Genomic DNA, 57,671 nt, shown 5'->3' on the forward strand with positions numbered 1-57,671 from the left:
ATGAGCTCGACATCACGCTTCGCCGATGGGAAGGCGGCGCGGAAGGCGTTAACCGCGGCTTGAGGGTTCTTGCGCGCGACGTAGGAGTCAAAGTCCAGATAGGTGAAGAAGCGCAGCGTTGCGCGGTCGGAGCGGGGTGCCGGCACATGCAACGGGAGCCGCACGGGCTGCGGCACGTGCTTCAGGGTTATGCCTGAAAGTTCATCGAAGGCGGACGCCACGAAGCGCGAAGGCGCCCACACCTCGTCGAAATCACGGATCGCGGCATGCCACTCCCGCGGGATCCTTCCGAGCTCCCAAAACGGAAACAGGATGTTCAACCGGCCCGGCGCGATGTCCTGGCGATAATGCTCGGTGGCCGCCAGACCGGTAACGACGAGCTGAGCCTTGCGGTCGACCACGGGGTTGGACTTGGTTGCGAATTCGGCGTCGTTCTCGCGCCCTGGCAAAGCAAGGGCGCGAGACGAAACGGGTAGACGCGCCGCGTCGCAGGCATAGACAATATTACGTGCCGCCTGGCCCAGGCCAATCTCGGAGCACAGATATCCGCTGACGCACAGGCCATCCTCCAGATTTCGCGGGAAGGGGATGACCCTATGCTCGGTGAGCTTCGTCCGCACCGCCTTGAGATGGGGGTCCTCGAAGCCGTTGCGCAAAAGGTGCGCGATCGGATTGTCGTGGCCCGGCCGGAACCCAGGAGCCAGAGCGGCATAGGTTTCGATATCGATCCCGTTCGCCGGCTTCCGCCGTTCGCGCCAGCCATGGTTCATATAGTGCGCGAACGGATCGATGCCGCTCATGGCGACATCCTTGTGGGCAGTCAAATACCACTCCGGGTCGAAGACGCCGGCCAGCTCGGCCAATGCCTGAAGATGCCGATGCTCCCATTCGATGCCCAGCACCCCCTGCATCTGCTGCCGCCGCGACAGGACGGCACGCCGAACGTAGCGAACGACCCTTCGCGCAAAATCCTTGATCGTCACGGATTGCCCACCCTGTCAGTCCACGGAAATCCGGCTTGCGGCCGATCGCCCATATCTACATGCGGATTGCAAAAGGGATCCTGATCCACGGCCTCGCGCCAACGCTCCGCTATCAGGCGCATGCTCGCGATACGCATCCTCAGCACCTCAGGCGTGGCTTCGGAACCTCGCGTCGCGGATTCGCGGTGGATGATCCCATCTGTCGGTAGCGCAATGACCCTGAAGCCCTTCAGCCGCGCACGCAGACAATAGTCGACATCGTTGTATTCAACAGGCAGGCAGACCTCATCAAACCCGCCGATCTCATGGAAAACGGTTCGCCGCGAGGCGACGATGGCGCCCGTCACGGCCTGATAATTACGCACGGTGCGCATGGCATGCAGATAGCCGTCCGCATTTCCCGGCGCGCCCCGCAACACATGCTGCGCCAGCACGGGATGCTCGCTGTGCGAGCCGGGTTGCAGAACAATGCCCGCATGCTGCACCGAGCCATCCGGGTACAACAGGCGGGCTCCGACGACACCGACTTCGGGGCGCATGGCGTGCGCAACCATCAATTCCAACTGACGAGGGTGTGTGATCTCGACATCATTGTTCAACAGGACCACAACGTCCGCGGTCGCGGCCGCCACGCCCATATTGACCATGCGAGAGAAATTAAAGCGGCCATGGACCCTGACGATACGGGCGCCGTGCTTCTCCTGGAGTTCCGCGTAGAGTGCCAGCGTAGCCGGGTCGGTGCTTGCGTGATCCACAATGACGAGCTCGGGCGAAAGGTTCTCCAAGGCTTTCACAAACCCCACGCAACGCTTCAGCAGTTTGGGCTGGTCACGGTTGGGAATAACGATCGCCACGGACCGAGGCCGAGGGAGACGCATATCCGCTGGTTCCGCCGAAGGACGCGGCAAAGCAGTGGGAAGATGCATGACGGTCTCGGTGAGATGACCGACCGCGAGAGGCCCACTCGCCAGGGTGCGGAGCCAACCGTGCAGGGAATTCGGGCGCTCGGCCGAGCGCTGGGAGAAGATGAGTTTTCGCGAAGCCATGAAGGCCGTGCCGACATAATCCATTGAAACAATCAGATCAGGGTCCCAGCCTGGCAGAAAACAAGGCTGCGGGACCGCCCCGGCATCGCGGCGATCGTGATCGCAGACGATCAGGTCCGGCATCGGTGTCCCGCGCAACGGTGAAAGCATGCGATTCAGGAGAGCGAAGGCATCCGTATCGAACGTCGTGCCAGCGGCCGCGAAAACCAAATGACTGCCGCGCCACAGATGATCGTGCGCCGGATCCGACAACACGTTCAGCGCATCGAGCGTCGGCTCCGCGAACAGGCCACGCAGGCTTGTAAAGTCGTCCACATCCGGCAAGTCGATCTCGTGGACACCGGCAACCACGATCTCGATATTGCGATAGGTCTGACCAAGCAGCGAAGAGAGCGTATGCGACAGGGTCTCGCGGCTCGCCGAAGCCGCGTCATGGATCAACACGGTAATCAAGTGATTCCACATGCGCTGCTGGCCGGCCAACGCCATCCTTTCGGCCAGCCTGGATTGCCGCCAACTGTCGTAGCCCGCCGATAGGGTGGCGTCTTCCCGCCTGCTCATACTATCGGACTCTCCTGAGTTTGCCGTCGGCCTGCCTGCGCTTGCCGGTTGTTGCTGTTGCCGAAAGAGATCGATCACTACAGCTTTTGTAGAACCACCATGTCCTGATAATCGAGCGCACCACGCGGGATATACTGGCAGACACGCAGAAATTTCGACCAATGATCGAATACATACCGCACGCTGTGGAAGGCGGAGTGGTAGAAGTCGGGGAAGTCGGCGCCCCACTGGTCATCCTTGGTAAAGAAAAGCCCTCGTGTATAGAAGATGTCGGCAACCTGCTCGCGAAGCGGCGACTCCGGCGGAATCCCTCCGAAAAACTGATCGAATGCATGCTGTCCGTGAACCGTGAGCGTGACAACACCGCCCGGGCGAAGGACGCGCGCCAACTCCGCAAGCCAGGCATCCTGGTAGTCCGCATCAAGATGCGACATCACACTGTGGTTGAAGATCAGGTCGAATGAGCCATCGCCGTATGGAAGCGGAGGCAGGCCTTGCGTAAGGCTCGTCTCAATCCACGGCATATGCGCCGAAACCCATTCGATCGCTTCGGCGTCGATCTCGTTTCCGTACAGCTTGCGAGGCAAGGCGGGCACGGGCAGATGCCGCAAAATGCGGCCGCAGCCGCAACCCCACTCGAGGATATCGTTGAAATCCCCGTACGACTTTCGGATGGACGCCAAGGCCCGCTCCAGATCGCGCAAGGACTTTGCCCCCGACTCCATGAACCAGTCGCTGGCGTCGGTGCCCGTGACCTTGTAACGCAACCGCGGCGGAGGGAGCTGGATTTCCGGGGCTGCTGCTTCGGGCCCCTTGTTTGAACTCCCGGTTGTCGAAAACACGAAACCTCCCCTTCGCATCACAACAGCATCGCGCTTCGGCGATGCACCGCGGTTGTTATGGACCGATCAGATGACAATGGAAATCCCAGAACATCCGACAGAATCGTCGACCTGCTCCAAGTATTTGTTTTTGCGCATATGGGGACCGTGACCGGCCTGGCATCGTGTCGGCGCGCCAAGGGACCCGCCGTCACGCCGCCTTGTCGCGGACCTGATAGTCCTTCACCGCGGCGAAGCGGATCGCCTTCCAGCGCTCGGCCTCGTAGTTGAGCGAGAAGGTGTGCTGGGCGAGGAAGACCGGATCATTGTCGAGATCGCGGGCGATGTCGCCGCGATGCGCTTCGACGAAGCGCTGCACCTCGGCCCTGTCGTCGGCCGAGATCCAGCGGCAGACGGAAAAGCGCGACATCTCGAAATCGACCGGCAATGTGTACTCGATGTTCAGCCGCTCCTTCAGCACGTCGAGTTGCAGGGCGCCGACGACACCGACGATGGCCGGCGAGCCGTCCTCGGGCGAGAACAGCTGCACGACGCCCTCCTCGGCCATCTGGTGCAGCGCCTCCTTCAGCTTCTTGGCCTTCATGGCATCACCGAGGCGCACCCGGCGCAGGATTTCCGGCGCGAAATTGGGCACGCCGCGGAACAGGATTTCTTCGCCTTCGGTGAGTGTGTCGCCGATGCGCAGCGTGCCGTGGTTGGGGATGCCGACGACGTCGCCGGCGAAGGCCTCGTCGGCGGTAACGCGGGTGCGGGCGAAGAAGAACTGCGGCGCCGACAGGCTCATCGGCTTGCCGGTGCGCACCAGCTTGGCCTTCATGCCGCGCTCCAGCTTGCCGGAGCAGACGCGCACGAAGGCGATGCGGTCGCGGTGGTTGGGATCCATGTTGGCCTGGATCTTGAAGACGAAGGAGGTCATCTTCTCCTCGGTCGCTTCGACCTTGCGGCTGTCGGCCTCCTGCGCGCGCGGCGGCGGCCCGAAGGCGCCGAGCGCCTCGATCAGGTCGCGCACGCCGAAATTGCGCAGCGCCGAGCCGAAATAGACCGGGGTCAGATGGCCCTCGCGGAAGGCGTCGATATCGAGCGGGCGGCAGGCCTCGCGCGCCAGCTCCAATTCCTCGATGAAGTCGTTGCGCTCGTTCTCCGGCAGGAGACCGGCGACGCGGTTGGAATCGGGGCCGTTGACCGGCGTGCGCTCCTTCTCGTCGTCGCTCTTGCGTACGGCGTTCAGCGCCAGGTGATAGGTGCCCGAAAAAGTCTTGCCGCGGCCGATCGGCCAGGTGACCGGGGCGGTGTCCAGCGCCAGCTTCTGCTCGATCTCGTCGAGTATTTCGAACGGATCGCGGCTCTCGCGGTCCATCTTGTTGACGAAGGTGATGATCGGGATATCGCGCAGCCGGCAGACCTCGAACAGCTTCAGCGTACGCGGCTCGATGCCCTTGGCGGCGTCGATGACCATGACGGCGGAATCGACCGCCGAGAGCGTGCGATAGGTGTCGTCGGCGAAATCCTCGTGGCCGGGCGTGTCGAGCAGGTTGAAGACATTGTCGTCATACTCGAAGGTCATCACCGAGGTGACGACCGAAATGCCGCGCTCGCGCTCGATCTTCATCCAGTCGGACCGGGTCTGGATGCGGTCCTTCTTGGCCTTGACCTCACCGGCAAGCTGGATGGCGCCGCCGAACAAAAGCAGCTTTTCGGTGAGCGTGGTCTTGCCGGCGTCGGGGTGGGCGATAATCGCGAAGGTGCGACGGCGCGATACCGCGTTTTCGATGTCTTCTGCCAAGTCGTGGAATCCTGTCTGTGGCGCGGGCTTCTAGCAGCGCTTTTCCGGCCTGTCGACAGTTTCGGGCCGATCGGTCCGAGGCGACCGGAAATCGGCCGCGCAGATCAGTTCCACAGCCAGCCGCGACCATCCTTGCTGCCGTAGCGGGTGACCAACGCGATCTCGGAGCGATCAATGCCGATGTCGCGCAGCAGGTGGTCCGGAAATTCGTCAAGCCGCGCCCGGTCCCTGCGAATGCGGATGATGCGGGCGAAGGCGCCGACGCCGAAACGATCGATGGCCGTCACGAAGAAGCGCCAGCCGAAGGGCCGATCGACGGTGAATTCCAGTTCTTCAAGGGATGACATTGTCGTGTTTCCTTCTGTTTGAACGATGGCAGATCGGGAGGGCCATGCAATGACCCTCCCGATGCGGTGCCGGGTCTTGGCTGCGTCAGGACTGATCGTTGGCGCAGCTCACATAGGGGTTCCAGTCGGCGAACATGCCGGCCGGATTGTGCCGCCAGTGCCAGACATGCAGCTCGTAGTAGGGGTCCACCGGATGGACGCCCACGGTCGTCTTGCGCTGCAGGGTGCGGCCGAGGAACTCGGGAACGCCCTTGCCCTTCCAGTCCTTCTCGAAGGCGATGTACTCCATGCCGACGAGTTGCATGGAGCCGTCCGGCTCCGGCTCGTAGGTCAGCACGTCCGGCTCGCTGAGCACGAGCTTGCCATCGCCGGCACGGACCGGATGGATGAAGTGGACCCCCATCGTGCCGTGCTCGTCATGCGTCGTGCATTCGAAGAGCTGCTGGTAGCCTTCGGCCTTGGCGACCTCGATATTGACGTACCTGGCCGCCATTTCCCGAGACCGGTTCAGCACCGGATCCGGCGTATCATGCGCATCCGCGGTGCCGCAGGCGAGCGCGGATGCCCAGATGGCGCCGGACAACGCCGTGCCGAGGACGAGGTTTGCGAAGAGTTTCACCACCCGTTCCTCCCCGTCAGGCGCTGGCGTGCGCCGTCGTCGGATCGAACAGGCGCTTCACCTGCGTGATCTTCGTCGCCGGGAAGCCGCTCATCTTGGCGTGGCGCTGGATGATCGCCTCGTCCCTGGCGAGATAGACGCAGAAGGTCTTGTCGTCGGTGACGAATGACTCCACCCACTGGATCTCCGGGCCAAGTTCGGCGAGCACGGCGTTCGACGCCTTGGACGCGTCGCGAAGCTGCTCGCGCTCGAAGGTGCCGACCTTGGGAATGTCCCGTTCGATGATGTACTTCTGCATTTCCGTAATCTCCTCATCTTGGGTTCAAATGCCGGCGGGCGACCGACCAGGTCGCTGCCGGTGACATGCCCGGGCTTGCTGGGCTAAAGTGCCGCTTGGCTCGCCAGGCACGGGAAGAATGACAGGAGGGGCGGCCGACAGTCCTTACGCCGCGCTTATCTTCTCCTGATCCTTTGCCCATTGTCGTTGGAGGGAATGCTGCCGATGGGGGTCTATTGCTTCGGCGACTTCGAGCTGAACGAGGAATCCCGCGCCCTTCGCCTCGCCGGCAGGGAGGTCGAGGCGCAGCCGCTGGTCTTCGACTTCCTCGCCATGCTGCTGCGAAATCAGGAGCGGGCGCTGAGTAAGGACGAACTGCTCGAAACGCTGTGGCCGGGCGTCACGGTGACGGAGGCCTCGCTGCAGCGCGTGGCGAGTCTCGCTCGCAGTATCCTTCGCCAGGGCGGAATTGAAACGGCGCTGCGCAACCTGCCCCGGTTTGGCTACCGGATCTACCTGGATTCACCTGCCGCTCCGGAAAACAAGATCGTTCCGGCCGGCGAGGTGAGCAAGCCTTCGAGCCCCGGCTCGCCAATCCTTTTGGCACGCGCGGCCGTTGCGGCCAGAAAATGGCGTGAGGCCGCGGCCTCCTTCGCCGAAGCAGACGCCACCGACGAGTTGTTGACGGCCGATCTCGAAGAATGGGCCTTGGCACTGGAGTGCATGGGACGGCCGGCGGAAGCCATTCCGCTCCTGGCGCGCGCGGTGACGGAGTACGGCGTCGCCGGCGAACGCCTGCGCGCGTCTTCACCGGCAATCACCCTTGCCATGATCCATCTGGAAAGAGGAGAGCTTGCCGCCGCCAACGGCTGGCATAAGCGAGCCGCGCAGTTGATCGATGGCGCCACCGAGAGCAGGGAGCATGGCCTCTGGTGCTGGATGGGCGCGCGCATCAAGGGCGCGGAAGCCGAGCCGGAGCACGCGCTTGCGCTCGCCGAGCAGGCTTTCGAGGTCGGCAAGCAACTCGAGGACCCGGTCGTCGAGTCGCTCGGTCTCATCTATCGCGGCTTCTTCAAGCTTTGCCTTGGGGAAACAAGGTCCGGGCAGGAAGACCAGGATTTTGCCGCAGCGCTTGGTCTCTCCAGCGATGTCGACCCGATCGTCGGCGGTATCCTCTACTGCAACATTCTCTGGGCCTGCCGAAATTTCGGCGACTGGGCGAGAGCCAACCAATGGACCCTCAGCTACGAGGGTTGGTGCAGAGGACACGGGCTGGAAGAACTCACAGGCTCGTGCCGGCTGCATCGGGCCGAGGTGCTCGGCGTCCATGGCACGCTGAAAGAGGCGGAGACGCTGGTGCGTGCCGCGCTCGACCAGCTTGCGCTCGACGCGCCTTGGGCCACTGGCGATGCGCTGCGCGTCCTGGGTGACATTCATCTTGCCGCCGGCGATTTCGCCGAGGCAGAAACAGCCTATCGCGCGTCCCACGCCGCGGGCTGGGACCCGCAGCCCGGCCTTGCGCTGCTGCAGCTCGAGCAGGGACAGGCGGAGGCCGCTTTCAGCGCGCTCGAGCGGTCCCTGGTTGGGAACCGCTGGCCAACCCTGCAGCGGCGCGGCATGGTCCTTGCCACGCTCGCCAAGGTGGCGGCGCGGACCGATCGGCTGGAGCGCGCGAAGCAGGTGATCGCCGAACTGGAAAGCGAGCCGCAACGTTGGCCGATGGCCTCGATCCGGGCGCTGACTGCCGAGGCCAAGGCGGAACTGTTCATGCGGGAAGATCGCCTTGTGGAAGCGGCGTGGGAGCTGCAGACCGCATGCTCGCGCTGGGCCGAGATCGGCTCGCCGACCAACTGCGCGGACGCCAGGCTTTCGCTCGCGGCGCTGCTTATCCAGCTGGGTGACCGCACCGGCGCGGAGCTGGAGCTCGGCACGGTGCTCGCGGTCGCGAAGAAAGTCGACTCGCCGCGCCTCATGCGGCGGTACGACGAGTTGAAAGGGCTGCTCGCCGGCGCCAAGAGAGAGGCGCTTGGGTAGCGCATAGACTCTCGCTTGAGGTTGGCTCGGTGCGATGGCATGACGGGAAACCCCAATGGAGCCCGGCATGAGCAGCGCGAAAGAAGTCATCGTCATCGGCGCCGGCATCATCGGTGCCTCGATCGCCTGGCATCTGACGGGAGCCGGGGCGCGGGTGACGGTGATTTCGGGTAGCGGCGCGGATGGCGTCGCGACACCCAATTCGTTTGCCTGGATCAATGCCAGCTGGGGCAACCCCGAGACCTATTTCCGGCTGCGCCGGCGCGCCATGGCCGAATGGACAAGGCTGGCGAAGGATCTGCCCGGCCTGCCGCTCGCCTGGTGCGGCGGCCTGTGCTGGGACATGCCGGCGGACGAGCTGGAGGCCTATGCGGCCGAGCATTCCTCCTGGGGCTACGGCATCGAGCGCGTCGGCCGTGATCGGGTGGCCCGCATCGAGCCCAATCTTACCGAGCTTCCGGAGCTTGCGCTCTATGTGGCGGAGGAAGGCGTCGCCGAGCCGGTTGCCGCCACCAGGGCGCTGCTGGCCGATGCCGAGCGGCGCGGCGCGAAGTTGGCAACCGGAACCGTCACCGCCCTGGCGCGATCCAATGGCAAGGTCACGGGCGTGGAGATGTCCGGCGAGCAGCTTACCGCCGACGAGGTGGTGATCGCGGCCGGCGCTGGAGCTCCGGGGATCGCCGAAACAGTCGGGGTCAAGCTGCCGATCGAAACACCGCCCGGCCTGATCGTCCATTCGCGCCCTTACAAAACGCTGCTCAACGGGCTGGTGCTGGCCGAGCGGCTGCACATGCGCCAGACGGCCGAGGGCCGGATCATCGCCGGCTCGGATTTCGGCGGCGCCGATCCGGGCGAGAATGCGGAGGACACGGCGCGCGAGCTGTTCAAGGCGACGAAGGCGATGCTGCGCGGCGCCGAGGGGCTGGAACTCGATTTCCACACGGTCGGCTACCGGCCGACCCCGGTCGACGGCTTCCCGATCATCGGCCGCGCCGAGGGGGTGGACGGGCTCTATGTCGCCGTCATGCATTCCGGCATCACGCTGGCGCCGGCCGTCGGTCTCTTTGCCGCGCGCGAAATCCTGGACGGCGAGCGCGATCCATTGCTTCAGTCTTACAGGCTTGGCCGCTTCTCTTAATAGCCGGTCGGCCTGCGAAAGCCCCCAGCGAGTGGCGCCATCGCCGCGGCAATGCCGAGCAGCCGCGATTCCGACCAGCGACTGCCGACCAACTGCAGGCCGATGGGCAGGCCCTCGCTGCCGTACCCGCCGGGTATCGTCAGCGCCGGATGGCCGGAATAATTGAACACCGCGCCATAGGCCGGCAGCATCCAATAGCTTTCCTCTCTGCCGTTGACCTCGATCGCCGTTCCCGGCGCGCAATGCGGGAAGGCAGTGGTCATGGCGACCGGGCAGAGCAGCGCATCGCAGCTTTCGAAGAACCTGTCCCAGGCGAGAATCGAGCGGTCGCGCCGGGCGAGCGCCGCGAACCAGCGCGAGACAGGCGTCGGTTGGTCCGGCGGGTCCGGCTGCGCGGCCTCCAGCATCATGCCGATCAGCGCGCCGCCCTCGGCCAGATCGTCGTGCAGATCGAGCCTGGGCAACTTTGCCTCCTCGACCATGGCGCCTGCCGATCCGAGCTTCTCGCCAAGCTTTTCGACGGCGGCGCTGATCTCGCCAGCCACCGGGAAGCCAGGGAAGGACGTGGCGACGGTGATGCGCAGCGAACTGACGTCCGGCGTCTCCGTAGCCTCGACCGGCACCGGCGCAAGGTCGGTGTCGCCTTCGTCCGGTCCGGCGATGATCCGGTAGATCAGTGCCAGGTCCTCGGCGCTGCGCGCCAGCGGGCCGAGGCACGACATCAGCCGGACGCTGCGCACCGTCCCGCCCGGATCGGGAAAAGCGCCGGCCAGCGAAACACGGTGCTCGGTCGGCTTCAGGCCGTAGACACCGCAGAAGCCGGAAGGCAAGCGGATGGAATCCTGCATGTCGGTGCCGACCTCGAACGGCGTCATGCCCGTGGCAACAGCCGCCGCTGCGCCACCGCTGGAGCCGCCGGCGGTGCGCGACAGATTCCAGGGGTTGCCTGTGCGGCCGAACAGTGGATTGTCCGATTGCCAGTCGCTGAGCATGGTCGCGACATTGGTCTTGCCGATCAGTATTGCGCCAGCCGCCTTCAGCCGCGCCACGACCGGGCTGTCCTTTTTCGCCACATAGTCGGCAAACGGCGGGAAGCCGACCGTGGTCTTCATGCCGGCCGTGTCGTGCGTGTCCTTCAGGGTGAAGGGCACGCCGTGCAGCGGACCCAGCGCGTCGCCGCGCGCCAGCGCAACGTCCGCCTGCCTGGCGCGCTCGCGAGCCCCTTCCCTGTCGAGGGTGACGATGGCGTTGACCGCCCCGTTGCCCCTGTCGATCTGCGCAAGATGCGCATCCAACGCCTCGGCGGCCGAGATTCTACGCGCGGAGATCGCGGTGGCGAGCTCGATGGTCGAGGCGAAGGCGATGTCCATGACGAATGCTCCGACTTGCTGGCCGCGCCTGCTGATCAAGATGGCGGACTGTGGCGCGGCTTCAAGCCGAGTTCAGCATCCGAGGATCGGCCTCGCTTGATCGGGATTGCGCTGGCATTCGCGGCGGGATGGTTCAGCCGGCCAGCGCCAGCTCCGCCAGAGCCGGAGTAAAGGGCCGAACGACCATGCCATCGCGTGCAATGGTGACGAAGCTCGATGGCGGGATCGTCTGCCACTCGCCGCCTTCGCGGTCGAAGGGCTCCGAGACGATGCAGCGGCCCCTGCCAAAGGCCGAGGTGTAAAGCGTCGGCGCATGATCGTCGGTGGCGTAGCGCACGGCGTAGAGCGCCTTGCCGTCCGAGAAGGCGGCGGTGAGCTTCAGCGCCGGGTCCAGACCGGCGCGGCGCGAGGCGTCGAGCACGCGATTGGCGGCGCGCGTTGCCGCGCCATGCGGGTCGCGCGACAGGCCCTCGTCGATCATCAGCAGGAAGAACAGCTCGGAATCGGTGCTGCCCGAGCGCCGGTCGTAGACGGCGTCCGAAAGCGAGTTCTCCAGTCCGCGGCGTATCCTTTCGAAGCCGTGGATCTGGCCGTTATGCATGAACGACCAGCGGCCGGAAATGAACGGGTGGCAGTTCACGCGGCTGGTGCCGCCACCGGTCGAGGCGCGGACATGGGCCAGGAAAAGGCCGGATCTGATCTGCTGGCACAGGCTCTTCAGGTTAGGGTCTGACCAGGCCGGCAGAATATCGCGATAGAGCCCAGGCTCGGGCCGGCCGCCATATCAGGCCAGACCGAAGCCGTCGGCATTGGTCGGCGATTTCGCCTCCCGCGCGTCGCGGCTCTGAACGATCAGCGAGTGTGAAGGTGCGGTGACGATCTCTTCAAGGAATATCGCTTCGCCGAGATAGGCGGCCCATCTGCACATTGTTGCGTCATCCTCTCTTGCGCATCCAACCGGGGCCGCGAATGAAAACCATTCGCCGCCGGTGAGGCGCCAGAGATGACAGGAGGCCGGATTGGCGTCCTTACGTCGCGCTGATGTTTTGCTGATCCTTTGCCCGAGGCAGGCTGGAAAGATGCCGGCGATCGCCGGGCGATCGAGATCGTGCCTAGCCGACCAGCGCCAGCTTGTTCGCTGCAGGTGCAAAAGGCCGAATGCCCATGCCGTCCGCCGTCATGGTGACGAAGCTCGACGGCGGGATCGCCTGCCACTCGCCGCCGTCGCGGTCGAAGGGTTCGGAAACGATGCAGCGGCCCGCGCCGTTGCGGAAGACGGAGGTGTAGAGCGTCGGCGCATGATCGTCGGTGGCGTAGCGCACGGCATAGAGCGCCTGGCCGTTGGAGAAAGCAGCCGTCAGCTTCAGCGCCGGCTCGAGGCCAGCGCGGCGCGAGGCGTCCAGCACGCGACTGGTGGCGCGCGACACCGCGCCTTGCGGGTCTTCGGACAGACCCTCGTCGATCATCAGGAGAAAAAAGAGCTCGGAATCGGTGGTGCCCTCGCGCTGGTCGAAGACGGCGTCGCAGAGCGAATTCTCCAGCGCGCGGCGGATCTTCTCGAAACCACCGATCTGGCCGTTGTGCATGAACGACCAGCGGCCGGAGATGAAAGGATGGCAGTTCATGCGGCTGGTGGCGCCGCCGGTCGAGGCGCGCACATGGGCGAGGAACAGGCCGGACTTGATCTGCCGGCACAGGCTCTTCAGATTGGGGTCCGACCAAGCCGGCAGGATGTCGCGATAGAGGCCGGGCTCGGGCCGGTCGCCATACCAGGCAAGCCCGAAACCGTCGCCATTGGTCGGCGACTTGGCTTCCTGGGCGCAGTGGCTCTGGGCGATCAGCGAATGGCAGGGCGCGGTGATGATGTCTTCGAGGAAGACCGCTTCACCAAAATAGGCCGCCCACCGGCACATCGCATTCCACCGTTGCTAGGCGCGGTCCATCAGAGCCTTGGGCTCCTTGACCGCGTGTGAGCCTCTGTTGTGCGTCCGCTCATAGAGCTCGCGGACGATTCGGCTGGCGGTAGTCTCGAACAGAAATGGCAAGAAAGCGTGAACGAGCGCCGCGCCCGCGGCCAGCGACAGGCGCGAGCAGAACCAGGCGGCGAAGGCCATGTGGCTGAAATAGGTCTCGCCCACCTTGGCCGGGTGAGAGGTGAACAGCTTCGAAAACGTCGTCATGGTGATCCCTCCTGCCGGGATGAGCCCCGATGCTGAGTATCGTGCCACGGGTCAAAGGTTCATCGATCCCAAATTGTCCTTGCGATGAGCAACAATTTGGGACATTCATCCCAGGATGAGCATAGAAATCGATGAAATCGATCGAAGATTGCTGGCGGAGCTGCAACGCGACGGTACGTTGTCGGTCGATCAGCTGTCGGAGCGGGTGGCGCTGTCGCGCAATGCCTGCTGGCGGCGGGTCAAGCGGCTGGAGGAGGACGGCGTCATCATCGGGCGCGTGGCGCTGGTCGATGCCGACAAGCTCGGGCTCGGCCTCTCCGTGTTCATCCTGGTCCGCACCTCCAACCACGATCCGGACTGGCTGCAGAAGTTCCGCGCGGCGGTGACCGGCTTTGCCGAGATCACCGGCGTCTACCGCATGTCGGGCGATCTCGACTATGTACTGAGAGCCCGCGTCGCCGACGTGAAGGCCTATGACCGGCTCTACCAGCGGCTGATCGCCAAGGTGGCGCTGTCGGATGTCTCGGCCTCCTTCGTCATGGAGGAGATCAAGGAAACGACGGTCGTGCCGGTGGAACTGCGCTGAGGAGGAACCGCCTCGAAAGAAAGGCGTTGATAGCGTTGCGGCCGGGGTTGACCTTTCCGGCACTCGCGCCGATAGCAATGGGCTCATGCGCACAGCTGTCTATCCCTCCCCCGTCATCGGCCCCTCCGTCGGTTTCGTCAGGCTTCCGCATGGCGAAGGCCTGCCGCTGCCGGCCTATGAAAGCTCAGGCGCCGCCGGCATGGATTTGCGCGCCGCGGTACCGGATGACCGGCCGCTGCTCATCCTGCCCGGGAAACGCGCGCTGGTGCCGACCGGGCTGATCGTGGAAATCCCGGAAGGCATGGAAGGCCAGGTCCGGCCGCGCTCCGGTCTTGCCTTCAAGCACGGCCTTACCGTTCTCAATTCACCCGGCACCATCGACAGCGATTATCGCGGCGAGGTCAAGGTGCTGCTGGTCAATCTCGGCGACGAGGACTTCGCGGTGACGCGCGGCATGCGCATCGCCCAGATCGTCTTTGCGGCGGTGGCGCAAGTAGCGATCGAGGAGCGCTCGCTCGCTGGCGGCACGGCGCGCGGGGCGGGCGGCTTCGGGTCGACCGGCACGGCCTGATGTCTGTACCAAAGCTGGTCATCTTCGACTGCGACGGGGTCCTGGTCGACACCGAGAACCTTGCCAACCGGCGCCTCGCCGAGTGGCTGAGCGGCGCCGGCTTCGCCACCACCTTCGAATATTGCCGCAAGCACTTCTCCGGCCGCAGCATGGCCTCGGTGCAGAAAGAGATCGAAGCGGCGACCGAGGTCAGGCTCGGCGTCGATTTCGTCGACCGCTGGAACGCCGGCCTGCCGGACCTGTTCGCGCATGGCGTCGAGGCGATCCCTTATGTGCGCGACTTCATCGAGAAGGTCCGCGCCGCCGGCATCGCCTACTGCGTCGCCTCATCGGCGCGGGTGTCGAAGATGCATATCACGCTCGGCCAGACCGGGCTGCTGCCGTTGTTCGAGCACGCCATGTTTTCGTCGACCATGGTCGGGCGCGGCAAGCCGTTTCCGGACCTGTTTCTCTACGCGGCAAAGACGATGGGCTTCGCGCCGGCCGACTGCATCGTCATCGAGGACAGCGTCGCCGGCACTGAGGCCGGCATCGCCGCCGGAATGCGCGTCTTCTCCTATCACGCCGATCCCTATTCCGACCCGCATGGTCTGGAAGAGGCCGGCGGCATTCTGTTCGACGACATGCGCGCGCTGGCCGGGCTGGTGCCGATCGGCTGAGCCGGTTTTCAGCCTTGGGGCCTGGCTTTGCGTTTCAAGACTCCGCGCTGGAGTGGTTGATCGGTGATGGAAACGCAGAACCACCTCTTTTGTTTCGACGCAATCCGGACGGAAAACCGCTTCACACTTTTCCTCGAATTGCTCTAGCGTAGGCTCTCTCGGGGGCGCCCGCACATATGATCTCCATTTTGTTTCGCTTCATTCTCGCTTGCCTGCTCTTGCCCTGGATTTGGGCGACGGCAGACGCGCAGACCGCCAGCTTCCCGGAACTGAGCAGCGCCGTCCCTAGCCATCCGGACGTCACCTATCTCGACCTTGCCAACTTGGTCGTCCCCGTTCTCGCCGGCACTTCGCCGATCAAGATCCGCCCCATCAGCGGTGACGCTGATGACGAGGCGCCGCCTTCGACCGGCAACCTGTCGAGCGCCGCCGTCCTCGATATCAAAGCCGGCGGCAAGGAACGGCTGACGATGCTGTTCGACCTCGGGCAAGCCTCCGACAGCGCCGAGGGTTTCGCTGTGCTGGCGCTCTACGACCTCGGCGGCAAGCCGGAATTGCTCGACGCGGTCAATGTCGCCACCGATCGAAGCACATTTTTTCGCGAACCGGCCAGGCTTTCGATCAGCGCCGGCGATGACGCCGTCGTCATCACCAGCACGCATTTCAATTCGAACCAGGGCTATGTCAGCACGTTGCTGCTCATGGTCCGCAGCGACCGCTTCGAGCTGGTCGACACCATCAACACGTTCGATGAAAACTACTGCTACAAGCGGACGCAGGATCTTGCCTTCAAGACGCTCGCGGACGGCCGGCGCTATGCGGCGATCAAGGCGACGGTGACCGACGCCACGGTGCCGGGCGAAGACTGCGAAGACGAGCAGCCCAAGGCTTCGTCGCACAAGATCTCTGTGACCTATCGCTGGAGCAAGAAGGCGTCGCGCTACGTGCCTAGTTCCAAGGCGTTCGAGCGTCTGTCAGCAGAGAACCAGAAACGCTTCTGAGCCAGACGCATTCGTTTGCCCGGTTGAAATCGTCGCGTTAGACTCCGCTTCACAAGTCCACATATGAGGGAAGCATCCATGGACAAGGGCAAGATCTTTCGCGACCTGCACGCCTCGACCTTCGTCATGCCCAATCCCTGGGATATCGGCACGACAAAGCTTCTCGCCTCCTTCGGATTCAAGGCGCTGGCGACGACCAGCGCCGGCTTTGCCTTTTCGCGCGGCCTGCCCGACGGCGCGGTGACGTTCGACGCGATGATCCATCACTGCCGCGAGGTGACGGCGGCGACCGCTCTTCCAGTTTCGGCCGATCTCGAACGTGGCAAGGGCGACAGCCCCGAACAGGCGGCAGAGACCGTTTTCGCGGCCGAGGCGGCCGGCCTTGCCGGCTGCTCGATTGAGGACCACACTGGCGATCGGGAGAAGCCGATCTATGATTTTTCCCACGCCGTAGAACGCGTCGCCGCCGCTGTCGAGGCGGCGCGGGCGCTGAAGCACGATTTCGTCTTCACCGCGCGGGCCGAGAATTTCCTGTGGGGCCGGTCCGATATCGATGACACGATCAAGCGGCTGCAGGCCTTCGAGCAGGCCGGAGCCGACGTGCTCTACGCGCCGGGCTTGAGCGACGTCGAGACGGTGCGGATCGTCTGCTCGTCGGTGACCAAGCCGGTCAACGTCATGGCGCGGCCGGGCTTCGCCGTCGCCGACCTCGCCCAGGCGGGTGTCAAGCGCATCTCGCTCGGGCCCTGGCTGACCAATTTCGCCTTCGGCATGCTGGAGACCGCGGCGCGCGAGATCCAGCAGGACGGCACCTTCGGCTTCACCCGCGCCGCCATGCCGTTCGGCAAGCTGCAAGCGCTGTTCGGCAAGAACGGCGACTGACCGAAAAGGTCATTCTGGCCGGCGCGCTGACACCGCCTTGTGCAGATGCACCATCATGGCGGCGGTGAAGAGCGGCGTCAGCAGGTTGACGACCGGAACGGCCAGGAAAGCGGCGATGACCAGCCCGGCCAGGAACACGGTGCCGGCATACTTCCGGCGCAAGGCCTTAGCTTCGGCCTCCGGGCGGAAGCGCATGGCGGCGAATTCGAAGAACTCGCGCCCGAGCAGATAGCCATTGACGATGAAGAAGGCGGCGATGTTGATGCCCGGCACCAGGAGCAGCAGCAGGGCGATGATGTTGCCGAGAACAACGACGCCAAAGAATTTTATCGCCAGCACCAGCGAGTGCAGCGCCGGCACGGGACGGCCGGGCGGGTCGTCCGGATAATCGGTGCGCTCGACCACTTCGGCGACGTCGTCGAGGAACAGGCCGGCGATGATCGCCGTCACCGGCGCGACAACCAGCGCCATCCCCATCGCCAGGACGATGCCGGCGACAATGGCGCCCAGCCATCCGGCCCAGGACGGCAGCCCAGGCAGAAGCGTCTGCAGCCACGGCCAGGCCAGCCATCCGAGCAGGCTCTCGATGCCGAACCAAAAGGCCACCAGCGCCAGCAGGGTCAGCCCCAGCGTCTTCAGGAAGACGGAACGGAATTCGGGCGAGAACAGCCGGCTGGCAGCGGCGCGGGCGGCGTCGAGGATCACGGCGTCTCCAACCCCTCATTGACTAAGACGCTTCCGAGATAGGCACCCTTGTCGAGCAGCGCAACTATTGCGCAAGTTTCGTCTGCCGGGCGGGGATGGTCATCGCCGCGACGCCGACAACGACGAAACCCATGCCGAGCCAGGCCGTCGGACCGAGGCTCTCGCCAAGGAAGAGAGCGCCGATGCCGACGCCTATCGGCACGCGCAGATAGGCCTGCGATGTGGTGCCGACCGAGCCCAGCGTGTGGATAAGGCGGAAGAAGATCGAGAAGGCGAGCGCGGTCGAGAAGACTGAAAGTCCGATCAGGGCGAGGATCGACGCGGTCGATGGCGAGAGCGTCCAGGGCCGGTCGAAAACAAGGCTCAACGGAATCAGGATCGCCGCGCCGCAGATCATCGAGCCGGCGGCCGGCAGCATTGGGTCAAGCCCTCTGAAGTTGCGCCCGAAAATGGCCGCGCCCGCATAGCTGACGGTAGCGGCGACGACGGCAAGCTGCGCCCACAGCTGATGGCCGAGACCGCCGAGCGCCTCCGTGCCGACGATGAGGCAGATGCCAGCGATGCCAGCGCCGACACCGACCAGCTTGCGCAGCGTCACCGGCTCGTGGCGGGTGATCAGCGCGGTCAGGAGGAAGGTGAAGATCGGCGAGGTGGCGTTGAGGATGGTGGCGAGGCCGGCATCAATGGAGCGCTCGGCGGCGGCGATCAGGGTGAAGGGCACGACGCTGTTCAGGCAGGCCTGGAAGGCGAAGCGACGCCAGGTTGCGGCGTCCCTCGGCATGGCGAGGCCGCGCCAGCGGATGATCGCCAGCAGGATGGCGCCGGCGATCAGGGTGCGGGCGGCGATGAAGGTCACCGGCGGGATCGTCTCGACGCCAACCTTGATGAAGGTATAGGACGCGCCCCATAGCAGCGCCAGCACGGCAAGCAGCGACAGTTCGGTGGTCATGTCGGTCTTTGCGGGCATTGCTGGTTCGTGCTCTCAGAAACTTCGCTCGGATCGCTTCTAGCCGACGGCCAGGCGGAAATGTTTCGATCCGGATGCAACCATAGCCGTCATCATCACGGCCGATATGGTCCAGTTTTATGCGATGGCTGCAACAGCCGGCAAATAGGCGCGGCCATTGACCGGCATGGCGGAACCCAATGCCGATTTTCGGGGTAGGCAAAAGGGCGGCAACTCGCTAGACCCGCGCCCGGCCGGCGTGGCAGAAAGCCGGCAGGTTCCAAGGCGGAGAGATTGATGCCGGATTATGACGTGCTTTGCATCGGCAATGCCATTGTCGACATCATCGCCCAGTGCGACGAGGCCTTCCTCGAGACCAACGGCATCATCAAGGGCGCGATGAACCTGATCGACACCAGGCGCGCCGAACTGCTCTACAGCCGCATGGGCCCGGCGATCGAGGCCTCCGGCGGCAGCGCCGGCAACACGGCGGCTGGCGTTGCGAGCTTCGGCGGCCGCGCCGCCTTCTTTGGCAAGGTCTCCAACGACCCGCTCGGCGAAATCTACACCCACGACATCCAGGCCCAGGGCGTCGCGTTCGACACCAAGCCGCTCCAGGGCCAGCCGCCGACGGCGCGATCGATGATCTTCGTCACGCCGGACGGCGAGCGCTCGATGAACACCTATCTCGGCGCCTGCGTCGAGCTTGGCCCGGAAGATGTCGAGGCCGACAAGGCCTCCGGCGCCGCGGTCACCTATTTCGAGGGCTATCTGTGGGACCCGCCGCGCGCCAAGGAAGCGATCCGGCAGACGGCAAGACTGGCGCATGCCGCCGGGCGCGAAGTGTCGATGACATTGTCGGATTCCTTCTGCGTCGACCGCTACCGCGACGAGTTCCTCGACCTGATGCGCTCGGGCACCGTCGACATCGTCTTCGCCAACAGCCACGAGATCAAGTCGCTCTACCAGACCTCGTCCTTCGAGGACGCGCTGGAAGCGATCCGCAAGGATTGCAAGATCGCCGCCGTCACCCGCTCCGAAAAGGGCTCGGTCATCGTGCGTGGCGACGAGACCGTCACCATCAATGCGACGACGATCCGCGAACTGGTCGACACCACCGGCGCCGGCGACCTCTATGCCGCCGGCTTCCTCTACGGCTACACCGCAGGACGCAGCCTCAAGGAATGCGGCGACCTCGGCTCGCTGGCGGCCGGGCTGGTGATCCAACAGATCGGGCCGCGCCCAAGGCAGAATTTGCGCAGCGCGGCCCAATTGGCGGGGCTGCTTTAGCCTTCATTGCATTGGGCGCGTCGAACGACGCCAACTGTCGCGCGCCTGTCATAGAGCGCACCTACACGCAAACCGAGGCGTCCCGCGACTGACATTTCGGGATGTCCAGTTGGGGTGCAAAAAAATGCAAGACAGCAACCTGTCGGGTCGCTGTGTTTGTCGTTGCTGCCATTTTTGCTTCCTGCTGTAGCCATTTCAATCGGCCGCAGCTGGGGAGGAGAGCGCGTGGCCCGCAAGACAGACACATGACCAGATTTCAAAATCCGACGGATGGGACATCGCAGGATGCCTTGGCGGGCCTCGTCGCCGAGGCGGTGCAGCAGGCACTGGCCCAGCACGGCGTGCTCCTCGATCCGCAAGCGCTGGCTTCAGCCAGCGCCATCGCCGGCGGTTTCGCCGCCGCCTTTCCCTTCCTGCCGCAAACACAGCGGCTCGCGATCGGCTCCCTCAAAGGCGATTGGACCGCGCTTGCTTCCGCGTTCTTCAGCATGACCGCCAACAAGGCCGCGCGTGGCGGCACGGCAGACGCCGGCCGTAGCACGGCAGACGCCGGTGGGGCGGATGAGCACCCGGTGCCGCCATCCGCGACCGGGAAGCCCCCGTCGCCGCGCGAGCGCCAGCGAACCAACGATCTACAATCCGTGCTGATCGAGGATTGGGCGGGCGAAGTCGCAGGATCGACCTATCTGGAAGAGAATTTCCGCATACCGCGCTCGACCCTGCATCGCTGGCAACGGCGAAACGAGGTCATTGCCTTGCGCAAGGGTGGCCGCAAGCATGTCTTTCCGCTGGCCCAGTTCGTCGACGGCAGGCCGGCCGCGGGGATCAGAGAGCTGCTGGCGGTGATCGCCAATCCGAGGCTGGCCTGGTTCTGGCTGACCCGCCCTTCGCCCGATCTCGATGGTCGCACTCCCCTTGAAATGCTCAAGCACGACAGGGTGCGCGAAGTCATGCTGGCCGCACGCGACTTTTCGCCGACCAGCAATCCCAACGGCTCGCGAGTTTGATTTTTTTCTTTCAAATCAATTAGTTAAACGGCGGTTGCCGCGTCATTAACTAGTCGGCTAATGGTATTTCATGGAACAGTCCTCGTTGGATGTATCCCAGGTTGTGTAAATCTATAGTTACGTTTCGTTTGTACAACTTGTGCCATTTGTGCCAATTTCGACAATATATTCGTGGTATTTACGCAACAATACTTTTCCAAGATTCCAAAAGCCGCTTTTATGACACAATCTCTGTTGAACCGCGCTGCGACATGGGTCATGTGGAGCGCGAAGAAGCGGCGCGATGCGCGTCTTTTTCAACCGTGGGGACAGGGGGCGGCAACGCTGCCTTTCAAGAGATCAAACCCGTTTTAACTTTTGACTGGAGATTCAGAAAATGAACATCAAGAGCCTTCTTCTCGGCTCAGCTGCGGCCCTGATCGCAGTTTCCGGTGCGCGCGCCGCCGACGCCGTTGTCGTCGCCGAGCCGGAACCGGCTGAATACGTCAAGATCTGCGACGTGTACGGCTCGGGCTACTTCTACATCCCCGGCACCGAAACCTGCCTGCGCATCGGCGGCTATGTCCGTTACGACATCGGCTTTGGCGACGTCGGCTCGTTCGACGGTGCGTCGTCAGTCGACCACCAGGATGGCGACGAGCAGGACACCTGGAAGAAGAATGCCCGCTTCACCTTCAAGACCTGGACCGGCCAGGAAACCGAGCTCGGCACCTTGAAGACCTACACCGAAATGCGCTTCAACTTCGGCAACAGCAACGGCTATGGCACCCTCGCCTCCGGCAATCCCGCCGTCGACAAGGGCGTCTCGGTGAAGTTCGCCTCGATCCAGCTCGGTGGTCTGCGCGTCGGTAAGGACGAATCGGCGTTCGATTCGTTCATCGGCTACGCCGGCAACGTCATCCAGGATACGCTGGTTCCGTACGGCGATTTCGACACCAACGTCGTCCAGTACTACTTCGACGCCGGCAACGGCTTCTCGGCCGTGGTCTCTCTCGAAGAGGGCTCTGGCGTCGTCGGCACGATCGACAGCTATGTTCCGCATGTCGTCGGTGGCGTGAAGTACACGCAGGGCTGGGGCGCCATCACCGGCGTCGTCGCCTATGACAGCAACTACGAGGAAGTGGCCGGCAAGGTTCGTCTCGACGTCAAGCCGATGGACAACCTGTCGCTGTTCATCATGGGCGGCTACGGCACCGACGACAACCTCAACGATGACGCAGGCAACGTCATCGACGCGCATGGTCGCGGCTTCTACAAGCAGTGGAGCGGCAACTGGGCGATCTGGGGCGGCGGTACCTACACCATCAACGAGAAGACCTCGTTCAACGCCCAGCTCTCCTACGACGAAGGCAAGAACTTCGGCGTCGCGGCGAACATTGCCTATGAAATCGTCAAGGGCCTCAAGGTCACGGCCGAAGTCGACTATCTGCATGTCGGCGAAGATACCGTCACCAACTGGACCAAAGCCGACAAGGAAAACAGCATCGGCGGCATCCTCCGCTTCCAGCGCTCGTTCTGACCGGTTCTACAATCTTTGCAAGAAGGGCCCGCAGCACGTCGCTGCGGGCCTTTGTCTTTTCAGCTCAACCCCCGCCTGTCTAAGTGCCGAACAGACCCGCTCGCGCAGACCGTCCGGGACCTGGCCCACGACCGCGTCGAACGAGGCGACCGTCAGACCCTGGTCGATGCGCGTTGCTTCGGCGATGACGGCCCTGGCTTCCTCCGGGCGTCCGAACGCGGCGAGAGCGGCGGCCAGCCCCAACCTCGACCAGGTCTGCAATGGCCATTGGCGGCCACCACCATGGCCACCACAAGCACCACGCCTGGGGCTGGGGCGGGGTGACCATCGTGGCGTCCGACCATGGCGGCTGCGGCTATGAATTCTGGAAGTGGAAGGTGACCGGCTGGCGCTTCTGGAAGCGTGCCTTTCTCGCCTGCCGCGACTGGGAGTAGGGTGTCGCCACGCCTTCAAATGCCTTGCCTTCCCCTCGCCTCGCGGGGGGAAGGTTGCGGCCGATCCTGCTCGATGGATGCCGCGCCCGTCGGAGCTAGGCGATGCGGCGCTGGCGGCGTGACGACTGGCCGCCGCCGGCCCCGGGCTGCTCCAGCGCCAATTGGTCGGAAGTGACCAGCCGGCCACGGCCTTCCTTCTTGCCGACATACATATGCCGGTCGGCGAGCGCGACCAGCGCATCGGGATCAGCGGCTTCCGTCGGATAGATCGCGACACCGACGGTGCAGCCGACCTGGATGTCGCCGTTCGGGGCCGGAACCTTGATGCGCAGCCGCTCCAGCACGCGCTCCGCCACGCGCACCGCCTTCTCCCTGGCCTGGTCAGGCTTGCCCGAGAACAGGAAGGCGAACTCGTCGCCGCCGAGCCGCGCGACGAAGTCGGCGCTGCGCAGGATCGCGCGCAGCTTGTCCGACACGCGCTGCAACAGCGCATCGCCGGCCTCGTGGCCAAGCGTGTCGTTGACCTCCTTGAAGCGGTCAAGGTCGATGAACAGCAGGCCCGCCGCATCGCCGGTTGCGGCGCAGCGGCCGATCACCGATTTGAGCTCGTTGTGGAAGGCGCGCCGGTTGGGCAGGTCGGTCAGGAGATCGTGGTTGGCCGAATGGTCGCTCTGCTGCTTGGCCAGCTCGATCTCGCGCTTTTGCGCCGACAGTTCCTCGTTGGCGGCCTTGAGGTCGAGCAGCAGCTGCGCGTTGAGGTCCTCGACGACCTTGCGGTCGCTGATGTCGACGACGAACCCCTCGAGGAATTCGAGCCCGCCGGCCTCGTCCCAGACACCGCCGCCGATCTCGCGGACCCAGAGCGGCTCGCCGACCCTCGGCACGATGCGGTAGTCGACATTCCAGTTGCAGCGCGCCTCGAGCGCGGCGTCGACGGCAGCATAGACCGAAGCGAGATCGTCAGGATGGATGGCCGAAACGTAGTCGCGCACCGCATTGTGGATGAAATCGCTCGGCCGATAGCCGCTGACAGTGAGGATGCCGTCGCTGATGTAGAGCATCGTATAGGACTGGTCGTTGCGGCAGCGGTAGAGATAGCCGTCCATGCGACCGGTGATGCTGAGCAGCGCGTCCAGCCGCTCGTCGTGGTGGCCCCCCTGGCCGACCGCGGATGCAGAAACCCCGTCATGCTTCATGGCCGCACCCCCAAGTTAGCGGTCTGAGCGCGCCGTAGATGCCGTTACGGCAAGTCGGCAAGAGGTCTTCAATATCAGCTGAGTATTATCAATCTGTTATGGGAGGCGCCCTACGCGCACCGCTTCTCAGTTGCTCGCCGTGTAGGCCGCGATCGCCGCCATGTTGACGATGTCTGAGTCCTTGGCGTTCAGCGAGACGATCTGCACCGGCTTGTTCAGGCCGACCAGCAGCGGGCCGATAACGGTCGAGCCGCCGAGCTCCTGCAGCATCTTGGTCGAGATCGAGGCCGAGTGGAACGCCGGCATGATCAGCACGTTGGCCGGGCCGGTCAGCCGTATGAACGGGTATTGCGCCATGGCGCGGGCGTTGAGCGCCACGTCGGCGGCCATCTCGCCGTCATACTCGAAATCGACGCGGCGCTTGTCGAGGATGCGCACGGCCTCCTGCACGCGCTCGGAACGTTCGCCATGCGGATGGCCGAAGGTCGAGTAGGCGAGCATGGCAAGCCGCGGCTCATAGCCCATGCGGCGGGCAAAGCCGGCCGCTTCCTCGGCGATGTCGGCGATCTGCTCGGCATTCGGCATGTCGTGCACGGCGGTATCGGCGACTAGTACGGTCTTGCCCCGCGCGAGCACGATCGAGACGCCGATGACGCGGTGGCCCGGCTTGGCGTCGATGACGCGGCGGATGTCGTCAAGCGCGGTGGAGTAGTTGCGGGTGACGCCAGTGACGATGCCGTCGGCATCGCCCAGCGCCACCATGCAGGCGGCGAAGTGGTTGCGGTCATTGTTGATCAGCCGCTGGCAGTCGCGGAACAGGAAGCCCTTTCGCTGCATGCGCTCGTAGAGATAGTCGGTGTAGATGCCGTTGCGGCGCGACAGCCTGGCATTGATGATCTCGATGCCCTGCTTGTTGAGCTCGATGCCGGCGTGTTTGGCGTTTTCCTTGATGACGTCGTCGCGGCCGAGCAGGATGGCGGTGCCGAGATTCTGGTTCACATAGGAGACGGCGGCGCGCATCACCTGCTCCTCCTCGCCCTCGGCGAAGACGATGCGCTTGGGCTGGCGCCGCACGCGGTCGTAGATGCGCTGCAGGGTGGAGGCGATCGGATCGCGGCGGGCGGAAAGCTCCTGCGCGTAACGGCCGAGGTCTAGGATCGGCTTGCGGGCGACACCGGACTCCATCGCGGCCTTCGCCACAGCCAGCGGGATGGCGGCGATCAGGCGCGGGTCGAACGGCACCGGGATGATGTAGTTGGGGCCGAATTTCGGCCGGTTGCCCTGATAGGCGGCGGCGACGTCGTCGGGCACGTCGCGGCGCGCCAACTCGGCCAGCGCGCGCGCCGCTGCGATCTTCATCTCGTCGTTGATGGTGGTGGCGCGGACATCCAGCGCGCCGCGGAAAATGTAGGGGAAGCCGAGCACATTGTTGACCTGGTTCGGATAGTCCGAACGCCCCGTGGCCATGATGGCGTCGGTGCGGATCTCGGCCACTTCCTCGGGCGTAATCTCGGGATCGGGATTGGCCATGGCGAAGATGATCGGGTTCCTGGCCATCGACTGCACCATCTTGGTCGTCAGCGCGCCCTTGGCGGAAAGGCCGAGGAAGACGTCGGCGCCATCGAGAGCCTCGGCCAGCGAGCGCGCCTCGGTCTTGACGGCATGCGCCGATTTCCACTGGTTCATGCCTTCGGTGCGGCCCTGGAAGACGACGCCCTTGGTGTCGCACAGGATGATGTTTTCCGGCGAGAAACCCATCGCCTTCATCAGCTCGATACAAGCGATGCCGGCGGCACCGGCGCCGTTGCAGACCATCCTGGTGGTCTTCATGTCGCGGCCGGTGATCTCGAGCGCATTGATCAGGCCGGCGGCGGAGATGATGGCGGTGCCGTGCTGGTCGTCGTGGAAGACGGGTATGTCCATCAATTCGCGCAGCCGCTGCTCGATGATGAAGCATTCCGGTGCCTTGATGTCTTCCAGATTGATGCCGCCGAAGGAGGGACCGAGGAAGCGCACGCAGTTGATGAACTCGTCGGCATCCTCTGTGTCGACCTCGAGGTCGATGGAATCGACATCGGCGAACCGCTTGAACAGCACCGACTTGCCTTCCATCACCGGCTTGGAGGCAAGCGCGCCGAGGTTGCCGAGGCCGAGGATGGCGGTGCCGTTGGAGATGACGGCGACCATGTTGCCGCGCGTCGTGTAGTCGAAGGCGCGGCTCGGATCCTCGGCGATGGCGCGAACGGGAACGGCGACGCCCGGCGAATAGGCGAGGCTGAGATCGCGCTGCGTCGCCATCGGCTTGGTGGCGACGATTTCCAGCTTGCCCGGCCGTCCCATGGCGTGGAATTCGAGCGCCTCCTGCGCGCTGACAGAGGGACCGCTGCTTTCGGTTTTCCTGGCCATGGTCCTCTTGATTCCCTCACCAGTGCGGCACCCTTGAGCTGGACGCCATATTTTTTGTGAGCTTCCGGCTTAAGGCCACACGCCGTCGCTGTAAACCGCCAAGCGACGTGCAAACGCTGTTCCTGGGCCGGGCGCGATGCCGCCGTTCAGATCCCGCCCGACGAGGCGATAGCGGCAATCTCGCGCACATGCTCGCGCACAGGGGCCCATCGCGTCAGCCCCGCGGTGCCGGCGAACGGCCACTCGGCGAACGGCGGATCGCCGCTTCCCATGCGCCGCTTGAGCGCCGAGAGATAGGCCATCAGGTGCAGACGTTCGGCCCGCACCGTCTCCAGCGTGCGGCCGCGAATCTCCTCGCGCGGAATGGCGCGGTCGCGCAAGGTCTCGACGGCACGCCGGATGGCGGTCGGCTCGGGCTCGGCGATGATGCAGTAGTCCGGGTGGAAATACACGTCGCGGCCGCCGATGCTCGGCGTCGAGACGATCGGCAAGCCGGCCAGCAAGTACTCCATACTGGAGTACATTGCCCCCTCCACCGCCGACAGACAGAGCCCGACCGCGGCCTGGTTGTAAACATGGTTGACCTCGTCCGGCGAAAGTCGCCCGGCCAGATCGTCGACGAGCGGATTGGCGATCCGGTGCAGCGGCGACTGCGCCTGTAGGCGCCGAATGAAGGCGCGGTCGCCGGCCGGAGGCAATTCCCCGATCGAAGATGTCACATGGACCAGCCTCTCGATTTCAAACGCGAGGTAATGCCGCTTAGTGTGTGAGATACGGCCATTGTAGACGGCATCGTATTCGACCGACACGTCCGGCAGCGGTCGGAAGATGTCCTCCGAGATCATCAGATTGTGATTGGAGAAGATCGCATTGCCGCCTACGCTCGCAATCAAGCGGCGTTCCTCCTCGGTGTTGCAGAGGAAGATCAGCTCATGGTTGGGGCAGGCCCAGGCAAACCAGGCGAGGTCCCTGCCGATCTGATCGATGACGGCGGGCCTCTCCAGGGTCCAGTTCGGCATCAGCAGGAAAGTGGCGCGCCGCGATGCCAGGCGACGGGAAAGGGCGGCAAGCGCATAAAGCGGGCGGCGCCCGCCGACTGGCACGTAGAGGATCAGCGGATCGCGATTGAAGATGTGGACGGGGATGTCGATGCCGCCATCGAGATCGGATAACGGCCCGCGTGCAGGAAGAACGAAAGGAAACCTTGTCCGCAGCCATGCCTTTACCTTGGTTCTGGTGCGATTGGCGCGGTTGGTGGCAAGAAGCCGCACACGCCTGAGCGGCGAGCCGGCAGGACCGACCATCTCCTCGAACGTCTCGTGTCCGTCCTGCTTCATTGCCCCTATCCGCCTGTAATGCCGATCCCCGGGCGTGATCAGTATTCGCGATCGCGGCTTCAGGCAATGTGCTCATCCCGTGGCGGTTTCCCCCGCTTTTCAAGCCGCCGGCATTAAACCACGCGAGCTGTTCTGCTAGCGTGCCGGCATGGATATGCGCACCCCGACCGAACTCAACGCCCCCGAGGCGACCACGCCGATGCCCTTCGGCGGCGCCGTCACGCCGATGATGGAGCAGTATATCGAGATCAAGGCGGCGAACCCGGATTCGCTCCTGTTCTACCGCATGGGCGATTTCTACGAGCTGTTCTTCGACGACGCCGAGAAGGCAAGCCGGGCGCTCGGCATCGTGCTGACGCGGCGCGGCAAGCATCAGGGCCATGACATTCCGATGTGCGGCGTGCCGGTGCATGCGGCGGATGACTATCTGCAGAAGCTAATCGCGCAAGGCTTCCGCGTCGCCGTCTGCGAGCAGACCGAGGACCCGACGGAGGCCAAGAAGCGCGGCTCGAAATCGGTGGTGCGGCGCGACGTGGTGCGGCTGGTGACGCCCGGCACCATCACCGAGGACAAATTGCTGGCGCCGTCGGAATCGAGTTTCTTGATGGCGCTCGGACGCGTGAAGGGAGGCAGCAGCGATCATGCCTTCGCGCTGGCCTGGATCGAGATCTCGACCGGGGTCTTCCGCGTCGCCGAGACCACCGCCGACCGGCTGCTCGCCGACATCTTCCGCGTCGATCCGCGCGAGCTGATCGTCGCCGAGCCGGTGTTTTACGACCCCGAGCTGAAGCCACTGTTCGACGTCATCGGCCGCGTCGCCAGCCCGCAGCCGCCGTCGCTGTTCGATTCGGCCTCGGCCGCGGGACGCATCGCACGCTTCTTCGCGGTGGCGACGCCGGACAGTTTCGGGACGTTTTCGCGCGCCGAGCTGTCGGCCATCTCAGGCACTATTGCCTATGTCGAGAAGACGCAGAAGGCCGAGCGGCCGCCGCTGTCGCGACCGGAGCGCGAGGAGAGCGGCTCGACGCTGTTCATCGACCCGGCGACGCGCGCCAATCTGGAGCTCTTACGCACGCTGTCGGGTAGCCGCGACGGCTCGCTGTTCAAGGCGATCGACCGCACGGTGACCGGCGGCGGCGCGAGGCTCTTGGCCGACCGGCTGATGGCGCCGCTGACCGATCCGGCGGCGATCGGCGCCAGGCTCGATTCGGTGTCGTTCTTTCGTGCCGAAACCCGACTCTGCCAGGCGGCGCGGACGAGCCTGAAGAGCGTTGCCGACATGCCGCGGGCGCTGTCGCGACTCGCGCTCAACCGTGGCGGCCCGCGCGATCTCGGCGCGCTTCGCGCCGGCTTCGAGGCGGCGGACGCCATCGCACAGCTGTTCGCGGCGATCAGCCTGCCCGAGGAACTTGCGGCGGCGCTGGCATCGATCCAGGCTCTGCCGCGCGATCTGCGCGACCATCTCAGCCTGGCGCTGGATGAGGAATTGCCGCTGCTCAAGCGCGACGGCGGTTTCGTGCGCCGCGCCTACCATGCCGAGCTCGACGAGATGCGAGCGCTGCGCGACGAATCGCGCAAGGTGATCACCGGGCTGGAGCGCTCGCTGATCGAGGAGACTGGCATCCGCTCGCTGAAGATCCGGCACAACAATGTGCTCGGCTATTACATCGAGGTCACCGCCAACCACCATGCGGCAATGACCGGCAGCGACGAGAACAAGGCCCGCTTCATCCACCGGCAGACCATGGCCAACGCCATGCGCTTCACCACGACGGAGCTCGCCGAGCTGGAATCGAAGATCGCCAATGCCGCCGACCGGGCGTTGAGCATCGAGCTCGCCACTTTCGACCGGCTGATGGCGGAAGTCGTCGCCGAGGCGAACAGCATCCGCGCCGGCGCCGATGCGCTTGCGGTGCTCGACGTTTCGGCAGCCCTTGCGCTGCTTTCGGAAAGCGAGGCCTGGTGCAGGCCCGAGGTGGATTCCAGCCTCGCCTTCGAAATCGAAGGTGGCCGTCATCCGGTGGTCGAGCAGGCGCTGCGCCGCTCGGGCGAAGGCCCGTTCGTTGCCAACGACTGCGATCTTTCGCCGGAGGGCGGCGCCAAGGCCGGCGCGATCTGGCTTTTGACTGGTCCCAACATGGGCGGCAAGTCGACGTTCCTGCGGCAGAACGCGCTGATCGCCATCCTTGCCCAGACCGGCTCATTCGTGCCGGCGCAGAGCGCCCATATCGGCGTCGTCGACCGGCTGTTCTCGCGCGTCGGCGCATCCGACGACCTGGCACGCGGCCGCTCGACCTTCATGGTCGAGATGGTCGAGACGGCCGCGATCCTCAACCAGGCAGGCGAGCGGGCGCTGGTGATCCTCGATGAGATCGGCCGCGGCACAGCGACCTTCGACGGCCTATCGATCGCCTGGGCGGCGGTGGAGTATCTGCACGAGAAGAACCGGTGCCGAGCGATCTTCGCCACGCATTTCCACGAGATGACGGCGCTGGCCGGCAAGCTCCCCCGCCTCTCCAACGTCACCATGCGGGTCAAGGAATGGGAGGGCGAGGTTGTGTTCCTGCACGAAGTCGGCAAGGGCGCGGCGGACCGTTCCTACGGCGTACAGGTGGCGCGGCTCGCCGGCCTGCCGGAGGCCGTGGTGGCGCGGGCAAAAGAAGTGCTGCACCAACTCGAGGAAGGCGAGGTGTCGGGCAAGGCCAATCGCCTGGTCGACGACCTGCCGCTGTTTTCGGTGGCGGCGAAACGCGAAGCACCTAGGCCGGCAAAGAACGACGCGCTGAGCGACGCACTCGTCACGATCAATCCCGACGAGATGACGCCGCGCGAGGCGCTGGAGGCGCTCTACAGGCTGAAGGGGTTGGCTACAAAGCCCTGACGCGGCGCGGCTTCAAATCATCTCCAGCCCACGCTTGCGGGTGGGCGGCGGGAAGGCGCGGTCGAGCTCGGCGAAGTCCTCCGGTGTCAGCCTGATGTCGAGCGCGGCAACGTTCTGGCGGACATGCTCGGGCTTGCTCGCCTTCGGAATGGCGATGACGCCTTCCTGGCCCATTACCCAGGCAAGGGCGATCTGCGCGGCCGTCGCGTTGTGGCGGGCGGCGATGGCTTCCAGCCGGCCATTGCGCGCCAGCGCGCCCTGCTCGACCGGCGAATAGGCCATCAGCGGAATGCCGCGCTCCCGGCTCCAGGGCGCGAGGTCGAATTCGGGGCCGCGACGCGCAAGATTGTAGAGCACCTGATTTGTCTGGACGCTGCTGCCGTCGCGCAGCCCGACCAGTTCCTCCATCTCATCGGTGTCGAAATTGCTGACGCCCCAATGGCCGATCTTGCCGGTCGCCTTCAGCGCCTCGAAAGCCTCGACGGTCTCGGCCAGCGGCACGCTGCCCGGCCAGTGCAGCAGATAGAGGTCGATGCGGTCCGTGGCGAGACGCCTCAGACTGTTCTCGCAGGCCCGCTTCACCCCGGCGCGCGAGGCATTGGACGGCAGCACCTTGCTAACCAGGAACAGCTCGTCGCGCCGCCCGGCGATGGCCTCCGCCACCACTTCCTCGGCGCCGCCGCTGGCATACATCTCCGCGGTGTCGATCAGCGTCATGCCGAGGTCGAGCCCAAGCCGCAAGGCCCTCACCTCGTCGGCGCGGTGGCGGCTGTCCTCGCCCATTTTCCAAGTGCCCTGGCCGAGCACCTGGACGGCTTCGCCCGAGGGCAATGTGGTGGTTCTGATGGTCGATGGCATGACTGGGCTCTCATTGACGGCGGGATCGCATCACAGCCGCGATAGGAAATCCAGTGGTGCCAAGCCCGCCCGGATTTCTCGCGTGCCAAAAACCTACTTCGCCGGATGGGCGGCGAGCCAGGCCTGCATCTCCTTGATCTCGGCCTCCTGCGCCTTGAGGACACCTTCGGCGAGCCTGCGGATTTCCGGATCCTTGCCGTTGGCGAGCACCACCTTGGCCATGTCGATGGCGCCCTGGTGATGCGGGATCATGCCGCGGACGAAGTCGACGTCGGCATCGCCCGAATACTCATCTGCCATCATGGCGGCATGCATCTTGTCCATCGCCGCCTTGTAGTCGGCGGTCGAAGGGCTCTCCGCGCCCATCGCCATGCCGGACATGTCGTGCTTCATCTCCTGCGACTGCGCCGGAACGCTTTCGAGGAAGACGGCGAGCAGCATTCCCACCGCCATCAGCAGCAACACGATCTTCTTGGCCAAGGTCATCCAGTATCTCCTGTTGATGGGATAGTCGTATTTGGGAGCTTCGATCAGAGTTTCAACGTCCTCAGCCGCAATGCGTTGCCGATGACCGAGACCGAGGACAGGCTCATCGCCGCCGCCGCCAGCATCGGCGACAGCAGCGTGCCGGTGAGCGGGTAGAGCACGCCCGCCGCGACGGGCACCCCGAGCACGTTGTAGAGGAAAGCGAAGAAAAGGTTCTGGCGGATGTTGCGGATCGTCGCCCGGGCAAGCGTGCGGGCCCTGACGATGCCGTTGAGATCGCCCTTGACCAGCGTGATGCCGGCGCTTTCCACCGCAACATCGGCGCCGGTGCCCATGGCGATGCCAACATCGGCGGCGGCAAGTGCCGGCGCATCGTTGACGCCGTCGCCGGCCATGGCGACACCTGCGCCCTTGGTGCGCAGTTCCTCGACCAGCGCGCCCTTCTGCTCGGGCAGCAGGCCGGCGCGCACTTCGTCGATGCCGAGCTTGCCAGCGATGGCGCTCGCCGTGCGCTCATTGTCGCCGGTCGCCATTATGATCCGCAAGCCGCTGTCATGCAGCGCCCGGATCGCCTCGGCCGTCGTCGCCTTGACCGGGTCGGCGACGGCGACGATGCCGGCCAGCCTGCCGCCAATGGCGACGAACATCGCCGTCTTGCCCTCGCCCCGCAGCGCGTCCGCCGGCCCTGAAACCAGGCCCGTGTCGATGCCGAGATCGGCCATCATCGCCGGATTGCCGAGCGCGACCTTGCTGCCGGCCACCGTGCCGGACACACCCTTGCCGGTGACCGCCTCGAAGTCGCCGGCATCGGCTATCTTGATACCGCGGTCCGCCGCACCCTCGACGATCGCCTCGGCAAGCGGATGCTCCGAACCCTTCTCAAGCGAGGCGGCCAGCGCCAGAAGTTCGTTTTCCGCGATGCCGCCGGCGGGGACGACGTCGGTCAGCCGCGGCCGGCCCTCGGTCAGCGTGCCGGTCTTGTCGACGATCAGCGTGTCAACGGAAGCGAAGCGCTCCAGCGCCGCCGCCTCCTTGATCAGCACGCCGGCATGGGCGCCGCGTCCGGTCGCCGTCATGATCGACATCGGCGTCGCCAGCCCCAGCGCGCATGGGCAGGCGATGATCAGCACCGACACCGCCGAGACGATGGCGAAGATCAGGCTGGGCTGCGGCCCGAGGACCGCCCAGGCGGCGAAGGCGGCGAGCGCCACCAGCACGACGGCCGGGACGAAATAGAAGGAAACACGGTCCGCCAGTCCCTGGATCGGCGCCCGCGAGCGCTGCGCCTTGGCAACCAGTTCGACGATGCGCGACAGCGTCGTCTCGGCGCCGATGCGCTCGGCGCGCATGACCAGCGAGCCGTTCTTGTTGAGCGTGCCGCCGGTCAGCGCGTCGCCCTCGGTCTTTTCGACCGGCAGCGGCTCGCCGGTGATCATCGATTCGTCGATCGCCGAGCGCCCCTCGAGCACGACGCCGTCAACCGGGACGGCATCGCCCGGACGGATGCGCAGCCGGTCGCCGGCCTTGACCGTATCGAGCGGCACGTCGCTCTCGGAGCCGTCGGCGCCGATCAGCCGCGCCGTCTTCGGTGCCAGGTCGAGCAGTGCGCGGATGGCCGAGCCGGTGCGCTCGCGGGCTCTGAGCTCCAGCACCTGGCCGAGGAACACCAGTGCCACGATGACGGCGGCGGCCTCGAAATAGACAGGCACGGCGCCGCCATGGCCGCGGAACTGGTGTGGAAAGATGTCCGGAAACAGCGTGGCGGCGACGCTGTAGAGGTAGGCCGCGCCGACGCCGAGCGAGATCAGCGTCCACATGTTGGGGCTGCGGTTGCGGATCGAGTCCCAGCCGCGATGGAAGAACGGGAACGCCGCCCACAGCACGACAGGGCTCGCCAGCGCTAGCTCCGCCCATGTCTTCGTGCGGTCGTCGATTAAGCTTTCGAAGCTCAGGCCGAGCATAGGCGCCATGGCGATGACGAGCAGGGGCAAGGACAGCACTGCGCTGACCCAGAATCGCCGGGTGAAATCGACAAGTTCGGGATTCGGACCCTCGTCGCCGGTCGGCACTCCCATCGGCTCCAGCGCCATGCCGCAGATCGGGCAAGCGCCCGGCTTGTCGCGGATGATCTCGGGATGCATCGGACAGGTGTATTGCGTGCCCTTCGGCATCGGCTGTGGTGCCGGCCGGTCGCCGAGATAATTGGCCGGCGCGGCCTCGAACTTGCCCTTGCAGCCGGCCGAGCAGAAGTAGAAGCCCTGGCCCTCGTGGCGGATAAAGTGTCTGGCGCTGGAGCGATCGACACTCATGCCGCAAACGGGATCGGTGGCGGTCAGGTATCTTTCCGGATCGGCGTCGAATTTCGAACGGCAGCCCTCGCTGCAAAAATGATGGATCTGGCCGCCATGCTCGGCGGTCGGCTTGCCGGCGGTCTGATCGACCGTCATGCCGCAGACCGGATCGCGGATGACCGCCTCAGCGGCAGGCGCGGTACCCTTCGCGGAGCAGCAGCCGCCGCCGTGCGCGTGGTGATCTTGGTCGGAATGGGCCATTGGGAATGCCTCTTATGTCGCGATCTGAGGCCGAGGTAGTGCTTCCAGTAACTGGAAGGTCAAGGGTCGGCCGTATTTTTTCCGCCAGGCAATTCCCGGCCGGTCGAGGCAGCGGAATCCCGTATTGTCGGCGTGTCCGTCCGCCCCATACCCAGCACCGCGAAAACGCGCTATAGACGCCGGCAAAAAGGCAAGGCCGACCCGGGCATATGGCAAAAATCTCCCTGAAACTCGACGAGTTGATCGACGGCGTGATGCTGCGCCACGACATGACGGCGCTCACCGCGGCCCATGCCGGCGACGGTTCAGGGCCGGCGACGCGCGCGGCCGTCCTGCAGCTGCTCAAGGCGCGGCTCGCCGGCGGCCGCAAGATCGCGGAGGCCATGCTCAGGGAGGACGGCGGCGGCACCGCCTGCGCCGCCCGGCTGTCGCACGTCATGGACGAGATCATCCGGGCGCTCTACGATTTCGCCGCCACCCACGTCTATCGCGTCAAGAACCGCTCCGCGGCCGAGCGCATGGCGGTGGTGGCGGTCGGCGGCTACGGCCGCGGCACGCTGGCGCCGGGGTCCGACATCGATCTGTTGTTCCTGCTTCCCTACAAGCAGACGCCTTGGGGCGAGCAGATCGTCGAATACATGCTCTACATGCTGTGGGACCTCGGCCTGAAGGTCGGCCACGCCACCCGCAACATCGACGAATGCCTCAGGCTGTCGCGCACCGACATCACGATCCGCACCTCGATCCTGGAGGCGCGTTTCCTGTGGGGCGAGCAGAAACTTTATGACGAGCTTTTGACGCGTTTCGACCATGAGGTGGTGCGCACCACCGGCCCCGAATATGTGCAGGCCAAGCTTGCCGAACGCGACGATCGCCACGCCAAGGCCGGAGAAAGCCGCTATCTGGTCGAACCCAACGTCAAGGACGGCAAGGGCGGGCTGCGCGACCTGCAGACGCTGTTCTGGATCGGCAAATACTTCTACCGGGTGCGCACCGGCGAGGAGTTGGTCGAGAAGGGTGTCTTCACCGAGGCCGAATACCGGGAATTCCTCAAGGCCGAGGATTTCCTCTGGGCGGTGCGCTGCCAGATGCACTTCCTCACCGGCAAGGCTGAGGAGCGGCTGCATTTCGACATCCAGCGCGAGATCGCCGAACGGCTCGGCTATACCAGCCATCCCGGCCTGTCGGCGGTCGAGCGCTTCATGAAGCACTACTTCCTCGTCGCCAAGGATGTCGGCGACCTCACCCGCATCTTCTGCGCCGCGCTCGAGGAAGAGCAGGCCAAGCACGTGCCTGGTTTCAACCGCATCTTCCTCACCTTCCAGCGTCGCAAGCGCAAGCTGGCCGGCACGTCCGATTTCATCGTCGACAATCACCGCATCAACGTCGCCGACGACATGGTGTTCGAGCGCGACCCGGTCAATCTGCTCAGGCTGTTCTGGTTCGCCGACAAGCATGGGCTGGAGTTCCACCCCGACGCGCTGAAGCTGCTCACCCGCTCGCTCGGCCTCGTCGGCAAGGCGCTGAGGCGCGACGAGGAGGCCAACCGGCTGTTCCTCGACATTTTGACCTCGGACCGCTACGCCGAGCTCAATCTCAGGCGCATGAACGAGGCGGGGCTGCTGAGCAAGCTGATCCCGGACTTCGGCAAGATCGTCGCCATGATGCAGTTCTCGATGTACCACCACTATACGGTGGACGAGCACCTGATCCGCTGCATCGGGGTGTTGGCCGAGATCGAGCGCGGCGACGGCGAGAAGGTGCACCCGCTGTCGCACTCGCTGATGCCGGGGCTGAAGAAGAGCCGCGAGGCGCTCTATGTCGCCGTGCTCCTGCACGACGTCGCCAAGGGGCGGCCGGAGGATCATTCGGAAGCCGGCGCCCGCATCGCGCGGCGCATCTGCCCGCATATGGGGCTGTCGGCCGCCGACACCGAGACGGTGGCCTGGCTGGTCGAGAACCATCTCGTGATGTCGATGACGGCGCAGACGCGCGACCTCAACGACCGCAAGACGATCGAGGATTTCGCCTCGATCGTGCAGTCGGTCGAGCGGCTGAAGCTGCTGTTGATCCTCACCGTCTGCGATATCAGGGGCGTCGGGCCGGGCGTCTGGAACGGCTGGAAGGGGCAGTTGCTGCGCACGCTGTACTACGAGACCGAGCTGCTCTTGACCGGCGGCTTCTCCGAAGTGTCGCGCGCCGAGCGCACTTCCGCGGCGCGCGAGCGGCTGGCCGAGGCGCTGGCCAACTGGCCGGCAAAGGAGCGCAAGCGCTACGTCGCCCAGCACTACGAGAACTACCTGCTGACCGTCGACCTCGCCGACCAGCTGCGCCATGCCGAGTTCGTCCGCGAGGCTGATGCCGCCGACAAGAAGCTCGCCACCATGGTCAAGACGCACGAGTTCGAGGCAGTGACCGAGATCACCGTCCTGGCGCAGGACCATCCACGCCTGCTGTCGGTGATCGCCGGCGCGTGCGCCGCGGCCGGCGGCAACATCGTCGACGCGCAGATCTTCACCACCTCCGACGGCCGCGCGCTGGACACGATCCTGATCTCGCGGGAGTTCGACCGCGATGAGGACGAGCGCCGCCGCGCCGAGCGCGTCGGTCGGCTGATCGAGGACGTGCTGTCGGGCAAGAGCTGGCTGCCGGAAATGATCGAGAAGCGCACCAAGCCCAAGCGCGGCGCCAAGGTCTTCCGCATTCCGCCGCGCGCCGAGATCCGCAACACGCTGTCGAACCGCTTCTCGGTGATCGAGATCGAAGGGCTCGACCGACCGGGCCTGCTCTCCGAGGTCACCGGCGCGCTCTCGGACCTGTCCCTCGACATCGCCTCGGCCCACATCACCACTTTCGGCGAGAAGGTCATCGATACCTTCTATGTCACCGACCTCACTGGACAGAAGATCGACAGCCCGACGCGCATGGCCACCATCCACAAGCGGCTGATCGAATCGCTCGAAGGCATCGCGCCGGAGCGCGGCGGCAAGTCCAAGGCCGCCGCCGAGTGACCATCACTTTGTCCCAATCGCACAGGCAGTCTCCCCGCGCATGAGCCTTGTCAAGAAATTCGCCACCGTCGCTTCCGGCACGCTGATGAGCCGCGCGCTCGGCTTCGGCCGCGAGATGCTGATGGCGGCGGCGCTGGGCACCGGACCGGTGGCCGACGCCTTCAATGCCGCCTTCCAGTTTCCCAACACCTTCCGCCGGCTGTTCGCCGAGGGCGCCTTCAACGCCGCCTTCGTTCCGCTGTTCGCCAAGGACATCGAGACGCATGGCACCGATGGCGCCAAGCGCTTCTCCGAGGAAGTGTTCGGCGTGCTGTTCTCGGCGCTGCTGGCGCTGACCATCGCCATGGAGCTGGCGATGCCGCTGATCGTGCGCTACCTGGTGGCACCGGGCTTTGCCGACACGCCGGGGAAGTTCGAGACGACGGTCACGCTTGCGACTATCATGTTCCCCTATCTCATCTGCATGTCGCTCGGCGCGATGATGGCCGGCATGCTGAATTCGCTGCGCCGCTATTTCGCGGCGGCGATCGCGCCGGCCTTCCTCAACATCATTCTGATCAGCGTGCTGGGTTACGCCTGGTATAACGGGCTGGACGCGCATGATGTCGGCTTCGGCCTGTCCTGGGGCGTGCTTGCGGCGGGCATCGTGCAGCTCGCCATCGTCTGGGTGGCGGTGCGCCATGCAGGCATCTCGATCGGCTTCCGCCGGCCGAAGATGACGCCGAGCGTCAAGCGGCTCTTGATCCTGGCGCTGCCGGCGGCGATCACCGGCGGCATTACCCAGATCAACCAGCTGATCGGCACGGCGATCGCCTCGGCGCAGGACAGCGCGGTGTCCTCGCTCGCCTATGCCGACCGTATCTATCAACTGCCGCTTGGCGTCGTCGGCGTTGCGGTGGCGATCGTGCTCTTGCCGGAACTGTCGCGCGCCTTGAAATCGGGCAACCTGATCGAAGCGGCGAATCTGCAGAACCGTTCGGTCGAATTCACGCTGTTCATGACCCTGCCGGCTGCGGCCGCGCTCTGGGTGATGTCGGAGCCGATCGTGCGGCTGGTCTATGAGCGCGGCGCGTTTGCCGCCAACCACTCGACGCCGATCGTGGCCTCGATCCTGGCGATCTTCGGCCTCGGCCTGCCGGCCTTCGTGCTGATCAAGGCCTTCACGCCGGGCTATTTCGCGCGCGAGGATACGCGCACGCCGATGATCTTCGCCGCCATCTCGGTCGGCGTGAACGTCGCCACCGCGCTGACGCTGTTCCCGTCGATGGGCGCGCCGGGCATCGCGGTCGCATCGGCCGTCGCCGGCTGGGTCAACGCCATGATGCTGCTTGCCGTACTGATCCGGCGCGGCCATTGGGGCCGCGACATACCGCTGTTGAAGCGCATTCCCAGGCTGGTCCTGTCGGCGGCGGTGATGGCCGTTGCCCTTTACTTCGCCGAGCACTGGTTCGCCGCAAGGCTGGGGCCTGACGCGCCGCTGGTGATCAAAGCGACGACGCTGCTGGCGCTGGTCGCCGGCGGAGCGACGCTTTACTTCGTCACCGCCTTCGCCACCGGCGGCGCCGATTTCGGCATGATCCGCAGGAACGTGAAGCGCAAGAGCCCGCCGCCGGTCAAGGAACCGTTTCCAGATCCGTAAGCCTGACTGCAGCGACCCCAGCCGACAGGCATCAGTCTTCGCCAGACAATTCGTCGCAAACCGAGCGCGGCGATGACGGCGCCTTTCTCCCCATCACTATACGAGGAGAAATGTCCGGCAGGACAATGAGGGGGAGGCGCGGACCTGTCAGGCCGAGGTACAGACGCAACAAGCGTGACACGAACACCACTGAGCAGGAAATCCACCTGATGCGATTGCTCTGCCGTGATCTCCGCCTCTTGATCCTCTCCACGCTCTCGTCCATAAGCGCGCCGTCGCAAGACTTTCGCCGCGCGCGGTCTCCAGCCGCGTGATTGGCTCCGAAAAGTCTGCAACTTTTCGGAATCACGCTGATACGGCCCTCCACAAGCCATGAGGACATCATGACCGCCTTCAAGCCGCTCGTCTTTTCCGGCGTCCAGCCGACCGGCAATCTGCATCTCGGCAATTATCTCGGCGCCATCAAGAAATTCGTGGCCCTGCAGGTCCAGTCCGATTGCATCTATTGCGTCGTCGACCTGCATTCGCTGACCGCGCAGCTCGTCCATGACGACCTTGCTGACCAGACGCGCTCGATCACCGCCGCTTTCCTCGCCTCCGGCATCGACCCGAGGAAGCACATCGTCTTCAACCAGTCGCGGGTGATGCAGCATGCCGAGCTTGCCTGGATCTTCAACTGCGTGGCGCGCATCGGCTGGATGAACAAGATGACGCAGTTCAAGGACAAGGCCGGCAAGGACCGCGAGAACGCCTCGCTCGGCCTGCTCGCCTATCCGAGCCTGATGGCGGCCGACATCCTGCTTTACCGCGCCACCCATGTGCCGGTGGGCGAGGACCAGAAACAGCACCTCGAACTGACCCGCGACATCGCCCAGAAATTCAACAACGACTTCTCGGACCGCATCGCCGCTCTGGGTGTCGGCGTCGAGATGCAGGTTGGCGAGGAGACCGTGAACGGCTATTTCCCGATCACCGAACCGGTGATCGGCGGGCCGGCAGCGCGCATCATGAGCCTGCGTGACGGTTCGAAGAAGATGTCGAAGTCGGACCCGTCGGACCTGTCGCGCATCAACCTGACCGACGATGCCGACACCATCTCGAAGAAGATCCGCAAGGCCAAGACCGATCCGGAAGCCTTGCCGAGCGAGGTCGACGGGCTGGAAAGCCGGCCGGAAGCGGAAAACCTGGTCGGCATCTATGCCGGGCTGGCCGAAATCTCCAAGGCCGACGTGCTGAGGGAATTCGGCGGCCAGCAGTTCTCGGTGTTCAAGCCGGCGCTGGCCGACCTTGCGGTCGAGAAGCTTGCGCCGGTGGCCGGCGAGATGCGTCGTATCGAAGGCGACCGCGCCTATGTCGACGCGGTGCTGAAGGACGGCGGCGAGCGCGCCGGCGTGCTGGCGGAATCGACGATGCGGACGGTGCGCGACATCATCGGCCTTTTGCAGGACTGATCGATCCAATCTCGTTGATCGCTACTGCCATGAGGGCCGGCGGCTTGCCGCCGGTCCGTGGCGGTGGCAGATTGCGGCCGAATTGACACCGAGCAGATAGACATGGTCTCCAAACGTCTCAGCCGTGAAGTTGGCCACCGCCGCAAATTCCTGGCGATCATCGACGACACGCCGGAATGCGAGCGCGCCGTCGCCTATGCCTCGAAGCGGACGCAGAGCACCAGCGGCGTGCTGGTGCTGCTCTATGTCATCGAGCCGGACGATTTCCAGCACTGGCTGGGGGTCGAGAAGATCATGCGCGAAGAGGCGACCGCGACGGCGCGCGCCGCGCTCGATACTTATGCCAACAAGGTTCGCCAGAAGCTCGGCATCGAGCCGGAACTGGTGGTGCGCGAGGGCAAGCCGACCGAAGAGATCCACAAGCTGATCGAGGAGGACCAGGACATCGCCATCCTGGTGCTGGCGGCGGGCGCCGGCAAGGAAGGCCCCGGACCTCTCGTCAGCGCGGTGGCCGGCAGGGGCGCCGCCTTCCCCATTCCGGTCACCGTGGTGCCGCAGAATCTGTCAGACGAGGAGATCGACAGCCTCGCCTGAGATGCGTTGGTATTCAGGTGAGGCCGGCCTGCAAATGGCGGCTTCCTGCGCTTCCGTGCTCATGTACTTCAAGTACCCCTCGCTCCGGTTCTCGGAACCCGCCGTTCCCGACTCGGCCTGACCTGAATCCCGACACATCTCAACGTGGGTGCAGGAGACCCGCAAAAACATTCCGCCAGCCAGCCGTTCGGGCGACGCGTTTCGCTTGAATGTCCAGCCGATAGGTCCTATTTAGAATTATTCCAAACTTCCGCCCGAAGGGGCATGGAGACCGTCATGTTCATCCAGACCGAGTCGACGCCGAACCCGGCGACGCTGAAGTTCCTGCCCGGCAAGGAGGTGCTTCGCGAAGGCACCGCCGATTTCCGCGACGCCGACGGCGCTGCCGCCGCCTCGCCGCTGGCCGGCCGGCTGTTCGAGATTCCCGGCGTGACCGGCGTTTTCTTCGGCTATGACTTCATCACCGTGACCAAGGACGGTCCCGACTGGCAACATCTGAAGCCGGCGATCCTCGGCGCCATCATGGAGCATTTCATGTCGGGCGCGCCAGTCATGGCCACGAGCGGCCCGGCTGCCGAAACCAGCCAGACCGGCGAATTCTACGACAAGGCCGACGAGGAACTGGTCATCACCATCAAGGAACTGCTCGACACGCGGGTGCGCCCGGCGGTTGCGCAGGACGGCGGCGACATCACCTTCCGCGGCTTCGAGAACGGCACCGTATTCCTGCACATGAAGGGCGCCTGCGCCGGCTGCCCGTCGTCGACGGCGACGCTGAAGCACGGCATCCAGAACCTGCTCCGACACTTCGTTCCCGAGGTGCAGCAGGTCGAGCAAGTGGCTTAATCCCACCGTTCCCTTATCCGCAGTCAACAAAAAACCGGGCCGAATTGCCCGGTTTTCTGTTTTAGGACGTCCATTTGTTGCCTAGACGGTCCGCGCACGAAACTTTTTAGTTGACCATGATCTTTCCCGAAAACCGGTTCCCACTTTCGGGATCATGGTCCTTACATCACGATGACCTTGGCGCCGACCGAGGTGCGGTCGTAGAGGTCGATGATGTCCTGGTTCATCAGCCGGATGCAGCCCGACGACATCGCCTTGCCGATCGAATTCCATTCCGGGCTGCCATGCAGTCGGTAGCCCATGTCGCCGCCCTTGTTGAACAGATACATGGCGCGCGCACCGAGCGGGTTCTTCAGGCCCGGCTCCATACCGCCAGCGAATTTGGCGAGTTCCGGCTGGCGCTTGATCATCTGCGAGGGCGGCGTCCAGGTCGGCCATTCGCGCTTCAGCGCGATGCGGGCGGTGCCGTGCCACTCGAAGCCTTCACGACCGACGCCGATGCCGTAGCGTATCGCCAGCCCGTCGCCCTCGACGAAGTAGAGGAACTTGTTCTGGGTATCGACGATGATGGTGCCCGGCTTTTCCTTAGTGTCGTAGTCCACTTCCTGGCGATGGAAGCGCGCCGGAACCTTCTCGATCGGGATGCGCGGCAATTGATAGCCCGCATCGGTAACCGCGCCATAGTCGTTGGTGAAGAGTCGCGAGCCGATGGTGCTGCAACCGGAAATCGCGGTCGACAGCGCAAGAGCAGCGACGATTGCAAAAGACTTCAAGCGCATGAATAGGTCCGATGCCCAGCCCGTTGATCGCGGCACGAGTCGGCCGCTTTTTCCTGAAACCATTCATGCTGGCATTTCTTTTGCTTGCCAAGCACGCACTGCCTATATGCAAGACCTTACCTGCCGGTAAGGCCGCGACTGCGGCATTTCGGCAACAGGACTCATAGGATTGTGAAGCAAAATCAATGGGCCGGTCCGGCGGGACGGGCGAAGTCGAGGAAAGTGCCATGAATGTCGGAGATGCCGCGGAGCGGTCGGGGCTGCCGGCCAAGACCATTCGTTACTATGAAGAGATCGGCCTGATCGCGCCTTCGCGCGCCAGCAACGGCTATCGCGACTATTCCGGCGACGACATCCACCGGCTGGCCTTCCTGCGCCGCGCGCGCAATCTCGGCTTCTCCATCGACGACTGCCGCCAGCTGATGGCGCTCTACCAGGACCGCGAACGCGCCAGCCACGACGTGCGCGAGATCGCCGCAGCCCATGTCAGGGCGATCGAGGAGAGGGTGCGCGAGCTGCAATCGATGCGCGCCACCTTGCAGACGCTGGTCCACGCCTGCCACGGCGACCACCGCCCGGACTGCCCGATCCTGGACGACATGGCGGGCTTGACCGTGGACGAGCACAGCAAGACGGCGAACTGATCGCCGCAGCCACGACAGGATCGCGCCCTTGCCAACCACCACGGCCCTGCTGACCTTCATCGCGGCGCTGGTGGTGCTCGAGATCACGCCCGGCCCCGACATAATGCTGGTGATCGCGCGCGGCATCAGACAACGGCGGCGGATCGCCCTGCTCACCGTCGTCGGCATGATCTTCGTGGCCGGCGTCGTGCAGGTCGGCCTGCTCGTGCTCGGCATCGCGTCGCTGCTGCAAGCCTATCCGGCGGGCCTCACCGCGCTGAAATGGGCCGGCGCGCTCTACATGCTCTATCTCGGCGTCAGGATGATCGCGTCGAGCCTGGGCGGCCAGAAAACGAAGCGTCTCGCCGTGAGCCGCATTTCAGACTGGTCGGCGGTCCGCGAAGGGACGATCAACAGCCAACCCGAAATCCCTGCTCTTCATGTTCGCCTTCCTGCCGCAGTTCGTCGATCCGGGTTCCGGTCCGGTGTGGACCCAGCTCGTCGTTCTGGGCACCATCCAGAAGCTGGGAGGCATCCTCTCGCCGGGCTCGGTGGCGTTGGCATCCCACACCATCGGCCAATGGCTCTACCGCTGGCCCGGCCTGCTGGCCTGGCAGCAGCGTTTCACGGGCGTGGTGATGATCGGCCTGAGATTGAGGCTGCTGCTCTCCGGCAATTCGGGATCGGCTCCCGCGGCGCGGGCGTAAGCCCGGCGATTTGCCGGCAGTCCAGGGGGCGGCGATGGCTATGCCGTTCGCGAACGCTTCTTGCCGGGTTTGCGGCTGGTGGTCTGTTTGATGAACAATCTGGCGTGTTCCGCCCAATCGGCTGTCGTGACGCCATGCTCGCGAACCGACTTCCTGAACATCTCGCGCAGCGTATCGAGATCGAAGGCCGAAAGCCTCTCGCCATTCGATACCGCTCTGTCCACCGCCATTTCCGCCCCGAAAGCAACAAGAAACATATATGTTTCTATATGATCGGCGCTCTCGACCTTTCAAGGCTGAAAACGGTTCCGGCGCTGACTTCTTTTGGGTGCAATTGGCGCCCTTGCGTGACCACCGTCCAATCGTTTCCGGGTGTTCCCATTCAGCCGGGCGCTGTTGCTGAACCGCATCCGCGCCTTTGAGCGCCGGACAGGCGGTGAACCCGCGTCTTTCCCTGGACGGAAAGACGCGGGCCAGGTTGCCACCTGTTGCAATCACCAGCGGCGAATGCAAGCGGACACAACCATTAACGGTAGCTAATGTCCAGATGGCGGGGTCTCGGGTGGGCCCAGAGAGCTCACCGGACGTTCGTCGCCGAGTCTCGAAACGTCTCAAGAAACGAACCAAGGTGGAGCGGGCCACCAACGCTCTGAAACACGTTGTCCTCTGTCCAGCACGCCCACAGTCGGTTTTGTGCTCGTAGTTGTGCCTTATCAAATCAAGGGTCCGCCCATCGCAGTCCGTCCCTGCAAGGTCGACTTTAATGACTACCCCGGATTATCGATGGTGCCGATCGAAGGACCAGACTGGTGCTCCCAGTCCCCATCGCATTGTGCTTTGTACCATCGGGCCAACCAATCCAGAACGTCCATCCAGCCAAGCTACCGGACCGGCATTAGCGTGGGAAGAAGGCTTTCGACCAAAGCGGGTCTGTCAATATACAAACGCCATGCGTCGAAGCTCACGGCAGGGCAGATCACGGAATTGGAGCGCCGGAAGGCGGGATGGCAGTTGGTGTCCATTTTACGTCGCCAGCGCCGCGTGATCATCGACCAGGTTGACTAGGCGCTATTGGATTGGGCATAGACGCATCAAGGTCTGAGGGCGGGACGGTGACGCATCGGTCTGCAAAACCGACGTAATGGGTTCAATTCCCATTCAGACCTCCAGCAATCCAGGCTTGATTATTGCTGGGTTCAAACCGTGAACAAAATCTGGCATGGTGCCGGCCATGCCCATCATCTCACCGATTCCCATCAACCCCTTGATCGACGGCCGCCAGTCGGAGCGCGCCATGCTGGTGCGACGCGGGGTGCAGCGGCTGCTCGCCGAAATGGGCGCGCATGTGCTGCCGGAACTGTCGCTCGCCACCGGCCGGCGCGCCGATCTCGTCGCGCTGACCCGGCAGGGCGACATCTGGATCATCGAGATCAAGTCCTCGATAGAGGATTTCCGCGTCGACCGCAAATGGCCCGATTACCGGCTGCATTCCGACCGCTTCTTCTTCGCCACCCATCCCGGCGTGCCCTCGGACATCTTTCCGGAGGAATGCGGCTTCATCCTCTCCGACGGCTATGGCGCGGAGATCCTGCGCGACGCGCCGGAGCACCGCATGGCGGCGGCGACGCGCAAGGCGCTGATGCTGCGCATCGCCAGGGCGGGCGCGGCGCGGCTTTTGGCGGCGGAGCTTGCCGGTGTTTCGGTGCCGGCGCTGGATGGCGAGAGCGAGTAACCGGCCGGCTGACCGAGTTGGCTGAAGCTTCATCCTGCAGGCCTTCCGCCGCTCCTCGTCCGGCTGTCGCCACCTTCTCCTATCGAATATGGCGCTCCCCCTCTCCGTCTCGGCTTCGCCGAGCCACCTCTCCGCCACATATAGTGGGGGCGAGGAACCCAAGCTTTCCGAGGCCGCGACCTGGGCGGTTAGCGTTTCCTCGCCCCATGGAATGGGGGAGAGGTGGCCGGGCAGCGGCCGGAGCGGGGGCTGGCGCTGCCATATGCGATTGCCGTGCCATAAACGAAGAGAAGGTAACAGGCAGCGACCTTGGCGCGAGCCTTGTCGATCACCCGTGAGAACTTTTTCGATCCCGCACCGATGATTTCCGCTGACCCCGGCTGTCCTCATCAACAGGCGCGACCGGATGGTCCGGCGGCCCGGAATGAGAGGTGGTCCATGGGATCGTTGGAAGGTCAGAATGTCGTCGTCATCGGAGGCAGCCGGGGTGTCGGCCGCTCGATCGTGGAAGCAGCGCTTGGCGAAGGGGCAACGGTGCTGGCCGTCGCCCGCGGTACCGCCGCGCTAAAACAGCTTGCCTGGGAGAAGCCGGACGTAAAGACCCTGGCGGTCGACGCGACGGAAGAGAGCGCGCCCGAAGCCGTTTTCGACGCGCTTGCGGCGGATGTGCTGGTGGTCTCGGCGGGCGCGCTTGCCGCATCCGCGCCGGTGCAGGAGCAGAGCTGGGAAGTGTTCTCGGCAAACTGGGAGATGGACGTCAAGGCGTCGTTCCTGTTCTGCAGGGCCGCGCTTCAGGGTCGGCTCAAGCCAGGGAGCCGGGTGGTGTTGATCTCCAGCGGGGCGGCCTTCAGCGGCGGGCCGCCGAATTCCGGCAGCTATGGCGGCGCCAAACGCATGCAGGTGTTCCTGGCCGGCCACTGCCAAAAAGAGTCGGACCGGCTCGGCCTCGGCCTGCGCTTCATGGCGCTTTCGCCGATGCGCATCATGCCCGGCACCGGGGTCGGTGACCGCGGCATCGACAGCATTTCGGCCTATATGGGCATCCGCCCGGCGGACTTCCTGGCCAGCATGACGGACATGCAGACCCCGGCCGATGTCGGGCGCGCGGTGGTCCAGCTCGCCACCGCGAAGCAGCAAGGCAGTTCCTTCGTGGTGAGTGGCGCCGGACTTGCGGCGGCGGCATGAGGCGCGCAGGATGCCGGCCGAACTCAGCCCCGCAGGCTCCGCATGACAGACGCTCCCGGCGCTTCTGAGCAATTGGGCCGGCCAGGCCAGCCGATCCTCGATCGGCTGGCCTTCGAGCGCTTGACCGTGACGCATCGCCGCGAGCTCAAGCTGCACTGCTACCGGATGATGGGCTCGCTCAACGAGGCCGAGGACCTTGTCCAGGACACTTTCCTCAAGGCCTGGCGCGCAAGGTCGCAATTCGACGGGCGCGGCTCTCCTCGCGGCTGGCTCTACAGCATCGCCACCAACAGCTGCCTCAACGCCATCAAGGCGAGAGCGGCGGCGCGCCGCATTCTAATGCAGCCCGCACGACCGCCCTCCGATGGACCCGCGACCGGAGGACCCGTCGCCGAGATCGCCTGGCTGGAGCCCTATCCGGACACCGAGCTCCCGGCCTTTGCCGGCGCCGAGCCCGGGCCGGAAGCGCGTTACGAGACCCGCGAGGCCGTGCAACTCGCCTTCGTAGCGGCGATCCAGCTCCTGCCGCCGAGGCAGCGGGCGGCGCTTCTGCTTTGCGACGTGCTGGGGTGGTCGGCCGCCGAGACCGCGCAGCTGCTGGGCGGATCGACCGCCTCGATCAACAGCGCCCTGCAGCGGGCTCGCGCGACGCTTGGCCAGCGGTATCCTGAAGGCCGCCCCTTGCAGCGGTCACGGCCCAGCCCGGAAGAGGGCCTGCTGCTCGAACGCTATATGCGGGCCTGGCAGGCCGACAATCTCGACGGCCTCGTCGACCTGTTGCGGGAGGATGCCACCTATCACATGCCGCCATGGCGGGAATGGTACCGGGGGCGCAAGGCGATCGGCGCTTTCCTCGAGACCGTCTGGGGCAATTTTGCCGGCTATCGCACGGTGGCCACCAGAGCCAACGGCCAGCCCGCTGTCGGTGTCTATGCGTTGAGCCATCAGGATCTTGTCTGGCGGCCGCACTCGCTGCATGTCATCGAGCCTGCGGGCGGCGCAATCGCTTGCCTGACGATCTATGTGCCGCCGCTCGGACCTCAACTGTTCGCGGGCTTCGGCCTGCCGCCAAGCTAGTCTTCGTCCGCCTCACCCGCAGCCGGCGGCGCGGCCAGCAGCACTGCCGCGCCGAGCAGCGCGGCGACCAGCGAACCGGCGAGGATGCCGACCTTGACCGCGTCCTGCAGCGCCACATCGCTGGCAAAGGCGAGCAGGCCGATGAACAGGCTCATGGTGAAGCCGATGCCGCAGAGCAGCGAAATACCGATCATGTGCAGCCAACCGGCATTGACCGGCAGGTCGGCAAGGCCGAGCCGGATGGCGAGCGCCGATGAGCCAAACACGCCGACCAGCTTGCCGAGAACCAGGCCGGCGGCGACGCCCAGCGTCAGCGGCTCGACCAAGGCGGCCATGCTCAGGCCGGCAAGCGATACGCCGGCATTGGCGAAGCCGAAGATCGGGATGACGAGGAAGGGCACGAGCTTGTGCAGGCCGTGCTCCAGCCGGTGCAGCGGCGACTGCTCGAGGTCGTGGCTGATGCCGGCGGCGCGCTCGAGCGGGATGGTGAGCGCCAGCGCCACGCCGGCAAGCGTCGCGTGCACGCCCGATTTCAGCACCAACACCCAAAGCACGGCGCCGAGCAGGAGATAGGGGATCAGGTTCATAACCCGCATGCGGTTGAGCACGACAAGCACGGCGATGACCGCGAAGGCGGCGCCGAGATAGGCGAGCGACAGGCCGCTGGTGTAGAACAGCGCGATGATGATGACGGCGCCGAGATCGTCGATGATGGCGAGCGCGGTGAGGAATATCTTCAGCGAGGCCGGCACGCGATTGCCGAGCAGCGACAGCACGCCGAGCGCGAAGGCGATGTCGGTGGCGGTCGGGATCGCCCAGCCGGACAGCGCGGCGGAATTATCCCTGTTGATGGCGACATAAACCAGCGCCGGCACCACCATGCCGCCGGCGGCGGCAATGCCGGGCAGCACGCGGCGCGGCCAGGTCGAAAGCTGGCCGTCCAGCATCTCGCGCTTGATCTCCAGGCCGACCAGCAGGAAGAACACCGCCATCAGCCCGTCATTGATCCAGTGCGCGACGCTGAGCGGCCCGAGATAGGCGTGGAGGGCGGCGAAGTAGATCTGGGCGAGCGGCGAGTTGGCGACGATCAACGCAAGTGCCGCCGCCACCATCAGGATGATGCCGCCGGCCGCCTCGCCGTCGAGGAATTCGCGCAGGATGGATTTCGGGCGGTCGTCGTGCATGTCGCCTCCGTGCGGGGTTTTTCCGGTAGGCATTATTCGCGATGATGCGCAAAGCTCGACGACTGGGCAAGCATCACACTTTCCGAACGCTGGCGCCGCCCCTCACCTGCCTGCCGGCACCCCTCTCCCCGTATAGTGACGGGGAGAGGGACGCTGTGGCCGATGACTTCGCAAATCTCCGACGTTGCAGATGAGAGCCGACGTTGCGGCTGCCTTATCCCCGTCACTATACGGGGAGAAGTGCCCGGCAGGGCGATGAGGGGCAGCGCTGACTTCGGCGAATAGCGATGCTCACCACAAAACTGAATTCGCCGTTTCCCGAGGCTTTGCCCTGCGCGCTTGGCGATCCTAACGCGGCGCGCGCTTGGCGAGAATCCGCTGCAGGGTGCGGCGGTGCATGTTGAGCCGGCGCGCGGTTTCCGAGACGTTGCGGTCGCACATTTCGTAGACGCGCTGGATGTGCTCCCAGCGCACGCGGTCGGCTGACATCGGATTTTCCGGCGGCGCGGCGCGTTCGCCGGAGGTACGGGTGAGCGCGGCGAAGACATCGTCGGCGTCGGCCGGCTTGGAAAGATAGTCGATGGCGCCGAGCTTCACGGCGGTGACGGCGGTGGCGATATTGCCGTAGCCGGTGAGGATGACGGCACGGGCGTCGTCGCGCTTCTCGCGGATGGCGGCGATGACATCGAGGCCGTTGCCGTCGCCGAGCCGCATGTCGACCACGGCGTAGGCCGGCGGATGGTCGCGCGCCCTGGCGACCGCCTCCTCGACGCTCTCGGCAGTCTCGACGACGAAGCCCCTGGTTTCCATGGCGCGGGCGAGCCGGGTCAGGAACGGCTTGTCGTCGTCGACGATCAGCAGCGAGGTGTCCTCGCCCTCAACCATTGCGCCAGTCGTTTCGTCTCCACTCATGGTGTCCAGAATTCCTGCTGCCTTAAGCTTACGCAGATACAGTTCCGCGCCACTATTGTCCAATTTTAAGAGCCCGCAACCGGCCCCGATGAGGCGACCATGCAGGTTAAAGCGTGGTTTCAGGCGGTGTCGAACATGCTCGAAGACGATTCGGGGTTGAGAAAGACGCCGCGCGGCCAGGATATCTGCACCACGGCGCCCTCGCCCAACCCGCTCGAATTACGGAAATCCAGCGTTGCGCCGGAGCGCTCCAGCAAGGTCTTGGCTATGAACAGGCCGAGCCCGAGGCCGCCGCCGGCTTCGGTGCCTTGCCGCGTCGACATATAGGGTTCGCCGATGCGGTCGATGATCTCCGGCGGGAAGCCCGGCCCGTCATCGATTATCGAAAAGATAACTTCGGCGTCGTCCCAGCTCCAGCTGACGGTGACGGTCTTGCGGGCGAAGTCGACGGCGTTCTCGACCAGATTGCCAAGGCCGTAGATGACACCTGGATTGCGCCGCCCGACCGGCTCGGGGCCGATGCGCTCGCCGGGCCGCAGCTTGATTGATATGCCGAAATCGCGGTGCGGGGCCGTCACCTCCTCCACCAGCGAAGTCAGCGGCAGACGCGACAGATGCGCCTCGCCCTCGGAGGACAGGCTGGTCAGCCGCTTCAGGATCTCGCGGCAGCGCTCGCTCTGCGAGCGCAGCAGCTTCACGTCCTCGGCAAATTTCATGTCCTCACCGAGCGCCTTCTCCATTTCCTTGGCGACCAGCGTGATGGTGGCAAGCGGCGTGCCGAGCTCATGCGCCGCGGCGGCGGCGAGCCCGTCCAGTGCCGACAGATGCTGCTCGCGCTGCAACACCAACTCGGTGGCGGCGAGCGCGTTGGCAAGCAGGCGCGCTTCCTCGGCGACGCGGAAGGCGTAGATGGCGGTGAAGGCGATCGAGGCGAACACCGCCATCCACATGCCGGCGACATAGATGAAGGGCATTTCCAGGGGCGCGCCCTCGTACCAGGGCAGCGGCTGATGGAAGAAGCCCAGAAGCGTGGCCGCCACCATGACCAGCGCCCCCAGCACCGCGGTGAGGCGCAGCGGCAGCGACGCCGCCGAGATGACGACGGGTACGCTGAGCAGCACCGAGAACGGGTTGGTGAGACCGCCGGTCATGTAGAGCAGGCCGGCCAGCTGCAGGCTGTCGACGGTCAGGATGGCGAACGCCGAGAGCGGGGTGAGCCGGTGCGCCGCCGGGTAGCGGAAGGTCAGCCACAGGTTCATCCAAGCCGAACAGGCGATCAGCGCGAAGCACATGCTGACGGACAACGGGAATTTCAGCCCATAGGCGACGACGAGCACCGTCAGGCTCTGGCCGACGATGGCCAGCCAGCGTAGCCGGATCAGCGTGTTGAGCCGCAGCCTCTGGCTTTGCTGGAAGTCCGGTGAGCGCAGGATGTTGATCATGGATTACGATTATCGCCGCAGGAGGGTAAGCGCTAGTAGCGCTGTAGCGGGGACTTGACGGCTGAGGCCACCAGGACGGACTGCCCAAGCTTTTGCCAGGACTAGGTTCCGCGTGGCTTGGCGCGGCTGGTGGCGGCGGTAGTGAGTGGGTTTTCCGGCCAGACATGTCGGGGATAGCGGCCGCGCATGTCGGTGCGCACATCCGCCCACGAGCCGCGCCAGAAGCCGGGCAGGTCGCGCGTCGTCTGGATCGGCCGGTGCGCCGGCGAGAGGAGTTCGAGCGTCAGCGGCACGGTTCCATTGGCGATCGCCGGATGCCTGTCGAGGCCGAACAGCTCCTGTACGCGCACCGCCAGCACCGGCCATTCGCCATCATAGCGGATCGGCACATGGCTGCCCGACGGCGCATCGAAATGGGTCGGCGCCAGCGCTTCGACCTTGCGCTGCAGTTCGTGCGGCACCAATGACATGAGGCCGGCCGACAGGGCGCCGGAATTGATCGCGGCAAAGGACGCCGCGCCCGTCAGAAACGGCAGCAGCCAGTCCTCGATACGGTCGAGCAGGGCGGCGTCGGAAACATCGGGCCAGGGTGCGCCGAGGCCGCGATTGAGCCAGCCGAGCCGCTGCCGCAGCGTCTCGGCCTCCTTGCCCCAGTCGAGCAGCGACAGGCCATGCTCACGCAGGGCTTCGAGGATCGCCCGATCCGCGTCGACGCCGGACGGCGCCGGCAGCATGCGCTCGGCCAGTGTGATGGCGCCGAGCCGGGCTGTCTCGCGCACGCGCACGGCGCGCCGGTCGCGATCGAAGCTTGTCTCGCGCCGGATCTCGATGCGGTCGGCAAGGGCGGCGCGGATATCGGTCTCGTCGACCGGAGCGGCGGCGGTGATGCGGGCGTTCTGCGCCTTGCCCTGCAGGTCGGCAACGACCAGCCAGGTCTCGCCCGCCAGCGGATCGGCGGCATCGACCATGGCGCCCGAACCATTGGCCAGCACGAAACGGCCGCGTTCGCCGCGTGCTTTGGCGACGCGGTCCGGCCAGGCGTGGATGAGGTGCGCGCCGGCACTCTGACCCTCCCCCTCGGGGCGGAGGGTGTAGCCTGCCTCGCCAGCCGTTCGGCGAGCTGGCGGGCCGACACGGCACGCGGCGACTTCTCGGTTCGAAAGCGCATCAGCCGGCGTTCGAGATCGGCGCCGTCGCCGCCGAGCCCGCGCTCAGTGAGCAGCACGGCAAGGGTGGCCGCCTCCATCGCGTGGCCGGTTGCGGCGGCTTCGGCGACCATATGGGCAAGCCGCACCGGCAGCGCGAGCTTGCGCATGGCGGCACCGGCGTCGGTGAGACGCCCGGCGTCCTCGATGGCATGCAGGGCGACCAGCAAGGCCCTCGCTTCGTTGAGCGCCGGAACCGGTGGCAGATCGAGGAAGGACAGGCTCGTGGGATCGGCGACGCCGAAGGCTGCGCAGTCGAGCAGCAGGCCGGAAAGATCGGCCTCGAGGATTTCAGGCGGGGTGAAGGCGGGAAGTGCCGCGGTCTGCTCGGCCCGCCACAGCCGGATGGCCACGCCTGCTTGCGTGCGGCCGGCGCGGCCGGCTCGCTGGTCGGCGGAAGCCCGGCTGACGCGCACCGTCTCCAGTCTGGTCAGGCCGCTGGCCGGCTCATAGCGCGGCAGCCGCGACAGGCCGGAATCGATGACGACGCGCACGCCGTCGATGGTGATTGAGGTCTCGGCGATCGAGGTCGCCAGCACCACCTTGCGGCGGCCCGGCGGCGACGGCCTGATCGCCGCGTCCTGCGTCTTGTTGTCGAGCTGGCCATAGAGCGGCACGATGTCCGTGTCGGCACTGATGCGATCCCGCAGCCGCTCTGCGGTGCGCTCGATCTCGCGCTGGCCGGGCAGGAAAGCGAGCAGGCTGCCGCTTTCCTCGGCAAGCGCCGTACGGATCGCCATGGCCATGGCGTCCTCGATCGCCGTGCCCGGCGACCGCTGGTCATAGCGAATGTCGACCGGGAAGGCGCGGCCCTCGCTCTCGATCACCGGCGCGCCTGACAAGAGTCTGGCCACGCGCGCGCCGTCGAGCGTCGCCGACATGACCAGCAGGCGCAGGTCCGGCCGCAACGCGCCCTGCACGTCGAGCGCCAGCGCCAGGCCGAAATCGCCGTCGAGCGAGCGCTCGTGGAACTCGTCGAAGATGACGGCGGAGACGCCGGGCAGTTCGGGATCGTCGAGGATCATGCGCGAGAGAACACCCTCGGTGACGACGAGGATTTTCGTCCGCGCCGAGGTGCGGTTCTCCATGCGCATGGCATAGCCGACGGTTCCGCCGGGTTCCTCGCCGAGCAACTCGGCCATACGGCGGGCGGCGGCGCGAGCGGCGAGCCGGCGCGGCTCGAGCAGGATGATCCTGCCCGCGCCGAGCCACGGCGCGTCGAGCAGCGCCAGCGGCACCAGAGTCGTCTTGCCGGCGCCGGGCGGCGCCACCAGCACGGCGCTGCTCTTCGTCGCCAGCTCTTCGCCAAGAGCCGGCAGCACGGCGGAGACCGGAAGCTCCGGCAAGGGGTTGGTCTTCATCACGCCCGCATATCAGCGCCCATGGCCAGCACGCAACAACGCGCTGACGGCCACCTCAAAGCCTGGTGCGCGAAAATGGATTCCAGCGCACCGTGCCCAGCCGCACCTCCTCGCGCACCATGGTGAGCAAGCCGGAGGCGCCGACTACGGCGAGGCCGATGAGCGACAGCACGTCCGGATATTCGTGGAAGAACAGCGCGCCCAGGATCACGGCCCAGACAATCTGCGAATAGTGCATCGGCGCGATGCGGTTGGCCGGCGCGTATTTGGCGGCGAGCAGTTGCATCAGTTGCCCGCCGGCGGTGAAGGCGCCGGCCATGGCCAGCCAGGCGAACTGCACGGGGTTCGGCAACGCGAAGGCGGCGGTAGCGGCACCAGCTCCGTTGAACAGCAGGCCGTAGCCAACCAGGACACCGAGCATGGACGTGCGCTTCTCCTGCTGGGCAAGCGAGCGCATCAGGATGACGCTGGTGGCGGCGAGAAAGGCATTCACGAAGGCGGCCAGATGGCCAAGGTTCAATTCGCGAAAGCCTGGCCGCACCACCAGCATCACTCCGGCGAAGCCGGCGACCACGGCCAGCCAACGCCACGGGCCGACCTTTTCCTTCAGGATGACGGTCGACAGGACGGTGACCAGCAGGGGCGCCAGGAAGATCAGCGCGTAGACTTCGGCCAGCGGAATGTGGGTGAAGGCGTAGACGCTGAGCACGCCGGAGGCGATGCCGCACCAGGCCCGGGCCTGCACGGCCCATGGCCGCTTCATGCGCCAGAAATCACGCCAACGCTCGTTTGCCGGACGGGTGAAGAAAAGGAGACAGCCGGCAAACAAGGTGACGAAGAAGCCGATCTCGAAGACGGTGAACTGTCCGCCCAGGCTCTTGATAACGGCATCGCTGCCCGAATAGCTTGCATAGGCGAGCAGGGCGAGCAGGATTCCGTTCGGCACGTTTTTCCATTTCCGGGGAGAGAAGAGTGAGAGTATTGGCGCTCGGCGCGCATCCGGACGACATTGAGATATTCATGTTCGGTACGATGGCCGCCTATGCCGCGCTAGGCGCAGAACTGACTTTCGCCATAGCCACGGACGGCGCCAAGGGCGGCAAGGGCGCTCCGGCAACCCTTGCCCGCGCGCGCCGCGAGGAAGCGACGGCGGCGGCAGGGCTGCTTGGCGTCGTCCCGCGCTTCCTCGACTTTCCCGACGGGGCGCTCGTGGCCGACGCCGCCCTGATCGGCGCGCTGAGGACGCTGATCGGCGAGGTGAAGCCCGATCTCGCCATCACCCATGCGCCGAACGACTATCATGGCGACCACCGTGCGCTGTCGGACGGCGTGCGCATCGCGGCATCGTTCGCGGTGCCGGTGCTGCATGCCGATACGCTTGGCGGCACCGGCTTTTCGCCGACGCATTACGTCGACATCTCCGGCCATGCCGGGATCAAGGCTGACGCGATCCGGGCGCATCGCTCGCAAGACCCCGAGCGCTTCGTCGAGGCATCGCGGACGCTGAACGCCTTCCGCGCCAGCCAATGCAACGGCGCCTCGGGTGCGCTTGCCGAAGCCTTCCGCTTCGAGCCGGTCTTCCCCTTCGCCGACATCCGCGCCCTGCTGCCGCCGGCGCCGCCGATCCGGCCAGTGACGGTGAGTTCGAAGACCGTGCAGCAAGCGGGCTGACAACGAACGGCCGGAACGGTCGGCGGTTATTTTCCAACGATTTCAAGCGTGCCTTCCGCCATGTTGCGGCGCAGCAACGAATTCGCTTGCGTTGTTTAGTAAAAAGAGCATCACTAAACAAATTACTAAACATCCGGCGCTCAGCGCACCGTCACGTTTAGGCCCCCGGAGGAGCGGGGGTTGAGGGCTCTTGAAACCGTCATCCGGACGCGTTTCGCAAATGGGAGGAAGGCATGAAATCGACCTTGAAACTGGCGTTGGGTCTGGCCTCGGCGATCACCGCGTCGACCGCCGTCTCGAACGCCGCGCATGCGGAAGACCTGACGCTTTGCTGGGCCGCCTGGGACCCGGCCAACGCACTCGTGGAACTGTCCAAGGACTTCACCAAGGAAACCGGCATCGGCATGAAGTTCGAGTTCGTGCCGTGGACCAACTATGCCGACCGCTTCCTCAACGAGCTCAACTCGCACGGCAAATTGTGCGACCTGATAATCGGCGACAGCCAGTGGATCGGCGGCGCCGCCGAGAACGGCCACTATGTCAAGCTGAACGACTTCTTCGACAAGGAGAAGATCAGCATGGACGACTTCGTGCCGGCGACCGTGGTCGGCTATTCGGAATGGCCGAAGAACACGCCGAACTACTGGGCACTGCCGGCCATGGGCGACGTCGTCGGCTGGACCTACCGCAAGGACTGGTTCTCCAAGCCGGAGCTGCAGAAGGAATTCAAGGAGAAGTACGGCTGGGATCTCGGTCCGCCGGCGACCTTCGATCAGCTGAAGCAGGTCGCCGAATTCTTCCAGAAGCGCGAGATCGACGGCAAGACGGTCTATGGCGCCTCGATCTATACCGAGCGCGGCTCGGAAGGCATCACCATGGGCGCCATGGACGTGCTCTACAGCTTCGGCTTCCAGTATGAGAATCCGAAGAAGCCCTACGAGATGGAAGGCTTCGTCAACTCCGAGAAGTCGGTGAAGGGTCTGGAGTTCTACAAGGCGCTCTATGATTGCTGCACCCCGCCCGGCGCCTCGAACAGCTATATGGGCGAAGGCGTCGACGCCTTCAAATCCGGCCAGGTGGCGATGCACATGAACTTCGCCTTCACCTGGCCTGGCCTGCAGAAGGACGAGAATGTCGGCGGCGACAAGATCGGCTATTTCGCCAATCCCAAGGGTCCCGACGGCGACCAGTTCGCCCAGCTCGGCGGCCAGGGCATCTCGGTGGTCTCCTATTCCGACAAACAGGAATCGGCGCTGAAATACATCAAGTGGTTCGCCAACAAGGACGTGCAGGCCAAGTGGTGGTCGCTGGGCGGCTATTCCTGCCTTAACGCGGTGGTCAAGGACCCGAAGTTCCCGGCCAGCCAGCCCTATGCGCAGACCTTCCTCGACTCGATGGCCATCGTGAAGGACTTCTGGGCCGAGCCGAGCTACGCACCACTGCTGCAGGCCTCGCAGAAGCGCTTCCATGACTATGTCGTGGCCGGCCAGGGTTCGGCCAAGGACGCGCTCGACGGCCTGGTCAAGGACTGGACGCAGGTGTTCCAGGACGACGGCAAGATGTAAGGCTCCTCCCGGGCCAGACCGCAGCGTCCCGTGCCGCCCTTGGCACGGGACGCAGTTCAGATAAATTCCATCGCAGAGACATCCAAGTGACCGATGCAGGACTGACCATGCTCAATCGGACTGCGGACAACGTTGCCCGGGCCACGCCGGAGCCGTTGGCCCGCCGGGTCCGGGGCATCAGCGACAAGGGC

At 65.0% G+C, this 57,671-nt stretch carries 49 protein-coding genes, 1 tRNA gene and 2 pseudogenes (2 of these 52 cut by a window edge); 26 read left to right on the forward strand and 26 right to left on the reverse strand.

Translation table 11 applies throughout. The features are described from left to right. The 7 genes from EJ073_RS17065 to EJ073_RS17095 form a co-directional block, all read right to left on the reverse strand. Positions 1-983, reverse strand: the 5' portion of a protein-coding gene (locus EJ073_RS17065; protein ID WP_126056782.1) for a glycosyltransferase. 550 nt of this gene lie to the left of the window's left edge; only the first 983 of its 1,533 coding nucleotides appear in the window; its start codon is at positions 981-983; its stop codon lies beyond the left edge, outside the window. Continuing rightward, the gene (locus tag EJ073_RS17070) at positions 980-2,590 is read right to left on the reverse strand and encodes a glycosyltransferase (RefSeq protein WP_126056783.1); all 1,611 of its coding nucleotides are present in this window, start codon (positions 2,588-2,590) and stop codon (positions 980-982) included. Before EJ073_RS17070 ends, EJ073_RS17065 begins: the two co-directional genes overlap by 4 nt. Before the next feature lie 77 nt (positions 2,591-2,667). After that, positions 2,668-3,432, reverse strand: coding sequence for a class I SAM-dependent methyltransferase (locus tag EJ073_RS17075; RefSeq protein WP_189347852.1), 765 nt, complete (start codon positions 3,430-3,432; stop codon positions 2,668-2,670). Positions 3,433-3,622: 190 nt separating this feature from the next. Beyond that, complete coding sequence (locus tag EJ073_RS17080) at positions 3,623-5,215, reverse strand: peptide chain release factor 3 (protein WP_126056785.1); 1,593 nt, start codon at positions 5,213-5,215, stop codon at positions 3,623-3,625. Between the two features lie 104 nt (positions 5,216-5,319). Continuing rightward, entirely contained in the window at positions 5,320-5,562 is a 243-nt protein-coding gene (locus EJ073_RS17085; protein ID WP_126056786.1) for a DUF1127 domain-containing protein, read from the reverse strand. 85 nt (positions 5,563-5,647) lie between these two features. Continuing rightward, entirely contained in the window at positions 5,648-6,181 is a 534-nt protein-coding gene (locus tag EJ073_RS17090) for a hypothetical protein (protein ID WP_126056787.1), read from the reverse strand. Between the two features lie 16 nt (positions 6,182-6,197). Then, positions 6,198-6,479: a DUF4242 domain-containing protein gene (locus EJ073_RS17095; protein ID WP_126056788.1), complete on the reverse strand. Its 282-nt coding sequence runs from the start codon at positions 6,477-6,479 to the stop codon at positions 6,198-6,200. A 195-nt stretch (positions 6,480-6,674) separates the two neighbouring features. Here EJ073_RS17095 and EJ073_RS17100 point away from each other — a divergent pair, with 195 nt between their 5' ends. Further along, on the forward strand, positions 6,675-8,492 hold the full coding sequence (locus EJ073_RS17100; protein WP_126056789.1) for a winged helix-turn-helix domain-containing protein: 1,818 nt from the start codon (positions 6,675-6,677) through the stop codon (positions 8,490-8,492). Positions 8,493-8,559: 67 nt separating this feature from the next. Beyond that, positions 8,560-9,630 carry an FAD-binding oxidoreductase gene (locus tag EJ073_RS17105; protein ID WP_126056790.1) on the forward strand — a complete coding sequence of 357 codons (1,071 nt, stop codon included), beginning with the start codon at positions 8,560-8,562 and terminating at the stop codon, positions 9,628-9,630. Here EJ073_RS17105 and EJ073_RS17110 read toward each other — a convergent pair. The 4 genes and pseudogenes from EJ073_RS17110 to EJ073_RS17125 form a co-directional block, all read right to left on the reverse strand. Continuing rightward, entirely contained in the window at positions 9,627-11,000 is a 1,374-nt protein-coding gene (locus EJ073_RS17110) for an amidase (RefSeq protein ID WP_126056791.1), read from the reverse strand. The genes EJ073_RS17105 and EJ073_RS17110 overlap by 4 nt on opposite strands. A gap of 133 nt (positions 11,001-11,133) precedes the next feature. Then, a pseudogene (locus tag EJ073_RS17115) lies at positions 11,134-11,928 on the reverse strand (class II glutamine amidotransferase). Positions 11,929-12,112: 184 nt separating this feature from the next. Beyond that, positions 12,113-12,913, reverse strand: coding sequence for a class II glutamine amidotransferase (locus EJ073_RS17120; RefSeq protein ID WP_126056792.1), 801 nt, complete (start codon positions 12,911-12,913; stop codon positions 12,113-12,115). Positions 12,914-12,928: 15 nt separating this feature from the next. Next, the gene (locus tag EJ073_RS17125; protein WP_126056793.1) at positions 12,929-13,180 is read right to left on the reverse strand and encodes a DUF6356 family protein; all 252 of its coding nucleotides are present in this window, start codon (positions 13,178-13,180) and stop codon (positions 12,929-12,931) included. A gap of 115 nt (positions 13,181-13,295) precedes the next feature. Between EJ073_RS17125 and EJ073_RS17130 the strand changes: the two genes are divergently transcribed. The 5 genes from EJ073_RS17130 to EJ073_RS17150 all read left to right on the forward strand — a co-directional run bounded on the left by EJ073_RS17130 (position 13,296) and on the right by EJ073_RS17150 (position 16,879). Then, positions 13,296-13,766 (forward strand): Lrp/AsnC family transcriptional regulator, encoded by a 471-nt coding sequence (locus EJ073_RS17130; protein ID WP_126056794.1) that lies wholly within the window; start codon positions 13,296-13,298, stop codon positions 13,764-13,766. 85 nt (positions 13,767-13,851) lie between these two features. After that, positions 13,852-14,337 carry a dUTP diphosphatase gene (dut, locus tag EJ073_RS17135; protein ID WP_126056795.1) on the forward strand — a complete coding sequence of 162 codons (486 nt, stop codon included), beginning with the start codon at positions 13,852-13,854 and terminating at the stop codon, positions 14,335-14,337. Continuing rightward, complete coding sequence (locus EJ073_RS17140) at positions 14,337-14,996, forward strand: HAD family phosphatase (protein WP_189347613.1); 660 nt, start codon at positions 14,337-14,339, stop codon at positions 14,994-14,996. The genes dut and EJ073_RS17140 overlap by 1 nt, the downstream gene beginning before the upstream one ends. 176 nt (positions 14,997-15,172) lie before the next feature. After that, positions 15,173-15,997: a hypothetical protein gene (locus EJ073_RS17145; RefSeq protein ID WP_126056797.1), complete on the forward strand. Its 825-nt coding sequence runs from the start codon at positions 15,173-15,175 to the stop codon at positions 15,995-15,997. A 78-nt stretch (positions 15,998-16,075) separates the two neighbouring features. Further along, positions 16,076-16,879, forward strand: a complete 804-nt coding sequence (locus tag EJ073_RS17150; protein WP_126056798.1) for an oxaloacetate decarboxylase — start codon at positions 16,076-16,078, stop codon at positions 16,877-16,879. Between the two features lie 9 nt (positions 16,880-16,888). On the opposite strand, the gene EJ073_RS17155 is transcribed toward EJ073_RS17150, so the two are convergent. Together EJ073_RS17155 and EJ073_RS17160 are read right to left on the reverse strand one after the other, a co-directional pair. Further along, positions 16,889-17,584: a sulfate transporter family protein gene (locus tag EJ073_RS17155; RefSeq protein ID WP_126056799.1), complete on the reverse strand. Its 696-nt coding sequence runs from the start codon at positions 17,582-17,584 to the stop codon at positions 16,889-16,891. A 64-nt stretch (positions 17,585-17,648) separates the two neighbouring features. Next, the gene (locus tag EJ073_RS17160; RefSeq protein ID WP_126056800.1) at positions 17,649-18,551 is read right to left on the reverse strand and encodes an EamA family transporter; all 903 of its coding nucleotides are present in this window, start codon (positions 18,549-18,551) and stop codon (positions 17,649-17,651) included. A gap of 276 nt (positions 18,552-18,827) precedes the next feature. Between EJ073_RS17160 and EJ073_RS17165 the strand changes: the two genes are divergently transcribed. The 4 genes from EJ073_RS17165 (at position 18,828) to EJ073_RS31610 (ending at position 22,780) form a co-directional block, all read left to right on the forward strand. Next, on the forward strand, positions 18,828-19,820 hold the full coding sequence (locus EJ073_RS17165) for an adenosine kinase (RefSeq protein WP_126056801.1): 993 nt from the start codon (positions 18,828-18,830) through the stop codon (positions 19,818-19,820). A gap of 290 nt (positions 19,821-20,110) precedes the next feature. Then, a complete protein-coding gene (locus tag EJ073_RS17170) occupies positions 20,111-20,827 on the forward strand; it encodes a hypothetical protein (protein WP_348627209.1) in 717 nt (238 codons plus the stop codon). 376 nt (positions 20,828-21,203) lie between these two features. Further along, the gene (locus tag EJ073_RS17175) at positions 21,204-22,346 is read left to right on the forward strand and encodes a porin (RefSeq protein ID WP_126056802.1); all 1,143 of its coding nucleotides are present in this window, start codon (positions 21,204-21,206) and stop codon (positions 22,344-22,346) included. Between the two features lie 260 nt (positions 22,347-22,606). Continuing rightward, entirely contained in the window at positions 22,607-22,780 is a 174-nt protein-coding gene (locus EJ073_RS31610) for a hypothetical protein (RefSeq protein ID WP_189347615.1), read from the forward strand. Between the two features lie 95 nt (positions 22,781-22,875). On the opposite strand, the gene EJ073_RS17180 is transcribed toward EJ073_RS31610, so the two are convergent. The 3 genes from EJ073_RS17180 to EJ073_RS17190 form a co-directional block, all read right to left on the reverse strand. After that, positions 22,876-23,976 carry a sensor domain-containing diguanylate cyclase gene (locus EJ073_RS17180; protein WP_126056803.1) on the reverse strand — a complete coding sequence of 367 codons (1,101 nt, stop codon included), beginning with the start codon at positions 23,974-23,976 and terminating at the stop codon, positions 22,876-22,878. Between the two features lie 126 nt (positions 23,977-24,102). Then, complete coding sequence (locus EJ073_RS17185) at positions 24,103-26,382, reverse strand: NADP-dependent malic enzyme (protein ID WP_126056804.1); 2,280 nt, start codon at positions 26,380-26,382, stop codon at positions 24,103-24,105. Positions 26,383-26,528: 146 nt separating this feature from the next. Next, positions 26,529-27,719, reverse strand: a complete 1,191-nt coding sequence (locus EJ073_RS17190; protein WP_126056805.1) for a glycosyltransferase — start codon at positions 27,717-27,719, stop codon at positions 26,529-26,531. 148 nt (positions 27,720-27,867) lie between these two features. Between EJ073_RS17190 and mutS the strand changes: the two genes are divergently transcribed. Next, positions 27,868-30,600 (forward strand): DNA mismatch repair protein MutS, encoded by a 2,733-nt coding sequence (gene mutS / locus EJ073_RS17195; RefSeq protein WP_126056806.1) that lies wholly within the window; start codon positions 27,868-27,870, stop codon positions 30,598-30,600. Between the two features lie 12 nt (positions 30,601-30,612). On the opposite strand, the gene EJ073_RS17200 is transcribed toward mutS, so the two are convergent. From EJ073_RS17200 to EJ073_RS17210, 3 genes are all read right to left on the reverse strand, one after another. Then, positions 30,613-31,458 carry an aldo/keto reductase gene (locus EJ073_RS17200; protein ID WP_126056807.1) on the reverse strand — a complete coding sequence of 282 codons (846 nt, stop codon included), beginning with the start codon at positions 31,456-31,458 and terminating at the stop codon, positions 30,613-30,615. Between the two features lie 93 nt (positions 31,459-31,551). Beyond that, a complete protein-coding gene (locus EJ073_RS17205) occupies positions 31,552-31,944 on the reverse strand; it encodes a DUF305 domain-containing protein (RefSeq protein WP_126056808.1) in 393 nt (130 codons plus the stop codon). A 44-nt stretch (positions 31,945-31,988) separates the two neighbouring features. Further along, positions 31,989-34,496 (reverse strand): heavy metal translocating P-type ATPase, encoded by a 2,508-nt coding sequence (locus tag EJ073_RS17210; RefSeq protein WP_126056809.1) that lies wholly within the window; start codon positions 34,494-34,496, stop codon positions 31,989-31,991. 209 nt (positions 34,497-34,705) lie between these two features. Between EJ073_RS17210 and EJ073_RS17215 the strand changes: the two genes are divergently transcribed. The 5 genes from EJ073_RS17215 to EJ073_RS17235 all read left to right on the forward strand — a co-directional run bounded on the left by EJ073_RS17215 (position 34,706) and on the right by EJ073_RS17235 (position 42,037). Next, a complete protein-coding gene (locus tag EJ073_RS17215) occupies positions 34,706-37,507 on the forward strand; it encodes a [protein-PII] uridylyltransferase (protein WP_126056810.1) in 2,802 nt (933 codons plus the stop codon). A gap of 40 nt (positions 37,508-37,547) precedes the next feature. Beyond that, complete coding sequence (murJ, locus tag EJ073_RS17220; RefSeq protein WP_126056811.1) at positions 37,548-39,146, forward strand: murein biosynthesis integral membrane protein MurJ; 1,599 nt, start codon at positions 37,548-37,550, stop codon at positions 39,144-39,146. A gap of 383 nt (positions 39,147-39,529) precedes the next feature. Further along, entirely contained in the window at positions 39,530-40,597 is a 1,068-nt protein-coding gene (trpS, locus tag EJ073_RS17225; protein ID WP_126056812.1) for a tryptophan--tRNA ligase, read from the forward strand. Between the two features lie 102 nt (positions 40,598-40,699). Beyond that, positions 40,700-41,191 (forward strand): universal stress protein, encoded by a 492-nt coding sequence (locus tag EJ073_RS17230; protein WP_126056813.1) that lies wholly within the window; start codon positions 40,700-40,702, stop codon positions 41,189-41,191. Positions 41,192-41,467: 276 nt separating this feature from the next. Then, a complete protein-coding gene (locus tag EJ073_RS17235) occupies positions 41,468-42,037 on the forward strand; it encodes a NifU family protein (RefSeq protein ID WP_126056814.1) in 570 nt (189 codons plus the stop codon). Positions 42,038-42,198: 161 nt separating this feature from the next. On the opposite strand, the gene EJ073_RS17240 is transcribed toward EJ073_RS17235, so the two are convergent. Then, positions 42,199-42,816 carry a L,D-transpeptidase gene (locus EJ073_RS17240; protein WP_126056815.1) on the reverse strand — a complete coding sequence of 206 codons (618 nt, stop codon included), beginning with the start codon at positions 42,814-42,816 and terminating at the stop codon, positions 42,199-42,201. A 227-nt stretch (positions 42,817-43,043) separates the two neighbouring features. Between EJ073_RS17240 and cueR the strand changes: the two genes are divergently transcribed. Together cueR and EJ073_RS32185 are read left to right on the forward strand one after the other, a co-directional pair. Next, entirely contained in the window at positions 43,044-43,460 is a 417-nt protein-coding gene (cueR, locus tag EJ073_RS17245; RefSeq protein ID WP_126056816.1) for a Cu(I)-responsive transcriptional regulator, read from the forward strand. A gap of 28 nt (positions 43,461-43,488) precedes the next feature. Continuing rightward, on the forward strand, positions 43,489-44,568 hold the full coding sequence (locus EJ073_RS32185; RefSeq protein ID WP_245455268.1) for a LysE family translocator: 1,080 nt from the start codon (positions 43,489-43,491) through the stop codon (positions 44,566-44,568). A gap of 345 nt (positions 44,569-44,913) precedes the next feature. Here EJ073_RS32185 and EJ073_RS32945 read toward each other — a convergent pair whose 3' ends face one another. Beyond that, a complete protein-coding gene (locus EJ073_RS32945; protein WP_189347523.1) occupies positions 44,914-45,018 on the reverse strand; it encodes an Imm53 family immunity protein in 105 nt (34 codons plus the stop codon). A gap of 223 nt (positions 45,019-45,241) precedes the next feature. Between EJ073_RS32945 and EJ073_RS17265 the strand changes: the two genes are divergently transcribed. The 4 genes from EJ073_RS17265 (at position 45,242) to EJ073_RS17280 (ending at position 48,140) form a co-directional block, all read left to right on the forward strand. Continuing rightward, positions 45,242-45,315, forward strand: a tRNA-Cys gene (locus tag EJ073_RS17265). A 62-nt stretch (positions 45,316-45,377) separates the two neighbouring features. Next, positions 45,378-45,878, forward strand: coding sequence for an MmcB family DNA repair protein (locus EJ073_RS17270; RefSeq protein WP_189347525.1), 501 nt, complete (start codon positions 45,378-45,380; stop codon positions 45,876-45,878). A gap of 438 nt (positions 45,879-46,316) precedes the next feature. Continuing rightward, positions 46,317-47,063 carry an SDR family NAD(P)-dependent oxidoreductase gene (locus tag EJ073_RS17275; protein ID WP_126056819.1) on the forward strand — a complete coding sequence of 249 codons (747 nt, stop codon included), beginning with the start codon at positions 46,317-46,319 and terminating at the stop codon, positions 47,061-47,063. Between the two features lie 42 nt (positions 47,064-47,105). Next, positions 47,106-48,140, forward strand: coding sequence for an RNA polymerase subunit sigma-70 (locus EJ073_RS17280; RefSeq protein ID WP_126056820.1), 1,035 nt, complete (start codon positions 47,106-47,108; stop codon positions 48,138-48,140). Here EJ073_RS17280 and nhaA read toward each other — a convergent pair. The 5 genes and pseudogenes from nhaA to EJ073_RS17310 form a co-directional block, all read right to left on the reverse strand. Next, on the reverse strand, positions 48,137-49,324 hold the full coding sequence (gene nhaA / locus EJ073_RS17285) for a Na+/H+ antiporter NhaA (protein ID WP_126056821.1): 1,188 nt from the start codon (positions 49,322-49,324) through the stop codon (positions 48,137-48,139). The genes EJ073_RS17280 and nhaA overlap by 4 nt on opposite strands. Before the next feature lie 348 nt (positions 49,325-49,672). Continuing rightward, a complete protein-coding gene (locus EJ073_RS17295) occupies positions 49,673-50,236 on the reverse strand; it encodes an ActR/PrrA/RegA family redox response regulator transcription factor (RefSeq protein ID WP_126056822.1) in 564 nt (187 codons plus the stop codon). Between the two features lie 119 nt (positions 50,237-50,355). Further along, on the reverse strand, positions 50,356-51,678 hold the full coding sequence (locus EJ073_RS17300) for an ActS/PrrB/RegB family redox-sensitive histidine kinase (protein ID WP_126056823.1): 1,323 nt from the start codon (positions 51,676-51,678) through the stop codon (positions 50,356-50,358). Positions 51,679-51,779: 101 nt separating this feature from the next. Beyond that, positions 51,780-54,244: pseudogene (gene hrpB / locus EJ073_RS17305) on the reverse strand (ATP-dependent helicase HrpB). Positions 54,245-54,299: 55 nt separating this feature from the next. Then, on the reverse strand, positions 54,300-55,190 hold the full coding sequence (locus EJ073_RS17310; RefSeq protein WP_126056824.1) for a DMT family transporter: 891 nt from the start codon (positions 55,188-55,190) through the stop codon (positions 54,300-54,302). Positions 55,191-55,216: 26 nt separating this feature from the next. Here EJ073_RS17310 and EJ073_RS17315 point away from each other — a divergent pair, with 26 nt between their 5' ends. The 3 genes from EJ073_RS17315 to EJ073_RS17325 form a co-directional block, all read left to right on the forward strand. Next, the gene (locus EJ073_RS17315; protein ID WP_126056825.1) at positions 55,217-55,915 is read left to right on the forward strand and encodes a PIG-L deacetylase family protein; all 699 of its coding nucleotides are present in this window, start codon (positions 55,217-55,219) and stop codon (positions 55,913-55,915) included. Positions 55,916-56,148: 233 nt separating this feature from the next. Beyond that, positions 56,149-57,480: an ABC transporter substrate-binding protein gene (locus EJ073_RS17320; protein WP_126056826.1), complete on the forward strand. Its 1,332-nt coding sequence runs from the start codon at positions 56,149-56,151 to the stop codon at positions 57,478-57,480. 107 nt (positions 57,481-57,587) lie between these two features. Continuing rightward, positions 57,588-57,671 carry the 5' portion of a sugar ABC transporter permease gene (locus EJ073_RS17325; RefSeq protein WP_126059255.1) on the forward strand. It continues 864 nt past the right edge of the window, so only the first 84 of its 948 coding nucleotides appear in the window; it begins with the start codon at positions 57,588-57,590; the stop codon falls past the right edge of the window.

The sequence above is a fragment of the Mesorhizobium sp. M4B.F.Ca.ET.058.02.1.1 genome (genome assembly GCF_003952505.1).
GTDB lineage: Bacteria > Pseudomonadota > Alphaproteobacteria > Rhizobiales > Rhizobiaceae > Mesorhizobium.

Bases quoted from the DNA above. Each gene is read 5' to 3' on its own strand.
- EJ073_RS17165 (WP_126056801.1), top strand. From the start codon at position 18,828: ATGCCGGATTATGACGTGCTTTGCATCGGCAATGCCATTGTCGACATC.
- EJ073_RS17125 (WP_126056793.1), bottom strand. From the start codon at position 13,180: ATGACGACGTTTTCGAAGCTGTTCACCTCTCACCCGGCCAAGGTGGGC.
- EJ073_RS17110 (WP_126056791.1), bottom strand. From the start codon at position 11,000: ATGGACATCGCCTTCGCCTCGACCATCGAGCTCGCCACCGCGATCTCC.
- EJ073_RS17320 (WP_126056826.1), top strand. From the start codon at position 56,149: ATGAAATCGACCTTGAAACTGGCGTTGGGTCTGGCCTCGGCGATCACC.
- nhaA (WP_126056821.1), bottom strand. From the start codon at position 49,324: ATGCACGACGACCGCCCGAAATCCATCCTGCGCGAATTCCTCGACGGC.
- EJ073_RS17120 (WP_126056792.1), bottom strand. From the start codon at position 12,913: ATGTGCCGGTGGGCGGCCTATTTTGGTGAAGCGGTCTTCCTCGAAGAC.
- EJ073_RS17180 (WP_126056803.1), bottom strand. From the start codon at position 23,976: ATGAAGCATGACGGGGTTTCTGCATCCGCGGTCGGCCAGGGGGGCCAC.
- cueR (WP_126056816.1), top strand. From the start codon at position 43,044: ATGAATGTCGGAGATGCCGCGGAGCGGTCGGGGCTGCCGGCCAAGACC.
- EJ073_RS17230 (WP_126056813.1), top strand. From the start codon at position 40,700: ATGGTCTCCAAACGTCTCAGCCGTGAAGTTGGCCACCGCCGCAAATTC.
- EJ073_RS17200 (WP_126056807.1), bottom strand. From the start codon at position 31,458: ATGCCATCGACCATCAGAACCACCACATTGCCCTCGGGCGAAGCCGTC.
- EJ073_RS17130 (WP_126056794.1), top strand. From the start codon at position 13,296: ATGAGCATAGAAATCGATGAAATCGATCGAAGATTGCTGGCGGAGCTG.
- EJ073_RS31610 (WP_189347615.1), top strand. From the start codon at position 22,607: ATGGCCATTGGCGGCCACCACCATGGCCACCACAAGCACCACGCCTGG.
- EJ073_RS17085 (WP_126056786.1), bottom strand. From the start codon at position 5,562: ATGTCATCCCTTGAAGAACTGGAATTCACCGTCGATCGGCCCTTCGGC.
- EJ073_RS17150 (WP_126056798.1), top strand. From the start codon at position 16,076: ATGGACAAGGGCAAGATCTTTCGCGACCTGCACGCCTCGACCTTCGTC.
- mutS (WP_126056806.1), top strand. From the start codon at position 27,868: ATGGATATGCGCACCCCGACCGAACTCAACGCCCCCGAGGCGACCACG.
- EJ073_RS17240 (WP_126056815.1), bottom strand. From the start codon at position 42,816: ATGCGCTTGAAGTCTTTTGCAATCGTCGCTGCTCTTGCGCTGTCGACC.
- EJ073_RS17235 (WP_126056814.1), top strand. From the start codon at position 41,468: ATGTTCATCCAGACCGAGTCGACGCCGAACCCGGCGACGCTGAAGTTC.
- EJ073_RS17105 (WP_126056790.1), top strand. From the start codon at position 8,560: ATGAGCAGCGCGAAAGAAGTCATCGTCATCGGCGCCGGCATCATCGGT.
- EJ073_RS17300 (WP_126056823.1), bottom strand. From the start codon at position 51,678: ATGATCAACATCCTGCGCTCACCGGACTTCCAGCAAAGCCAGAGGCTG.
- EJ073_RS17145 (WP_126056797.1), top strand. From the start codon at position 15,173: ATGATCTCCATTTTGTTTCGCTTCATTCTCGCTTGCCTGCTCTTGCCC.
- dut (WP_126056795.1), top strand. From the start codon at position 13,852: ATGCGCACAGCTGTCTATCCCTCCCCCGTCATCGGCCCCTCCGTCGGT.
- EJ073_RS17175 (WP_126056802.1), top strand. From the start codon at position 21,204: ATGAACATCAAGAGCCTTCTTCTCGGCTCAGCTGCGGCCCTGATCGCA.
- trpS (WP_126056812.1), top strand. From the start codon at position 39,530: ATGACCGCCTTCAAGCCGCTCGTCTTTTCCGGCGTCCAGCCGACCGGC.
- murJ (WP_126056811.1), top strand. From the start codon at position 37,548: ATGAGCCTTGTCAAGAAATTCGCCACCGTCGCTTCCGGCACGCTGATG.
- EJ073_RS17210 (WP_126056809.1), bottom strand. From the start codon at position 34,496: ATGGCCCATTCCGACCAAGATCACCACGCGCACGGCGGCGGCTGCTGC.
- EJ073_RS17185 (WP_126056804.1), bottom strand. From the start codon at position 26,382: ATGGCCAGGAAAACCGAAAGCAGCGGTCCCTCTGTCAGCGCGCAGGAG.
- EJ073_RS17070 (WP_126056783.1), bottom strand. From the start codon at position 2,590: ATGAGCAGGCGGGAAGACGCCACCCTATCGGCGGGCTACGACAGTTGG.
- EJ073_RS32945 (WP_189347523.1), bottom strand. From the start codon at position 45,018: ATGGACGTTCTGGATTGGTTGGCCCGATGGTACAAAGCACAATGCGAT.
- EJ073_RS17160 (WP_126056800.1), bottom strand. From the start codon at position 18,551: ATGCCCGCAAAGACCGACATGACCACCGAACTGTCGCTGCTTGCCGTG.
- EJ073_RS17275 (WP_126056819.1), top strand. From the start codon at position 46,317: ATGGGATCGTTGGAAGGTCAGAATGTCGTCGTCATCGGAGGCAGCCGG.
- EJ073_RS17140 (WP_189347613.1), top strand. From the start codon at position 14,337: ATGTCTGTACCAAAGCTGGTCATCTTCGACTGCGACGGGGTCCTGGTC.
- EJ073_RS17280 (WP_126056820.1), top strand. From the start codon at position 47,106: ATGACAGACGCTCCCGGCGCTTCTGAGCAATTGGGCCGGCCAGGCCAG.
- EJ073_RS17270 (WP_189347525.1), top strand. From the start codon at position 45,378: ATGCCCATCATCTCACCGATTCCCATCAACCCCTTGATCGACGGCCGC.
- EJ073_RS17100 (WP_126056789.1), top strand. From the start codon at position 6,675: ATGCTGCCGATGGGGGTCTATTGCTTCGGCGACTTCGAGCTGAACGAG.
- EJ073_RS17205 (WP_126056808.1), bottom strand. From the start codon at position 31,944: ATGACCTTGGCCAAGAAGATCGTGTTGCTGCTGATGGCGGTGGGAATG.
- EJ073_RS17095 (WP_126056788.1), bottom strand. From the start codon at position 6,479: ATGCAGAAGTACATCATCGAACGGGACATTCCCAAGGTCGGCACCTTC.
- EJ073_RS17295 (WP_126056822.1), bottom strand. From the start codon at position 50,236: ATGAGTGGAGACGAAACGACTGGCGCAATGGTTGAGGGCGAGGACACC.
- EJ073_RS17215 (WP_126056810.1), top strand. From the start codon at position 34,706: ATGGCAAAAATCTCCCTGAAACTCGACGAGTTGATCGACGGCGTGATG.
- EJ073_RS17190 (WP_126056805.1), bottom strand. From the start codon at position 27,719: ATGAAGCAGGACGGACACGAGACGTTCGAGGAGATGGTCGGTCCTGCC.